The following is a 55467-nucleotide window of genomic DNA, read 5'->3' as shown; positions in this document are numbered from 1 at the left end:
TGCAGGCCAGTTCGGACAGCAGGTCGTCTTCGCGGTTGGCGCGCTTCACCTGCACCAGGTCCCACATGTAGCGGTGCATGCGGGTGCCGACCTCGATCAGCCCCTCCAGGTCGGTGGCCATGTCGAGCAGTTGGACGGTGTCGTCCTGGAAGTGCCCGCGGTCGGCGACCGGCACGCCGAGCAGTTCGCAGATCACCAGTGACGGCACGGGCAGCGCGAAGTCGCGGATCAGGTCCGCCGGCGGGCCCGCGGCGATCATCGCGTCGATCCTGGCCGCGACGATCTGCTCGATCTGCTCGGTCAGCGCGCGCATCCGGCGCATGGTGAACTGCCGGGCGAGCAGCCTGCGGTACCGGGTGTGCTCCGGCGGGTCCGTGGTGATGAACGAACCGGCGCGGCTCTCGGCGGCCGCGAACTTGTCGCGCATCTCCGGATCGAGCTTGTCCCGCAACCGTTTGACCTTGTACCGGTCAGCGCTCATCCGCGGGTCGGACAGCAGCGCACGGGCGGTGTCCTGACTCGTGACGAGCCAGAGCGGTTCGTCGTTGTGCTCGATCTTGTGGATCGGGCCGGCCGCGCTGAGGGCGGCGAGACGTGGCGCGGGATCGAACGTGCTCGCGCGGTCCATGAGGTCGGCCGGTAAGACGGGTCTCATCGCGTCGAGGGCGGCGTCGGGCGGCGGGGCTGTTGTCATGGGCGAGTTCTAAACCGCGACGAACTGGGGAAAGAACTGAACCGGCGCGCGTTCCGGAAGCTCTGCACTTTTGGGCGGCGGGCCATCGGAATTTCAAATGGGTTCCGCCAGCTTTCGCAGCAGCGCCAGGTCGTGCAGGTCCCGTTCGCGCGGCTCGTACCCCTGGTGGAAGTGGATCTGCTGCTCCACCGACAGGCACGGCACGGTGACGCCGAGGATGGTGCCGGTGACGAAGGCATTGGCGGGGTAGCGGAACGGTTCGCCGGGCGTCAGCGAGGACTGCTCGGCGCTGCCGTCCGGCGCGAACCGCAGCGGGTGCAGGTCGATCTCGCGGCCGCCCGCGTCGGTGAGCACGAACCGCACCGGCCGCCACGACAGGGTTTCGGCGAACCCGAGCTTGCCCAGCGCTGCGAGGACTTCCGGTTCCTGCTCCTCGCGGTGCATCAGGTCGAGGTCTTCGTGCGGGCGGGTCTGTTCACCCACCAGCGCGTCGATGCCCCAGCCGCCGCCGATCCAGATGTCGTTGCCGTCCAACGCCGCCAAGATGCCGAGCACGTCCTTCGCGATCACCCGCGAAGGAAATCACCGGAACCTGGAGCGGTCCACCACTTTTGCCCGTGGCGCGGCAGGTGGCCCGCCGGTGGACGCACCGGCGGACCACCACCCGTCACGACGTCGGCACGGAGTACGTGCGCTTGACGTCACCGGACACGATGCCGTCCGGCGTCCGGCTCGACACCGTCAGCTCGAACGACCCGCCGGGTGTGTAGGTGAACCGCGCCTTGCCGTCCTCGCCGACCGGGACGACCGTCGGCGCACCGAACGAGATGGACCACAGCACCTCGTGCGAACCGGGCAGCGCCGGTGTCACCACGAACTCGACCGGCTGGTTCGGTCGTGCCGTCACCGGTCCGCCGTCCGGGAACTGCGGGCTGGTCACGGTGGGCAGCAACGGCTTCACCTGGAACATGTACGACTGCTCGTCGGTCTCGAAGCCGCTCTCGGTCACGCCGCGCACGTAGAGGTAGTGGTAGCCGGGCTTCTTGGGCGCCCACTGGACCTGCGTGCCCGTGGTGGTCTGCCACGGATCGCCGTTGAACCGGTACTTGTACGACACGACGGGGATCCGCGGCGACGAGAACGTGAACATCCCGGCTTGGCCAGGAGCGCCCTGCGGCTCGTACTTGTAATCGTTGCTCGTCACCGTGGGTGCCGGTGCCTCGGCGACGACCGTGCCGTCGCCCCAGCCGGACCGGACGCCGGCCGCGTTGACGCTCGCCACCAGCACGTCGAGGTAGCCCTTGGTCGTCGGCGTGTACTCGAACGTCAACGAACCGTCCGCGGCCGCGGGCAGCACCTTCTCGGGATCGTCGCCGATCTTGTACACATAGGACACAACGCCGTCCCTGTTGGGCGACACGGTGATCGTGCGCTTCTGGCCGACGATCCCGTCCCACGGGTCGACGTCGACCCACGGCCGCAGCTGATCGACGTAGAAGCTCGTGTCGAACACACCGGACTTGGTGCCGGCGCTGTCGACCGTCCAGACCTTCAGGTAGTGGTACTCGCTGCCCGGCTCGGTGAACAGGAACGTGTGGCGAGCCTTGCGGTCCTCGCCGACGGGCACCGTCTGCTCCTGGCCGCTGTCGAGCTGGTAGACGAACCGCGTGGCGCCGTCCTGGTTGGCGTTGAACACGACCTCGCCCGGCGTGCCGAGCTCGAACTGCGGGAGCTGCACCCACGGCCCGGTCGTGCGCACCCAGTACCGGTAGGTCCTGGTCTCCGACCGCAGCCCGGCGCGGTCGAGGGAGCGGGCCTGGATCGAGACGGGGCCGTCGGTGGTCGGCGTGATCGTGATCGTCGCCTTGCCACCGGGAGCGTCCGCGTTGACCCGGCCGGACGGGATGCCGAGACCGTCGTACTCGAACGCGACGACGTCCGTCACGCCGTTCGCGTCGAAGGTGAAGTCACCCGGCATGCCCTCGCCGCCGTCACCGGGCGGGCCGCCGTTCTCCCGGTAGGTGGTCGAGGAGATCACCGGCGGGGTGGCGGGGGCGGTGACGTCAGCGGTGAATCGGCACGGCGCGGACCACTCGGAGTTCGTGAACCCGTCCTCGGTGCGCACCGCGAACGCGTAGGTGCCACCGTCCTGGACCAGACCCGCGGGGAACAGGGTGTCGACCACCCCGGGAGCCCAGGGGGCCACGACCTCGGTCCGCTGCTCCGGCGCGTTCACCGGCCAGAACGCCACCCGCCCGCTGACACCGCCGTTGTCGGGGTCGGCGTCGTGCAGGGTCGCCTTGACACGCGGCGTGAGGCTGGGGATGACGGGCGTGGTGGTGCCGTTGCAGCTGTGGATGTCGATCTTCAGATCGGTCGGCGTGCCCGGCGGCGTGTTGAACGTCGCGTTGAGCCTTCCGGTCGGCTCGTAGGCGCGGCCGTACTCGGCCTCGCCCTGGAACTGCTCGGCGATCCGGAGCGCGAACGTGATCGTCGTCTGGCCCTTCTCCAGGGCCTGCTTGACGGGCTCGACGACGTTCCAGGTGACCGCCTGCGACACGCAGTCCTGGTCAGGAACCGGGTTCGGCGCGACGTTCGTGATCTCCGCCGGCTGGTGCGCCCAGGTGATCTTGTCCTGCGGCTGCACGACCCACAGCTGCGTGGAGCGCGGCTTGGTGCAGTCGTTCGCGGCCTTCTCCGGCGTGCGCAGGTTCGCGGTGAACAGCTGAGTGCCCTTGAACCGCGTGATGTCGAAGGTGAGGTACGACTTGCCGATGTGGTGCTTGTCGTCCCGCCAGGCCCCGACCCTCTGGTCGCCTGTCGTGATCTCCTCGTGCGGCCGCTTGGAGTCGGTGGTCGACCACTTGACCGGGAGGGGCATCGCCCAGTTCGGTTGCTGGGCGGCGTTCGCGGTGCCCGGTACCACTACCACGAGCCCTGCCACGAGCGCGGCGACGAGTGCCCCGGCGCCACGCCGGGGTCTGCCAGACGTTCTCACTGATCCCCCTAGAGACGAACTTCCGCGCGGATCGTGTCATCTCGGATCGCGGTTGTCACCGGGGTTCAGCGGAAGATCTCCGCTGCTGAGCGCAGGGTCACGGTGCCGCCGGGGTGGATCATCGCGCTGAGCAACCGGTTGTGCCGCGCGATGATCTGCTCGGCGGTGAGCCCGGCCTCCTGGTCGCCGTTCGCCGCGGTCGAGTGGCCGTCCTCGACCAGCACCACGTCCAACCCGTGGCTCACGGCGGACCGCGCGGTCGCGTCCACGCAGTAGTCGGTGCCCACCCCGGTCAGCACGACGGTGTCGAAGCCGTCGAGGACCTCCGCGAGAGCGCTGCGGTAGAAGCCGTCGGTCGCGCTCTTCTGGACGACGATGTCGTTCGGCTGCAGGCGAAGGTGCGCGGAGAGCCGCGTGCCGGGTGCCTCTGGCGCGAACATGGCGCCACCGATCTGTTGCAACGCGACCACCGGCACTCCGCGTTCGCGTGCCCTGTCCGCGAGTTCGGCGATCCGGTCCGCCAGCTCCTCGCCCCGCCACATGTGGGGGATCAGCACTTCCTGCATGTCGACGATCACCAGCGCCGCCCTCATCCGGCCACAGTATCTCGATTGGCGGCGCGCCGATGCCCGTCTCGGGCAGGATGGTGACGGCACAACATCAACATGGGGGTTCCGTGAAAAGAACTATTGTTGTCCTAACTGCTGTTCTGGCCGCTCTTGGGATCGCTCCCACGGCCAACGCCTCGTATTCCACGTCGCTCGTGGTGCTCGGCGACTCCTACGCGTCCGGCACGGGGGCGGGCGACTACCAGGACGGAACGGCCGGCAACTGCTGGCGCAGCAACAACTCCTACGGCGAACAGGTGGCCGCCCGGCTGCGCGCCGCGGGCAGGCTCGGCTCGTTCGCGAACGTGAGCTGCAGCGGTGCCGCGACCGCCGACTTCTCCCGTCCGTTCAAGGACCGCCCGGCCCAGCTCGACGCCCTGAAGCGCGACACCGGCCTCGTGCTGCTCACCGTGGGCACCAACGACATCGACTACTCGACCTACGGCGGCACGTGCATCCAGGCCGACTGCACCGGCGCTCCCACGGACGCGATTCTGGCCAGGCTGCCGCAGATGGGCAGCAACGTCACCGCTCTGCTGACCGAGATCGGCAAGCGCAGCCCGCACGCCCGCGTCGTTCTCGTGGGCTACGGCCGTCAGGTGTCCACTTCGGACAACCCTCCCGGCGCCACTCTCGACCCGATCTGCGGCGACGGCATCCTCACCACCGCGGAACGCCGTGAAGGCAACAAGGTCGCTGACGGCCTCGACGCGACGCTGCGCTCGGCGGTGACCGCGGCCCGCCGCGCGGGGGTGTTCGTGACCTTCTCCAGTCCGTTCTCCCGCCCCGACACCTTCAACGGCCACGCGCTGTGCGAGTCGGACACGCCGTTCCTGCGCGGCTTCGACGCGCTGGCGCCCGGTCAGGAGGGCCCGGAGGCGGTGTTCCACCCGAACCAGCAGGGACAGACGGCCCTGGCGACGCTCGTCCGGGCTTACTGAGCCGGACTTGCTGGGCTGAACGGCGGAACGCTCTGCAATGGCTTTGAGGCAGAGCGTTCCGCCCCTCTGGTGATGGACAGCGCCGGACCGGGCGAGGATCGTGCAGCAGGTGGAGCAGGTCGTCGAGATGACGGACTTGGACGAGGCGCACGAGGTGCTGAGCTCGGCGTACACGCGGTTGCGGTTCAACAGCGGAGCGCGGAGCCCGTCGCTGCGGCTGGAGTCGCGCAGGCTCGGGCCGGTCCGGTTCGACCAGCTCCGCGGTCACATCGGGTTCGAGGCCCTGGGTGATCCGCTCGATGCGTACGTCTTCGGGCATCTGACGTCCGGCCGGCTCTGGTACACCTCGGACGACGAGGACCGGTTCGTGGCGTCCGACGACGTCTTCCTGGCGATGCCTCCCGGCCGGCCTTTCACGGTGGGCGCCGAGGACCCGCAGGCGTCCATGGTGGTGTTCGGCCAGGACGTAGTGGACGAGGTCGCGGACGACGTTCGCTTCGATGGCTGCAGTCCTCTCTCGCCTGGTGCTGCTGCTGTGTGGCGGTCGACGATCGAGCATTTGCAGAACCAGGTGCTGCCGATGTTCGAGAGCCACCCTCTTGTGGTGGCGAACGCGATACGGCTGTTGGTCGCCACCACACTCGCGACGTTCCCCAACAGCACGCTGGTGGAGTGGACGGCCGCAGAACGCCGTGATGCGCACCCTCGGACCGTGCGGCGCGCTGTCGCGTTCATCGACGACAACGCCACGAAGGACATCACCGTCGCTGACATCGCGCGTGCCGCACGCGTGTCCATCCGCGCAATACAACTCGCGTTCCGCCGTCACCTCGACACGACGCCGATGGCTTACCTCCGACGCGTGCGCCTCTCGTGTGCCGATGCCGACCTACGCGCCGCGAACGGAACTGTCACCGCGATCGCCGTCCGGTGGGGGTACGCCCGCGCGAGTGTCTTCGCCGCTCACTACCGCGCCGCCTACGGTGTCTCGCCATCGCAGACCTTGCGGTCAGGCTGACGCACTTCGTTTTCCCGGTCCCGCCTTCGTTTGCGCTGCTATCGACGGGCCGCCGCGGTGCGGTGAGGTGGACCCCCGCTCTTTGAGGTGAGGTCCGATGACCGGCTGTGAGACCAGCCCGTTCGCCGTGCAGACACAGCGCTCGGGCACCAGTTTCGTGGCCACGTGCCGCGGCGAGATGGACGTGACGACCTGCGACCTGTTCTTCGCGGCGGTGCTGCCCGGCATCACCGACACCGCGACCAACCGCGTGTCCGTCGACCTGGCCGAGGTGACCTTCCTGTCGGCCAGTGGCCTGCGCAGCCTGCTGCTCCTGCTGTGCGCCGCGCACTACAACGGCAAGTCGTTCGACCTCCACCGCACCCAGCCCCAGGTGCGCCGCGTGCTGGACCTGTTCGGCTTCACCACCTTCAAAGCGGGCCTTGTGTGGGAGGCAACCATGTCGCCGAGGGGCCGCGCTCACTAGCTTGACCAGCTATGTTGCTCCCGCTGGCACTAGTACTCGCGCTGACGTCGCCCACGGCCGCGGTCACGGTGCCGGTCACCGTGCCGGGCGCTGAACGTCAGCAACTCGCCCGCCTCGCCGACCTCACCACCACCGGCACCACGCAGTCCGGCCACACCGACCCGGCCGACTGGGCGGGCCTCACCAGCGCCACCCTGCCCGCACCCTCCGCCGTCCCGGGCATCCAGATCGACGGCTACTTCCCGGACACCTCCAGCACCAACACCAACCACGGCTGGCAACACGACTCGCAGTTCGTGCTCAGGCTGCCGGACCGCTGGAACGGCGGCCTGGTCGTGACCGGCGCCCCCGGCGTGCGCGAGCAATACGCCAACGACCGCGCCATCTCCGACTGGGTCCTGTCCCGCGGCTACGCCTTCGCCGCCACCGACAAGGGCAACACCGGCGCGCAGTTCTACCGCGACGGCCGCGCGATGGAGGAGTGGAACCACCGCTTCACCCAGCTCACCCTCGCCGCCCGCACCGCCGTCCGGTCCCGCTACGGCCACGCCCCGCGCCGCACCATCGCCACCGGCATCTCCAACGGCGGCTACCTGGTCCGCTGGCAGCTGGAGAACCGCCCGCACCTCTACGACGGCGGCGTCGACTGGGAGGGGACACTGTGGACGGTCGACGGTCCGAACCCGTTGACGTTCCTGCCTCCTGTGCTGCGCGCCTACCCGGCCCATGTCGCTGGTGATCCCTCTGCGCACGCCGCGATGGTGGCGGCCGGTTTTCCCGCGGGTACGGAGTTCTTGTGGGACTACCACTACCGCTACTACTGGGACCTCACGCAGCGGATCTACCGCGAGGAGTTCGATCCTCGGTTCGACGGTGAGCTGGAGGCCGGGGTGCCGTTCTGCGCCTCCGGGACGCCTTCCTGCGACGCCGACTACTCGTATGCCGCACGACGTCGAATCGCAGGGCCCGCGGTGTCCCGCGTTGGGTTGACTGGGCGGGTTCAGCGGCCGTTGCTGACGGTGCACGGGACTTATGACGTGTTGCTGCCGATCAGCCAGGATTCGGACGTGTACGCGGCTATGACGCCTGATCGGCTGCATCGGTACTACCGGGTTGAGCAGGGCACGCACGTGGACGGGCTCGTGGACGCTTATCCGGATCGGTTGCGGCCGTTGGCGCCTTGTCACCGTTCGGCGTTCGTGGCTTTGGAGCGGTGGCTGGACGGGGTGGCGCCACCGGCGTCCGCGACGCTGTCACGGCCGGCCGACGTGTCGACCTGCCCGCTGTCGTGATCCAATCGGGGACGTGGCCACCATCGAGTACGTCCTCGGCGACATCACCGAGCAGGAAGTCGACGTGATCGTGAACGCCGCCAACTCCTCCCTGCTCGGCGGCGGAGGCGTGGACGGAGCGATCCACCGCAAGGGCGGCCCGGAAATCCTCGCGGAATGCCGCAAACTCCGCGCCGGCCACTACGGCGGCGGCCTCAAAACCGGCCAGGCCGTCGCCACCACCGCCGGACGCCTGCCCGCACGGTGGGTCGTGCACACCGTCGGCCCGGTCTGGTCGGCCACCGAGGACCGTTCGGAGCTTCTGGCCGACTGCCACCGCAACTCGCTGCTCGTGGCGGCCGAGCTCGGCGCCAAAGCGGTGGCGTTCCCTGCCATCTCCACCGGCATCTACCGCTGGCCGGTCGAGGACGCCGCCGAGATCGCGCGCGCCGCGGTGCAGGACGCGCCGGTCGAGCTGGTCAGGTTCGTGCTGTTCGACCAGGCGGCGTACAACGCCTACGCGCGGCCGTAGTCCGCGATCTCGTACCCGACGAACACGATGTGGTTCGGGCCGAACTTCACCGGGCCACCGTGCTCTCCCTGACCAGCAACGAGAACGGCGTCTGCACGTCGTCCAGCACCAGATCAGGCGACCCGACCCGTGCATGCAGCAGATCGACAGCCGCAGAAGCGATAGCCGCTTTGTCCGGCGCGATCGACGTCAACGAAGGGGAGCTGTAAACGCTCTCCTCGTTGTTGTCGAACCCGACGATCGCCAGGTCGCGCGGCACCCGCACGAACCGTTCGGCAGCGGCCCGCATCGCGCCGATCGCCAGCAGGTCGTTGAAGCAGAACACGGCGTCGGGTGGGTTCCGCATGTCCAGCAACGACTTCATCGCCGCGGCACCGTCCGCCCGGTGGTAGTTCAGGGCAGGCACCACGAACGACGGGTCGAAAGCCAGATCAGCCTCGGCCAACGCCGCGCGGTAGCCCTCGAGACGCAGCGCGGCGGTACCGCGTTGGGGGTGGGCGCCGATCGCGGCGATTCGGGTGCGGCCCAGCGAGATCAGGTGGCGGACGGCGGCCATGGAGGCGGCCACGTTGTCGATGCCCACGCGCGAGATCGGGACGTCCACGGCGTGCTCGCCCAGCAGGACCGCGGGGACCGAGAGCTGGAAGTCGTCCGCCTGGAGCGCTTCCGGGCTCAGGATCGCGGCGTCCACCAGGTGCGGGCCGAGTGAGGCCAGGGCCAGGCGTTCGCCGGACAGGGTGCCGAAGGTCTGCTCGATGAGCACGTTCCACTCGTGTTCCTGGGCGGCGGCGATCACCAGGCCGGCCAGTTCGGCGAAGTAGGGGATGGAGAGTTCGGGGAGGACCAGGGCGATGAAGCCCGTGCGGCCGCGGCGCAGGTTGCGGGCGCCCAGGTTGGGGCGGTAGCCGGTGGCCTCCAGGGCTGCTTCCACGCGGCGGCGGTTGTCGGGTTTGACGAACGAGTAGCCGTTGACCACGTTCGACACGGTCTTCACCGAGACGCCCGCCAGCCGGGCGACGTCCTTGAGCGTGGCCAACGCAGCCTCCAGAAAAAGTACCGGGAAAAGTACCGGGAACTCTCGGTCTTTACATCGTTGGAACAACGATGCAAATCTAGCGGTGAGAGCGCGTCCACGCACAGCCCGTGTATGTAGGAGCCAACGATGTCTCGCATCCTGCTGATCGCCGTCACCGCACTGCTCGTCACGAGCTGCACCAGTAGAGAGAGCCCCACGACCGCGTCCAGCGGTGGGCCGGCCGCGTCGGCCGCACAGCAACAAAGCGCTGGTCCGGGCTGTGCGCGGAGCAAGATCGGGTATCCGCAGATCGACGTGAAGGGTGCGATGGTCGGCTTCTCCCAGTCGGAGAAGGAAGCGAACCCGTTCCGCACCGCGGAGACGCAGTCGATCAGGGACGAGGCCGCGAAGCGGGGCGCCGAGCTGCTGTACACGAACGCGCAGAGCGACCTGAACAAGCAGATCAGCGACATCAAGTCGCTGATCGACCGCGGGGCGAAGCTGCTGATCGTGGCGCCGCTCAACTCCGACGGCCTGCAGCCCGCGTTCGACGCGGCCAAGGCCAAGCAGGTCCCGGTGATCACCATCGACCGCAAGGTGACCTCGCAGCCCTGCACGGACTACCTCACGTTCATCGGCTCCGACTTCGTCGAGCAGGGCAAACGGGCCGCGCAGCAGATGATCAAGGCGACCGGCGGCACCGGCAAGGTCGCGATCCTGCTCGGCGCGTCGGGCAACAACGTCACCACCGACCGGACCAAGGGCTTCAAGGACGGGATCGCGGGCACCAGCGGCCTGCAGGTCGTGGCCGAGCAGACCGGCGAGTTCGACAGGTCCAAGGGCCAGGCCGTGATGGAACAGCTGATCCAGAGCCACCCGGACATCACCGCCGTGTACGCGGAGAACGACGAGATGGGCCTGGGCGCCGTCATCGCTCTCAAGGCCGCGGGCAAGCAGCCGGGCAAGGACATCAAGATCGTGTCCGTCGACGGCACGCGCAACGCCGTGCAGCTCGTCGCGGACGGCAGCTACACCGCGGTGGTCGAGTCGAACCCGCGCTTCGGGCCGCTCGCGTTCGACACGCTGGAGAAGTTCGGCAAGGGCGACGAGATCCCGCAGAACATCGTGATCTCCGACGACGAGTACGACAGCACGAACGCCCAGCAGAAGCTCGGCAATGCCTACTGATCCGGTGATCGAGGTCGCCGGCGTCACCAAGACCTTCGCCGGCGTCCGCGCACTCGACGACGTGGACTTCACCCTCCACCGGGGCGAGATCCACGCGCTGGTCGGTGAGAACGGCGCCGGCAAGTCGACGCTGATCAAGGTGCTGACCGGCATCCACACCCCGGATGCCGGTCGCGTCGAGCGTCACGGCCACATCTCCACGATCTACCAGGAGGTCAACCTCGTCCCGCTGATGAGCGTGGCCGCCAACCTGTTCCTGGGCCGCGAGCCGCGCAACCGGTTCGGCCTGATCGACCGCGCCCGCCGCGACGCCGAAGCCTCCGAACTGCTGCGCGGCTACGGCATCACGGCGGACGTGCGCAGTCCACTCGGGACACTCGCGGTCGGCGAGCAGCAGATGGTGGCGCTGGCCAGGGCGGTCGAGGCGGACGCGGACGTCGTGATCATGGACGAACCCACGTCGTCGCTCGAACCGCGAGAGGTGGAGACGCTGCTCGACGTCGTGCGCAAGCTGCACGAGGAGGGCATCGCGATCATCTACGTCAGCCACCGGATGGACGAGCTCTACCGGATCTGCGACGCCGTCACGGTGCTGAGAGACGGGCGGAAGGTGCACAGCGGTCCTCTCAAAGAACTTCCGCGCATCGAACTCGTCTCGCTGATGCTCGGCCGATCGGTCGGCGAGATCGAGCAGCACGGCACCACGGCGTTCGGTGAAAGTCACCACGCCGACACCCAGCCGGTGCTCGAAGCACGGGGTCTGACCAGCAAGCCGCGCATCAGGGGCGTCGACGTCTCGATCCGGCCCGGCGAGGTCGTCGGCCTCGCCGGCCTGCTCGGATCGGGGCGCACGGAGACCGCGAAGGCGATCATCGGCGCGCTCCCGCTCGACCACGGCACCGTGCTCGTCGCGGGCAAACCGGTACCGCACAACGTGAAGGCGGCGACCAGAGCCGGCATCAGCATGCTGGCGGAGGATCGCAAGACGGAGGGGATCATCCCGAACCTGTCCGTGCGCGAGAACATCGTGCTGGCCGCGCTGCCGAGGCTGAGCAGGTTCGGCGTGATCAGCAGGTCCAAACAGGACCGGATCGTCGACACGTTCGTCAAACGCCTGCGCATCAAGGTTTCCAGCCCCGAACAGAAGGTAGCGGAACTGTCCGGCGGCAACCAGCAGAAGGTGTTGCTGGCCAGATGGTTGTGCACCGAGCCGAAGATCCTGCTGCTCGACGAACCCACGCGCGGCATCGACGTCGGCGCCAAGGCGGAAGTGCAGGCGCTGATCGACGAGCTCGCGCGGGAAGGCCTGGCGGTGCTGCTGATCAGTTCCGAACTCGACGAACTGCTCGACGGCGCGGACCGGCTCATCGTGCTGAGGGACGGGGAGGTGGCGGGTGAGCTGGAGGGAGCCCAGCTCACCAGGGAACACGTGCTCGAGGCCATCGCGGCGGAGGTGATCGATGACGCAGACAGCCACCACGGCAGCCACCAGAACAGCCACTAGGACGCGCTGGTTGCAGGACAACGGTGTCTACCTCGCCGTTGCCGTCCTGCTGCTGTTCAACGCCCTGTTCACGGCCAACTTCCTGACGCTGGGCAACGTGACCACCCAGCTCGTCCAGGCCGCACCCGTGCTGATCGTCGCGCTCGGCATGGCGCTCGTGATCGGCACCGAAGGCGTCGACCTGAGCGTCGGCGCGGTCATGGCGCTGGCCGCCGCGATCATCCCGCTCTACCTCGGCGCCGGTCCGCTCGTCGCGATCACGATGGCGCTCGTGGTCGGCCTGCTGGCGGGAGCCTTCAACGGTTTCCTCGTCGCCAAGGTCGGCATCCAGCCGATCGTCGCGACCCTCGCCCTGCTGGTGGGCGGTCGCGGCCTGGCACTGGTCATCGCGAACGGCCAGCTGGTCCAGCTGCACGACCCCACGTTCCTCGCGCTCGGCACCGACGACGTGCTCGGCATCCCGATCAGCGTGCTGATAGCGGGCTTGCTGGCGATAATGGTCGCCGCTCTCACGAACCGCACGACGTTCGGCCGCCAGCTCGTCGCGATCGGCGGCAACCGCAAGGCCGCCACACTGGCCGGACTCCCGGTCAACCGGGTGCTGGTCGGCGTCTACGCCATCTGCGGCGTGCTCGCGGCGGTCGCCGGCGTGCTGGCCACCTCCAGGCTCGCCGCCAGCGATCCTGCGGACATGGGCCTGCTGATGGAACTGTCCGCGATCACCGCGGTGGTCGTCGGCGGAACCCCGCTCACCGGCGGCAAAGTGCGCGTGCTCGGCACGGTGTTCGGCGTGATCCTGATGCAGCTCGTCCGGGCCACCCTGATCAAGCACAACCTGCCGGACTCGATCGCGCAGATGATCCAGGCCGCGATCATCATCGCCGCCGTGTACGTGGCACGGGAGCGCCGATGATCACCGCAACCACTCCGGCTGTTCCCAGGGCGGCGGCGAGGACCAAGGTCCTGCAACGCCAGGGCGCCGCCGTCGCTCTGGTGCTGATGGTCGCGGTGTCCTGGCTGGTCTTCCCTCGCTTCGGCAGCCTCGACAACCTGCGCGACCTCGTCCTGCAGGGCTCGTTCCTCGCGGTGATCGCGATCGGCATGACGTTCGTGATCATCACCGGCGGCATCGACCTGTCCGTCGGCTCGCTCTACGCCCTGGGCGGCGTGCTGGCGGCCTGGGGCTCGCAGTACGGCTTCCTGGTCGCGCTGGCCCTGCCGTTGCTCGTCTGCGGCCTGATCGGGCTGATCAACGGCCTGCTGATCGCCCGCACGAACATGGCGCCGTTCATCGTCACGCTGGCATCGCTGCTGTTCGCCCGCGGACTCCTGCTCGCGATCACCGACGAGGGCTCCACCACGTACAAGATCGCGGGAGACAGCGCGTTCGTCGAACTGGGCCGGGGCACGGTGCTCGGCTTCGGTTATCCGATCTTCATCGCGGCGGTGCTCGCCGTCCTCGGTGGAATGGTCCTGAACCGCACGAGCTTCGGCCAGAACGTGTTCGCGACCGGCGGCGCGGAGCAGTCCGCGGTCCTGCTGGGTGTTCCCGTCGCCAAGACCAAGATCCTCGTCTACACGATGAGCGGCACGCTGGCGGGTCTCGCCGGCGCCCTGACCGCCGCTTATCTCCAGTCCGGGGTCACGGTCATCGGCGTCGGCACCGAGCTGGACGCGATCGCGGTGGTGGTCATCGGCGGCACCCTGCTGACCGGCGGCATGGGCACGGTCCTCGGCACGGTGATCGGCGTCGGCCTGATCAAGGTCATCCAGAACGTCATCAACCAGATCGGCACGCTCGACAGCAACTACCAGTCAGTGGTCAGCGGCGTCTTCCTGCTCATCGTCGTTGTCCTGCAACGGATACTCCGAAGATAGGAGAGCCATGACCAGACGCGTCCTGGGCGTGTTGGTCTCGATCCTGATCTCAGCGACCTTCCTGACGCCAACAGCGCATGCCGTGGAGTGGGTACCGAAAGTCCCTCCGCTCTCGACACCCTGGACCTCCCAGGTGTCGCCGACGAACGCCCTGCCCGAGTACCCGCGCCCGCAGCTGGTGCGCACCGAGTGGCAGAACCTCAACGGTGTCTGGGAGTTCGCCGGGGCGCCGAACCTGAACAGCCCGCCCATCGGCAGGCCGCTGGCCGAGGGCGTCCTGGTGCCGTACCCGATCGAGTCCGCTCTGTCGGGCATCAAGCGGCACGAGGACAACATGTTCTACCGCCGCACCTTCACCGTTCCCTCCACCTGGAACGGCCGGAACGTGCGGCTCAACTTCGGTGCCGTGACCTGGGAGACCAGAGTCTGGGTCAACGGCAGGCAGGTCGGCACGCACACCGGCGGCTTCGACGCGTTCTCGTTCGACATCACGCCCGCGCTCCAGGCGGGCGCGAACGAGATCGTCGTCGGCGTCAGTTCACCGGTGGACGGCAGCCGTTACCCGATCGGCAAGCAGCGCCGGAACCCGAGCGGGATCTTCTACACCGCGGCGTCGGGCATCTGGCAGACCGTGTGGCTGGAACCGGTGCGAGCCGCGAACATCACGCGCCTCGACACCACTCCGAACGTCGGCGCGGGCACCCTCGACCTGGTCGTGCAGGGCACCACCGGGCAGTCGCTCACCGCAGAGGTGCTCAGCGGCGGACAGGTGGTCGGCAGGCAGACCGGCATCACCGGCAACTTGCTGCGGGTGCCGGTGCCGAACGCCAGACTGTGGTCGCCGGACGACCCGTTCCTCTACGACCTGCGCGTGACGCTGGCCGGCGGGGACGTCGTGACCGGCTACTTCGGCATGCGCTCGCTCGGCAAGGCGATGGTCGGCGGCGTCATGCGGCCGTTGCTGAACGGGAAGTTCGTCTTCCAGAACGGCACGCTCGACCAGGGCTACTGGCCGGACGGCATCTACACCGCGCCGACCGACGAGGCGCTGCGCTTCGACCTCGAACGCCAGAAAGCCCTGGGGTTCAACATGGTCCGCAAGCACATCAAGGTCGAACCGGCGCGCTGGTTCTACCACGCGGACCGGCTGGGCCTGATGGTCTGGCAGGACATGCCGTCCGTCGACTCGATCGACGAGGCACCGAACTCGCACGCCAACTACGAGTCCGAGCTGCGCCGGATGATCGACCAGCTCAAGGGCATCACGTCGATCGTGCAGTGGGTGCCGTTCAACGAGGGCTGGGGCGAGTACGAAGCGGGCCGGATCGTGAACCTGATCCGGTGGATCGACAACACCCGCCTGATCAACCACAACTCGGGCTCCAACTGCTGCGTCTCGGACCCTGATCCGGGCAACGGCGACATCATCGACGACCACGCCTACCAGATCACGACGGCGAACCGGCTTCCCGACGCCACCAGGGTCGCGATGCTCGGCGAGTTCGGTGGCCTGGGCCGCAGGGTCGTCGGCCACGAGTACCAGCCGGGTGCGGGATTCGCTTACGGCGCCTTGTATCCGGACGAGCAGTCGCTGACCAAGCGGTACGAGGAGATCGTCAAACAGGTCGCGCGCCTGGTCCACACGCGCGGGTTGTCCGCAGCGGTCTACACCGAGCCTTACGACGTGGAGAACGAGGTCAACGGCTTCTACACCTACGACCGGCGCGTGCTGAAGATGACCGAGGCACGGGTGCGGGACATCAACCTGAAGGTGCTGGCGGTCGCGAAGGGCACCTCGGTGGGCCCGGACGACCTGGCGTCGTTGCGCGTCACCACGTCCGGCTACACCGACCGGTACCTGCGCCATCAGGACAGCCTCGCGCGCACCGACGTGATCAGCACGGACCTGGGCAGGCTGGACGCTACGTTCCACGTGCGTCCCGGTCTCGCCGATGCGGCCTGCTACTCGTTCGAGGCGCGGAACTTCCCGGGCCAGTTCCTCAGGCACAGCAACGGACGCATCCGCACGGACGTGAACAACGGCACGATCGCCGCCGATGCCACGTTCTGCGCACGAGAAGGCTCGGGCGGCACCGCGCTGGAGTCGTTCAACGTGCGTGGTTCGTTCGTCCGGCACTACAACGAGGGCGTCTACCTGGCGCGCTCCGGCGGCCCGAACCCTTGGGACACGCCGAACTCGTTCGCCGCGGACACCACCTGGGCGATCGGCGTCGCGTTGTGGCACAGCGGCGCGGACCTGCCGGTGGACCAGGCCAGGTCGTTCCGGGTGACTACGCCCGGCTTCACGGATCGCTACCTGCGGCACCGCGACGGCCTGGCGCGCACGGACGTCGTGACGAGCACGAGCGACGGCCTGCTCAAGGGCGACTCGACGTTCGTGATCAGGCGCGGACTCGCCGACCCGACCTGCTACTCGCTCGAGTCCCGCAACCTCCCGGGCAACTTCCTGCGGCACGCCGACTTCCGCGTTCGCCTGGGCACCAACGACAACACCGACCTGTTCCGCCGTGACGCCACGTTCTGCGCCCAGCCGGGCAACGGTGGCGTGCGGCTGGAGTCGGTCAACGAGCTCGGCACCAACATCCGGCACTACCAGGAGGAGGTCTGGGTCGCCTCGAACGGCGGCGCGCACACGTACGACAACCCTGCCTCGTACAACCAAGACGTGAGCTGGGCCGTGAGCTCACCTTGGGCACCGTAGGAGAGAAAACATGCTGCTACGCATAGTTTCCGTGTCCGCGATCGTGCTGAGCACGATCACCGTCCCTGCCGCAGCGGCGTCGACCGAGGTCGTCGACGCCATGAGCCGCGACTTCGGCATCACCGCCGCGCAGGCGCTGACCAGGATCCGCGACGAGAAGGTGGCGCTGAAGATCGCGCCGGCCGCCCAGGAAGCCGCCGCCGACGCATACGGCGGCAGCTGGTTCGCCGACGGCAAGCTCCAGGTCGCGGTGACCGACCCGGCGAAGGTCGACGCGGTCAAGGCCGCAGGCGCCCAGCCGGTGCTGCGCACGAAGACCTTCGCATCGCTGAACGCGGTGAAGAACGGCATCGACAGACTGTCGAAGGCCGGTTCGGTGTCCAAGGACGTCGCCGGGTGGCGGGTCGACGTCCAGCGCGGCGCCGTGGTGGTCGACGCCCTGCCGGGTGCCGACGTCTCGGGGCTGCCCAAGGACGTCGTCGTCAACACCGAAGGCGTCCAGCGGCCGCAGCCGTTCGCGGCCGGCACCGTGGGCGGTGACCCGTTCTACACGGGCAACGTCCGCTGCTCGATCGGCTTCTCCGTGCACGGCGGCTACGTCACCGCCGGGCACTGCAACGTCGGCGCCTGGAACGTCTACGGCTGGGACCGGTCGTGGCAGGGCGAGTTCGTCGGCTCTTCCTTCCCCACCAACGACTACGGCTGGGTCCGCACCGGCGGCGGCTGGTGGAACGTCCCGGTCGTGCTCGGCTGGGGCCAGGTGAGCGACGCCCTGGTGCGCGGCTCGTGGGAGGCCCCGCCCGGCACCTCGGTGTGCCGCTCGGGCTCGACCACGCACTGGCACTGCGGCGTGGTCCAGGGCCGCAACGAGACCGTGAACTACCAGCAGGGCGCGGTCTACGAGATGGTCGGCACCAGCGTGTGCGCCGAGCCTGGCGACTCCGGTGGCTCGTTCATCACCGGTGACCAGGCGCAGGGCGTGACGTCCGGCGGGTACGGCAACTGCTCCGGCGGTGGCCGCACGTGGTTCCAGCCCGTCAACGAGATCCTGCGTGTTTACGGGCTGACGCTGCTGACCGCCTGATCGGCCGATGACCGGTTGATCTGCTCATGTCCGCCGGGACGTAGACGCATGTGTCTTCGTGTCTGCGTCCCGGTGGGATCTTTCTGAGGTGGTCACGTGTTGGCAGTCGGTTTGGTGCTCGCTCGGTGGTCTGTCGCGTCGACGCGGTCATCTCGGCGCCTCAGGAGCGGATCTGCGGTCTCATCGCCGACTTCGCCGGCCACCCGCGCTGGAACCTGTGGTGTGACCAAGGCCGTGGGCGGCACCTCGCCGGACGACGAAATGAAAGTCGACACGATCCTCGGCTCCGTCACCATGGCCGCCGAGCAAGCCGCGCTCAATGGCGTGCCGAACGCTCACATCAAAGCCCGACGGCACCGTGCTGGTTACCAACGAACTGCTGATCGACGGTTTGTGTCCTTGGAAGCGAACCAGGTCATGGGCGAGGCGATGTGCGACGGCATGCGAGTGGAAACGCGGCCCTGAAGCGCCACGCGGAGCCTTGCCGAATCGTCCTAGGTGAACAGAATCCGCTTCGCCACGGCCTTCCCGAGCGGCGTGCGCAGCCCGGTGAACGCCAGCTCGGCCAGGCTCGGCCGGCGAACGAGCGACAGACCGCGCCGCATCGTCGATCGGATGAGGTAACGGCGTCGCAGCGCCGCGCCGTAGTGCTCCAGCACGTACTTGTTGCCGCTGCGCAGGTAGTCGAACGTGACCGTGGCGGCGAGCTCGGACATCCGCATGCACGGGTCGAGCCCGCCGGCGGTGAGCGGGGAGACCGCGCCCGCCGCGTCGCCGACCAGCAGCCCTTGCGGTGACACGATGTTGCGCAGCAGCCCGCCGACCGGGATCGGACCGCCCCTGCGCTTGGCGGGCCCGGCGGGTTCCGGGGTGGGGAAGCTGTCGCGGAACCGTTGCAGCAGCTGGGGAAGAGGTGCGGTGAAGCGGTCGGCGCGGCCTGCCAGGCCGACGTGCGCGTGCTCGCCGTCGTCGATGACCCAGGCGATGTAGCCGGGTGCGAGCCGCGGGTCGACGACGCAGTGGAACGTCGGCGTGGAGCCGGTCCTGATCGGGTAGACCTCCTCGATCCCGGTGATCAGCTGCCGGTTGACGTCGAGGCCGAGCTTCTTCGCGACGGTCGAGCGAGCGCCGTCCGCGCCGATGGTGAACCGGGCTTTGGTCGCCTTGAGTGGATAACCGGCGTTGAGGTGGACCTGCGCCCCTGCCCGTTCGGCGTCCTTCACCGCCTGGGCGTAGATGCCCGCCATGTCACCGACCCGGAACTCGTCGCGATCGCTGAGCAGCTCGACCGGTTCCGCGAGCGACGGCGGGTAGAGCAGCACTCGCCGCACAGCAGGTCCGAGGTGTGGCAGCTCGTAGTCGGCGAGGGTGCGCCGGACGAAGATGCCCGTGGTCCGAATGCCGGTGTCGAGGCTGGTCCTGCGTTCGCAGACCGCCACGTCGAGGCCTGCTTCGGCGAGCAGGCGGGCGGTGTTGAGCCCGGCCAGACCGGCGCCGACGACGAGCACGTCCACGGTGTCCATGCCTGACCGTAGAACCGATCTACCGGGCGGTTCCCGTTTCCCGGCAACACCTTCACCGGATCTGCAAGGTTCCTCCACATATGTGAGCCCTTGACACATCGGAGGTCTGTCGCGATCGTGGTGGGTACCGCCGCCTCGAACCGCCGCCTAGGTTCGAGGAGGAGCCGATGGAGCTGTTCAACCGCCGCACGGCAATGCGAGGAGCGCTCGCCATCGCGGCGACGCCGTTCGCGGCCGGTGTCGCGTCCGCAGAGGTAGGAGCGACCGCGTTCACGGAGAAGTGGGGCCCGAATCCGGGTGTCGACGGGCTCAAGGCGTTCGTGGGCATCGAGGACGACCGCTCGAACTCCCACCCGTCCGCCACGCACATCTTCGCGGAGCAGGACCAGTACCGGTTCGTGATGCACAAGTCCGATCGGGACGGTTCGGACCGGCAGCGCAACGAGGTGCGCGCGATCCAGAAGAACGGCAGCCGCCAGGACATGAAGAAGAATGAGACCTGGCGCTTCAACTACCAGATGTACATCCCGAGCTCGTTGAAGGGCACCACCAGCTTCACGCACATCTTCCAGGTCAAGCACACCGGGGTCGCCTCACCTGTGATCACGGTGTCGTTGTTCCGCTCCGGCTCGAACGAGTCCATCGAGCTGCGGCTCTTCGGTGCGGGACAGTCGAAGCTCGGCAGCACCGCGCTGGCGCCGCTGCGCAACAAGTGGATCGACGTGGAGATCGAGATCAAGGTCGGCGATTCGGGCAGCGCGCGGTTCGCGTTGAAGGACGGCGGCACCACCGTGGTCAACGCGTCGCGCACCGGCATCGACATGTGGCTGGGCGGTGACCAGGCGCATCCGAAGTGGGGCATCTACCGGTCCATCAGCGACTCAGCGCAACTGCAGGACACCTATCTGTTGCTGCGGAACATGAAGGCGTACCGGAACGAATGAGGTGTTCCCTGACGGCCGTTCGGAGGTGAGAATTACTCGCGTGGGGGACGTACACGGACGAACCGTCGAGAGCAGGGCCGGTGTCGCCGCCTTTCTGGCTGGCGTGTGGCTGATCGCCGCGCCACCGGTCCTGCACTTCAGCGCGGCCACGCACGCTTTCCGGCCCTACTGGTGGTCCATGGGGCTGGCCGTCGTGCTGATGCTGCTCGGCATGGTGCGGGCGATGGCACCGCTGGACGTGCCGTTCGTCCAGCCGCTGTCGATCGCGCTGGCGCTGTGGCTGATCATCGTGGCGCTGCGTGCGGGAGAGGGCGGCCTTTGGGCCGTTTGGCTCAACCAGCTCGTTGCGGCGGCGGTGATCGCGCTGTCGGCCGGCCTGGCCTTGCTGATCAGCATGCGCAGATGAGCCTGAGGCACGTGCCGTCGGACAACTGCCTGATCTGCAAGGGCGAGCAAGAAGTCGTCATCGGCATCCATGAACGCGGACCGCACGAGCGGATGCACGACTACAAGCGCGTGTTGTTCTGCGCGGCCTGTGACGTCGGCGAGCTCCGGTCGTTCAGCTACGACGACTTCGTGGCTTACGGCGAGGAAGACGACGTCATGGTGTGGTCGGCCGTTGTCGAGTCCGAGGACGTCGAACGGTTGCGTTCCCTGTTCGCGTGTCCTGCTCCGCTGAACCACCGGTGCGGGTGCGCCCAGCACGTCCGCGCCTACGACACGAGCATCAGGGCTGCCAAGACCCTGCTGCCGGAGTACGGGCCCGACCGGCACAGTCCGGCCGGGCGCATCACCGTGTCGGTCAGGGTGTCCGACGGTCTCGCGGAGTTCTGCTGATCAGCAACGCTCACCGGTCTTGGCGAACAGGAAGTAGCTGCTGCCGTCGACCTCGCCGTGCGCACGCGTGCACCGGTCCAGCGTGTCCGCGGGGCCACCCCACAGTTCGCGCTGCCCCCGCGCACCCGTCTTGTACCCGTGCGTGTTGTTGTCGCGGGTGTAGATGTGCGTGCGGAGGATGAAGTCCCGGCCCGCGGTGGCGATCCACGAGTCCCACACGTAGATGTAGGAGAAGTTCTTGCCGCAGCCCTTGTACTGCTTCACCGACGCCACGGTCTCGTCGTAGTTCTTCACGTAGGCCGTCGACCCGATCTGCGTGACGTTGCCGCAGTACTGGTTGGACTCGGCGTGGGCGGTGCCGGTGCTCAGCAGTGTCGCCACTGCCCCCGCGACGGCTCCGGCGGCCAGGATCTTGCGCATGGTGCTCCTCCTCGTTTGGTTCGGAGCTTCTGCTGCCGCGGTTAGCCGCCGGTAAATCAGTCGATCACGGCGGTCGCCTCGATCTCGACGAGGTGCTCCGGCACGTCCAGCGCCTGCACCCCGATGAGCGCGGCGGGTGCCTTCGCGGACTCGCCGAGCCGGGTCATGGCGTTCTCGATGCCCTTGAGCAGCTCGGGCATCTTGTCCGGCGTCCAGTCGACGACGTAGATCCTGACCCTCGCCAGGTCGCGGAACGTCGCGCCGGCGGCCTTGAGCGCGGTGTGCACGTTCACGTAGGCCTGCTCGACCTGCGCGGCGAGGTCCAGCTCGGTGTCCCAGGCGACCTGACCGGCCAGGTAGACGGTCTTCGACCCGGTGGCGACGGCCACGTGGTGGTAGACGTCGATCTTCGGCAGCTCGTCGGAGTTGATGAGCGTGATCATGACTCTCTTCCTGCTCTCTTGTGGTTACTCGGTAACCGTAGGAGAGTGGGCTTCGACCTGGAAGAACGCACTTTTTCGTGAGTGAGGAACCACAAGGTGAGCAAGCAGCTCAGCGGGGATCTGGCCCGCGCGGATTCGCTGGCGCGCGAGATCTTCTCGGACATCGCCAACAAGTGGGCGCTGCTGATCGTCGAGACCATCGGCGACTCCACGAAGCGCTTCACCGAGCTGAAGACCGAGGTCGACGGCATCAGTCACAAGATGCTGACCCAGAACCTGCGGCTGCTGGAGCGCAACGGGCTGGTGACCCGGGTCGTGCATCCGACCGTGCCGCCGCGCGTCGACTACACGCTGACCGAGCCCGGTCAGGCGTTGCGGGCGACCGTGGACGCGATGTGCGCATGGACGACGCGGTATCTGAGCGAGATCGAGGAGGCGCGGAGTCGCTTTGGTCACTCAGCTTGATAGTCACTGATTGGTGACTATATGGTGGAGGCATGACCGAGAAGAAGATCATTGCTGTGGTGGGTTCGACCGGCGAGCAGGGCGGGGCGGTCGCACGGGCGTTGCTGGCCGACGGGGAGTTCGCGGTGCGCGCGCTCACCCGCAACACCGAGTCGGACGCCGCTCGCAAGCTCTCCGAACTGGGGGCCGAGGTCGTCGCGGCCGACCTTTACGACGTCGACAGCCTGCGGAGGGCGTTCGACGGCGCGTACGGGGCGTACCTGGTGACGCCGTTCTTCACGCACCTGTCGGCGGCGAAGGAGCTGGAAGAGGTCACGAATCTCGTCGAGGCGGCCAAGGGTCTGCAGCACGTCGTGTGGTCGACGCTGGAGGACACCCGCGAGGTGATCTCGCTGGACGACGACCGGATGCCGACGCTCGACGAGAAGTACAAGGTGCCGCACTTCGACGTGAAGGGCGGCGAGGCGGACGCGTTGTTCGAGCAGGCCGGGTTGCCGACGACGTACGTGCGGATGTCCTTCTACTGGAACAACTTGCTGCGTGACCTGGCGCCGCGCCGCGCGGCCGACGGTGCGCTGAAGCTGTCGTTGCCGATGGGGGAGAGCAAGATCTCCGGCATCGCGAGCGAGGACATCGGCAAGGCGATCGTGAGCGTGCTCAAGCGGCCGGCCGAGACCATCGGGCACACGATCGGGCTGGGCTCCGAGCACCTGACCGGCGAGCAGGTGGCGGAGGCTTTCAGTGCGGTGCTGGGTGAGACCGTCCAGTACGAACCCATGTCCCACAACGACTTCCGCGCGCTCGGCTTCCCGGCGGCGGTGGAGCTGGGCAACATGTTCCAGTACTACGCGGAGTTCTCCGACCACATCCTGCCGCGCCGCGACGCCGGGCTGACCCGCGAGATCGTGCCCACCTGGCTGACGCTCGAGGAGTTCCTGGCGGCGCACCGCGAGGAGATCACGGTCGGTCAGTGATCTCCGCGAACACCTTCTTGAACTCGGCGAACCGCTCGGGCCCGACCTGGCGGGCCAGCCGGTCCTCGATGTCGGCGATGATCTTCTTGGCCTGGACCATCTGGTCGCGCCCCATTTCGGTGGGCACGACCAGCTTCGCCCGCCGGTCCGCGGGGTCGGGCTGGCGGACGACGTAGCCGAGGCGCTCCAGCTCGTCGATCAGCGTGCCCACGACCTGCTTGTGCTGGCCGGAGCGCTCGGACAGCTCGCTCGCGCGGGTGCCGTCGGGGGCGATGTAGGCCATGATCGCGCCGTGGCGTGGGCGCAGGTGCTCGTGACCCGCCTCGGACAGGCGGGTGAAGAGCTCCTTCTGGAAGCCCGAGAGTAGATGCGCGGAGAGCACGCCGATGTCCGACATGCCGAGCATGTTAACCCGGCAGCTGCTCGGTCCGAAGAGGACTGAGCGGAGTGCTTTGGAACTCCGAGATTCGGTGCACCACCTGCACGGCGAGGAGGGCGGCGACGATTCCGACGGCGGCGCTGATGGTGCTCAGCACCGCGGCGATCTGGAACGACTCGGTCGTCAACTGGCCGTTCTCGAAGAACCGCACGTACGCCAGGTCGAAGAGCCACATCAGGATGTAGGCGGTCCACCAGCGGGTGGTCGTCCTGGACTGAACGCGTTGTTGCAGCGGTACTTCCTGCTGCTGGGGATCGCTGGCCCGCCAGACGTCGTCGACGACGTGCTTGGGGAACCAGAGGTTCACGATCGGCACGAACCAGCAGAGCCAGACCCACACGCGGCTGTGGCGGTGTTCGTTGGCGTACGTGAGGCGCTCGGCGTTGATGCGGGCGTTGTACAGCCACATGATGAACACGACGATTGCGGCGAGACCGAGCAGGGTCAGCGGCCAGTCGACGAGGGCGTTGACCTGGTCGACGGTCCTCAGGTCGGCGCGCGTCGCGGTGCCGGCCCGGTAGTCGCCGACGGTCGCGTAGGTGAACCAGCCGACCGCCGCCTCCGCGATGTTGCCGAGGGCGACGAGTCCGACGAGAACGGATGCAGCGAGACCGAGGCCTCGCACGGGTCTGAAGTGCTCCATGCCCGTCAGACGCTCCCAAACCCGGAAATGTTGAGTGGCCCGCCCGCGAGGACGGGCCACTCGGCAACTCAGCCCTGCAACTCAGTCCCGCTACTCAGCTCTGGGGCTCGTAGAGGCTGAACGGCGTGCCCTGGTCGTCCGAGCAGTGCGCGATGCGGCCGACGTCCGGCACGGTCTGCACGTCGTCGCCCTTGCCGCCGAGCTCGGCGACCTTGCGCACGGACGCGTCGATGTCCGTGGTGTGGAAGTAGATGCGCGGCTGGGTGAGCTGCGCGTCCTTGGCCGCGATGGCGCCGCGGGCACCGTTGGTGATGAAGTGGTAGTCCTCGCCCATCGGGCTGGTTTCCCAGCCGAACACGCCTGCGTAGAACGCCCGCGCCCGCGCCGTGTCGTCGGCGGGCAGCTCGAACCAGTTGACCTGTCCGGACATCTCGATCGCTCCTTCGGTTGTCGTGCTTTGAGCGAAGGACGAGCGAGCGAGCCGGAACTCGACATCAGCCGCCGAGAATTTTCTGGCCGGCGTCGTAGTGGTCGAGAGCTGCGCCGACGGCGGCGGCGACGGTCACCTCGAAGATCTCGTCCTCGGTGTGGTCCTGCTTCAACCGGGCGATGTCGTCGGAGGTGATGCGGTAGGAGGCCGTGCGAACCGTTGCCGCGTAAGAACCCCAGGCGTCACCGGCCGCGGCGGCCTGCCGGAGTTCGGCGGAAGTGTGCGCGGGAGCTTCCAGGACGGCGTGGCGCAGCGAGTCGGGGGTGCCGACGCCCTTGCCTGTCAGGAAACCGGGGAAGCGGTAGCCGAACCGGTGCAGCGAACGGGTTCCGGACTCCAGCTGGCCGGGCAACAGCTCGAACCCGAACGCGTTGGCGAGCCGGTTCACCACCTGCCAGATCAGGCTCACGTTCAGCGCGTCCACGGCGGCGTCGTGCGGCAGACCCGAGGGTGGCGACAGATCGTCGAGAAACGCCAGCGCGGCAACCAGTTCCGGGCGCAACGGCGACGGATCACCGGCGATCTTGACCAGTTCGGTGTGCGTGACCGCGCAGTACGGGCACTGCAACCGCTCTGCCGTGCGCATGGCCATGTACTCGCGTTCGCCCGCCGTCCAAAACGACGGCCCGCGCATCGCCTTCGCACTCAGGTCCAGGAACACCGCGCCGAAGAAATCGGGGCGGTACAACAGGGTTTTCGGCACGTCGGACATCGGCACCCGCGAGACCAGCGAGGTGAGGCCGAAGAACATCCGCGCGGGCAGGTGGTGGCCGCGGTCGAGCACGGTGAGTCGCATCAGGGGACCTCCAGGGAACGCAGGCGCCCGGCGAGGAAGCGCCGATCGGCGGGGCTGGTCGCCAGGTCGTGGGCAAGCCGGTACGCGGCAACGGCTTCGTCGCGCCGGTCGAGGCGGCGCAGCAGGTCGGCGCGGGCGGAGTGCAGCAGGTGGTACTCGTCGAGACCGGTGATGCCGTCGATCAACTTCAGACCCGCGAGAGGTTCCTCGGCCATCGCCACGGCGACCGCGTGGTTGAGTTCGATGACCGGAGTCGGTGCCACAGCGAGAAGTTCGGCGTAGAGGGCGGCCACGCGAGGCCAGTCGACCGGATCTTGCACGTGCAGCGCGGCGATCACGGCGTGCAGCACGTACGGGCCTGGGGAGCCGAACCGCAGCGCGCGGTCGAGCAGCGCCATGCCCTCGGAGATCTCGTCGACGTTCCAGAGCGTCCGGTCCTGGTCCGCGAGCAGCACGACGTCGCCGCCGGACGAGAGCCGGGCCGCGCTGCGCGAGTTGTGCAGCAGCATCAACGCGACCAGCCCGTGCGCCTCCGGTTCGTCGGGCATCAACGCGGCGACGAGCTTGCCGAGCCGCAGCGCCTCCGTCCGCAGATCCCCGTCCGACGTCGTGTACCCCCGCGTGAAGATCAGGTACAGCACCGCGAGCACGCCCTGCAGCCGTTCGGGCAGCAGGTGGTCGGCGGGCACCTCGAAGGTGATGCCGGCGTCGCGGATCTTGCGCTTGGCCCTGACCAGCCGCTGGGCCAGCGCGGGTTCGGCCACCAGGAACGTCCGCGCGATCTGCGCCGCGGTGAACCCCGCGACGGCCTGAAGTGTCAGCGCCACCCGCGACTCCTCGGCCAGCGCGGGGTGGCAGCAGGTGAAGATCAGGCTCAGCCGTTCGTCGCCGAGGTCGACGAGCTGCTTCTCGGTCACGGTGACCACGTCCGGTGGCGGCTCCGGCAGCTTGGTGCGCGCCATCCGAGCGTGTCGCAGCCGGTCGAGCGCGTGGTTGCGGGCGACGGTGAGCAGCCAGGCGAACGGGTCGTCCGGCACCCGCGAGCGCGGCCACTTCCGCAACGCCTGCGAACACGCCTCCTGCAGCGCGTCCTCGGCCAGCTCGAAGTCGCCCAGCGCCCGCACGAGCGCCGCGAGCATCCGGGTCCGGTGCTCGCGGTACACCCGTTCGACCGCCGCCGACGCGAGGTCGCTCATGCCACCCCGTGGTTGAGGCCGGGGATGTGGTCGACCGGGCGCACCTCGATCGTGCTGCCGAACTGCGCCTGCGGGCACATCTCCGCGAGCTCCAGCGCCTCGTCGAGGTCGCGGCAGTTGAGCAGGTAGTACCCGCCGAGGTGCTCGTGGGTCTCGGCGAACGGACCGTCCGTCAGCATCGTCTTGCCCGCCTGCACCCGCACGGTGGTCGCGGTGCTGGCCGGCTTGAGCGGATCACCGGACACGTAAACACCCCGGCGCCGGCACTCGTCGGCGAACGCGTTGACCCGCGTGAGGATGTCGTCGAACCGCGGATCACCGGGCTTCGGCCGGTCCTCGCAGTTGTAGATCAGGAACATGTAGTGCATGCGTGCCCTCCAGTCGTCGTTCCGAGGACGAACGAGGTGTCTGGATCTCGACATTCGAGCACGCAATGTTTCTCACGGCGCGGCGAGCGCCTCCGTCGGGGTCAGCCGCGACGCCCGGACCGCCGGATACACGCCCGCGACCACACCGGTCAGCACCGCCGCACCCAGTCCGGCCCCGACCATCTCGATCGGAATCACCGCAGGCCAGCCGTACGCGAACGCGTACCCGGCCGTCCCCGCGAGCCCCAGCAGCACCCCGGCCACGCCGCCGAGCACGCACAGCACGACCGACTCGGTCAGGAACTGCGACCGCACCTGACCCCGGTTCGCCCCCAGCGCCCTCCGGAGGCCGATCTCGCGCTTGCGTTCGAGCACGGAGATCACCATCGTGTTCGCCACCCCGATCCCGCCGACCAGCAGTGCCACGCCCGCCAGCCCGAGCATCAGCGCGGAGAACGTGTTCTCGGTGAGCCGCTTGGCCGTGAGTGCGTCGGACGGCCGGCTGACCCGCACCTGCGACGGGTTCTGCGGGTAGACGGTCGGCGGCAGCACCGCCCGCACGTCGTCGATCGCCGGTTCGTCCGCTCTGAGGTAGAGCACGGTGGGCCGCTGGTCGAAGCCCAGGTCCTTGGCCGCCTCCCACCCGATCAGCGCGGACCGCTCGATCTCCGGGGCCAGCGGCAGGGGATCGAGGACGCCGATCACCGTGAACCACCGGTCGTCGATCCGGACCTGGGCGTCCGGCGCGGTGATGCCGAGGCGCGTCGCGGCGATGTCGCCGAGCACGACGGCCGGGAACTTCTCGGTGGCCTCGGTCAGGAACGTGCCGGTGCGGACGCGGCCGTTGATCGTGTCCAGGAGGTTCAGCTTGGCCGCGAGCACGGTCAGTCCGGACGTCTCGGAGTCCGGGATCTGGTCCGATCGGCGCACCACCGCGTGGGTGTTGGCCACCGCGCTGACCTGCTCGGCCGGGCCGATGCGCTCGACCATCGTGACGGACTCCGGCGGGAGGGACGCGGCCTCGTTGTTGGTGCCGGAGGCGGCTTCGGCGCGGAGGAGGTTGGTGCCCAGTGCGGCGAACTCCTCCATCAGGGCGGCCCGGCTGGAGGCGGGGATGCCGGTGACCACGACGAGGGTGGCGATGCCGATGGAGATGCCGAGCGCGGACAGGACGGCGCGGAGCGGGCGGGTGCGGAGCGGGGAGAGGCCGAGGAGCAGCAGGTCGGCGGGACTGAGCCGGGTGGGTTTGACGTCGGTGGTGGCGCTCACGCCGGCACCTCCGCCCGGATGCGGCCGTCCCGGAGCTCCACCTGACGCGGCAGCCGGGCCGCCACCTCGCGGTCGTGCGTGATCACGGCGAGCGTGGTCCCCTCCCGGTTCAGGTCGAGCAACAGGTCCAGCACCGCCCGCCCGGTCGCTGTGTCCAGGGCGCCGGTGGGTTCGTCGGCGAGCACCAGCGCGGGCCGGTTCACCACCGCGCGGGCGATCGCGACGCGTTGGCGTTCGCCGCCGGACAGTTCGTGCGGCCGGTGCTTCAACCGATGGCTCAATCCCACGCGCTGCAACGCCTCGGTCGCCATCGCGGATCGCCACTTGCGCGCGATGCCCGCGTACAGCAGGCCCGTGGCGACGTTGTCCAGGGCGGTGAGGCCGTCGGCCAGGTGGAACTGCTGGAACACGAAGCCGATCCGTCGTCCGCGCAACGCCGACAGCCGGCGGTCGGACAGCGCGGTGATGTCGTGGCCGTCCAGGCGGACCGTGCCGCTGGACGGGCGGTCCAGCGTGCCGAGCAGGTTGAGCAGCGTCGACTTGCCGGAGCCGGACGGGCCGACGATCGCGACGGCCTCACCCTCTTGCAGGGTCAGGGAAACGCCGTCGAGTGCGCGCACACCGCCCGCATACTCCTTGACGGCGTCGGTGATCTCCAGGACCGGTGTCATGAGGTCGTCACCACCTGCATGCCCTCGCTGAGCCCGCCGCCACTGATCTCCACGAGTCCGCCGGCGAAGAGCCCGGTCTTGACCGCGACCAGCTGGCCCGATGCGGTTTGCACGGCGTAGCCGCCCTCCCGCAACGCCAGCAGAGCGGTCACCGGCACGGCCAGCACGCCCTGTCGTGCGGTGCTCGTCAAACGCACGCGCACCGGGCCCGAGTCGAACTCGCCCACCTCGGCGTCCAGACCGATGTCGACGGCGATCACCGGGGTTTCCTCGCCGTTGCCGTTCTTCTCCGCTTTGGTCTCGGTGCTGACCGAACGCACGGTTCCTGCGGTCTCCACACCGTTCGGCAGCACCACGGTGACCTTCAGGTCCTTTTTGAACACTTCAGCCTGCCGTGCGTCAACGGACGCGGCGACCGCCTTGCCCGTTGCGGTCACGGTCATCAGCGGGCCCTCGCCGGAGGCCGACAGCTTCGCCGTGACCGACTCCACCCGCACCTTCCCGGACAACACCACGACGTCACCGGGTTCGATCACGCCGCTCTGGTCCACCTTCTCGGCCTTCTGCCACCGTTTGACCGCGTCGACGGTCGCGGGCGTGAGTTCGTCGGCCGCGCCACCGAGTTTGTAGCCCAAAGCCGAGAGGTTGTCCTTCACGATCTTCACGTCCGGACCCTTCAAGCCGGGCGTGTCCAGCTTGCGCCACAACGGGGTGTCGCCGAAGAACAGCCACATCGGCCGATTGTCCACTTTGTACACAGCGCCGCCGCGATCGACGGCGGTACCGGGTGCGGGCAGCCAGGTCAGGGTTCCGGCGCGACGGCCGGTCACCTGCTGGGCGGCGCCGAAACCCAAGGTGGCCTTGAACTCCCGCACGTCGGTCAGGTCGGTCTTCACGACCGCGACCGTCTGAGGCGCGGAGGGCGGCGTGGGCTGGGCGGGGGCTCGGCGCGTCCACGTGAGCGCCAACACGCCACCGGCCACGACCACAGCCACGACGACGGCGATGATCCACCGCTTCACTTACGTCCTCCGCCGAAGACTTCCTGCTCGCAGTCCTTCTCGATCTTGCGGCGCTGGTCCTCCGGCAGGGTCTGCTCGCCGTCGTAGGTCCAGCTGCCGGGCTCGGTCTCGATGACCTTCACGCCACGGCTGTTGAGGCACTGGACGTTCTTGTGCCAGTTGTCCGCGAACGTCGGGTTGCTGGAGTCCATCTCCCACGGCGGCAGCGGCCACGTCTTCGCGCACGCCTTCCACGCCTCGTCGCTGTACTGCCTGCGACCGGCGGGACCGGCGCCGGTGCCCGTGGCGTTCGGGTCCTTCTCGGCCAGGCAGGCGGTGTGAGCGTCGTACAGCCGTTGCTTCTCCTCCTCGGTCATGTCCATGCGCAGCCGGGGCTGTTCGGTGTCCTTCGGGACAGCGGCGGAGGACGGCGTGACCACCTCGGACGACTGGAGCGAGGCGACGTTGGAGGACGGCGGTGCGGCCTGGCCGCACGCGGACAGCAGCAGCACGGCGGCGCCGATCAACACCCTGGGATTCATGGCGGCGATGCTGCCGGGCGGTTGTGAGGAAAATGTGCGCTCATCGTGCCGCCAGCGTGATCGTGAACGTCGTCCCGCGCCCGGCGGTGCTCGCCACGGTGATCGTGCCGTTGTGAGCGCTCACCAGGGCGTGCACGATCGCGAGACCGAGACCGCTGCCGCCGGTGTCACGGGTGCGGGACCGGTCCGCGCGCCAGAACCGGTCGAACACGTGCGGGAGATCCTCGGCGGAGATGCCGGAACCCGTGTCGCTCACCGTGATCCGGCCGTCCTGAGCGGAAAGCCGCACGGTGCCGTCAGAAGGCGTGTAGCGGAAGGCGTTGGTGACGAGGTTGGTCAGGATCTGCCGCAGCCGCACCGGATCCGCGTGCACGACACCGCCGCCCTCGGCGATCAGGCCGGGATGCGCGGCGACCAGCTGGTCGAACAGCTCCCGCAGGTCGACGGGCTCGGGATGCAGGCGCAGTTCGCCGGCGTCGGCCAGCGCGAGGTCCTGGAGGTCGTCGATGAGGTGTTGCAACACCAGTGCCTCGTCCAGCAGCGCGGTCACCGTGGTGCGGTCCAGTTCGACCACACCGTCCCGCGCACCCTCCAGCCAGCTGCGGATCGTGCCGAGCGGGTTGCGCAGCTCGTGCGAGATGTCGCTGGTCATGGCCTTGCGCTGGGCGTCGGTGCGGGCTCGGTGCGCGGCCATGTCGTTGAACGCCCGCGCGAGCTGGCCGATCTCGCTGCGCGACCTGATGTCGACCTGGGCGTCCGCGCCGTGCTGCATGCGTTCGGCGGCGGCCGTGAGCGTGCGCAACGGCCTGGTCATCCGCAGCGCGACCACCACGCTCACGCCCACGGTCAGGATCAGCACGATCGCGGCCACCAGCACGATCCGGCCCACGTCGAACCGCACGACGGTCGCCTGCGTGGTCCTGCCGGCGGCGTCGGTGACGAACAGCAGCGCGGGCGGTGCCACGTAAGGCCGCAGCTGGGTCCGCCGAGCGCCGGCCAGGCAGTCGGCGTTGGTCGCGGTGGGCTGCCAGAGCGCGTTCATCTTGATCTGCTCGGCGGGCAGGCCGCGCTGGCGCAGGCAGTCGTTGACGAGGAGGCCGAGCTCGTTGAACGCCGCTGACTCGCCCAGTGTGAGCGTGCTCAGGCGCTCCTGCGCCTCGATGCAGGCGGGTCCGGTCGGCGCGGGCCCCGTCCTGTCCACGTTCACAATCGGGCGGCCCCAGGCGGTCGTCTGCAGCTGGGCGGCCTCGGCCGAGCCCTGGCACCGGGCCGTGTAGAGCTCGGCGTCCTGCTGCAGGCTGCCCTTCTCGCGGGCGGTGAGCTGGAACGGGCCGGTGACGCGGGCGTCGATCCGGTCGGCGGGAGCGTCCTGGGCCTGGAGCAGGTCGAGTTCCAGCGGGTTGATCACCGACGACGGTGTGGCGGGCAGCTGGCTGAGGTCCAGGTTCGTGCCGGTGTCCGCGATGACCTCGCGGTCGGCGGTGGTGAGGATCAACCGGCGGTTGCCGGGCGGCAGGGTGACGCCGTTCCAGTCGCGGTGCTCGACGGCGAACGTGATCAGCGACCGGTAGGTGGCGGCGTCCGCGGCCAGGCCGGCGCCCAGTTCCTGCCTGATCGACGTGGACGTGCTCTGGGCGGCGAGCCACGCGGTCGCGGTGATCGAGCAGAGCGCGACGAGCACGGACGCCGCCAGCAGCCGTGCCAGGACGCTATGCACCGGAGCCGTCCACCAGCTTGTAGCCGACGCCGTGCACGGTCAGCAGGTACACGGGTGTGCGCGGCTGGACCTCGATCTTCTTGCGCAGGTTCATGACGTGCGCGTCGATCGTGCGTGCGGTGATGTACCCGTCCAGCCCGTGCACGGCGCTGAGCAGCTGCGCGCGGCTGAACACCCGGCCAGGGCTCGCGGCCATCGTGTGCAGGATGCGGAACTCCGACGCGGTGCACTCGACCGGGGTGCCCCGCACGTCCACCTCGTGCCGGTCGGGGTCGATCCTGAGCTCACCGAGCGTGATGCCGGGAGTGCCGGACGGACGCTGGACCCGCCTGAGCAGCGTGCGCACCCGCGCCATCAGCTCGCGCGGGCTGTAGGGCTTGGTGACGTAGTCGTCGGCCCCGAGATCGAGGCCGTGCAGCAGATCGTCCTCTGTGGACTTCGCGGTGAGCATGAGCACCGGGAGGTCCGATTCGTTGCGCAGCACCCGAACCACGTTCAGACCGTCCACTCCGGGCATCATCACGTCGAGGATGAGCAGGTCCGGCGGGTCGCGGCGGATCTCGTCGAGCGCGGCCGATCCGTCGTGGACGATCCGCACCCGGTAGCCCTCCTGCCGCAGGTATCTCCCGAGCATGTCGGCCTGCATCACGTTGTCCTCGGCCACCAGCACGCACATGCCCATGCGTCGCAAGATAGTCATTCGCGTGGCCGCCGCACGGGATGAGGACGCCTCCCGCACAAGATCCTCACAACTGACTGCCACGGTCGCGGCATGCGAATGCTCAGCGTGGTCGTGTTGCTGCTCCTCGGCGTGCCTGGAGTGGCAGCGGCTTCTTCTTCGGATGTGGTTGTGCATGATCTCGACACCGGCGGCGTGGCGGCCTACTGGACGCCCGAACGGATCGCGGCGATGCCGACCGGTCCGTCCGCACCGCCTGGCACCCCGCCTGTCGACGGCCCGGACGGCGCGCCGGGGCCGCTCAGCCGGACGATCGGCCGGTTGTTCTTCGTCGACCGCGACGGCGAGGACTCGAGCTGCACGGCGACTCTCGTGGTGAGCGCTAACAGGCGCACGGCCGTCACCGGCGGGCACTGCGTGCACACGGCGAACCTCATCGGCCAGGACCCGAAGTGGCACTCCAAACTGCTGTTCGTGCCGGGATTCCGGGACGGCGCAAGGCCGTTCGGGCAGTTCGTGGTGCGCAGGGCGTTGGTGAACCAGACCTGGATCACCGACGACCAGCAGTCCGAGTACGACCAGGCGTTCCTGGTGCTGGACAAGCCGTCCCCCGTGAGCGAGAACATCGCGTTCGGCCGGCCGGGCGATCGGCCGGCGCACGAGTACGGCTATCCGCGCGCGGCGGGTCAGCCCGGCCATCAGGGCAGGCCGGAGTTCACCGGTCAGCGGCTCGCGCAGTGCTGGGGGACGCCTGCGCGCAACCCGGGACACCCCGAACTGCCGCAGGACGAGAACCAGTGGGGCGTGCCGTGCGACATGGGCGGCGGTTCCAGCGGCGGCCCCAGGATCAGCGGTGGCGCGGCGGTCGGCGTGAACACCCAGAGCTTCCGGATCGGCGACGTCCGCCACCTGGGCGGGCCGCAGTTCTCCTGGAAGATCACGGCACCGCTCTACCAACGGGCGTCAGCGAGCCACTGATCGACGCGATCAGCTCGTAGCTGCGACGGCGGTCCCCGTGGTGGAAGACGGGCGTGGTGATCATCAACTCCTCGGTGCCGGTCTCGTCGAGCACCGCCTGGAGCTTGCGCGTGATCGCCTCGGGCCCGCCGGCCAGCACGCGGCCGTCGTCGGGCTGCGCGGGTGTGTCCTCAGGGCTGGGCAACAGGATCCGGTTGCCTTCCCGGCGGCTGCGCACCTTGGCCCGGATCGGCCCGGCCAGCCACTCGGCCCGTTCGTCGTCCTCCGCGCAGATCACCGACACGCTGACCAGGTCCGCGTTGCACGTCTGATCGGGACTGAGGTGCCGGGCGAACGCGAACGGCACGCCCAGCTCTCTGGCCAGCTCAGCCGTGCCGGGCGACGAACCGAGCAGCCACGGCTGTGGCACGTTCCCGCCCTTCACCGGCACCGCGACGGTGTCCGCGGGGTCGAGCAATGCGAGCAGCTCTTCCAGCTGCTCGCGGTAGGGCGCGGAACTGCGGCGCAACGCGGACACCACGTGCGGCGCCCCACCCGGCGCCCGGCCGATGCCGAGGTCGATGCGGCCGGGGTGCAGCGCCGCGAGCGTGCCGAACTGCTCGGCCACCACGAGCGGCGGATGGTTCGGCAGCAGTACACCGCCGGACCCGATGCGCAGGCGTTCGGTGCGCGTCGCCAGGTGTCCGACGAGCACGGCAGGGGAGGAGCTGGCGACGCCGCGCATGCCGTGGTGTTCCGGCACCCAGTACCGGTGAAACCCCAGCTCCTCCGCCAGCTCCGCGAGGTCGGCCGTGTTGAGCAGCGCCTGCCGCGGTGTCGAGCCCTGGACGATCGGAGACGTGTCCAGCACCGACAAGCGAATCCCCATGTCTGCCAGCGTAGAGCTAGCAGCGTTCGTCGGTCTGTCCCCAGTAGACGTTGCCGTCGCCCCACACCTCGCCGTAAGCCCTGGTGCACTTGGTGAGCGTGTTCGTGCCCTTGGACCAGACGTCCTGCTTGTTGGTGCCGTTGACGTTGCTGCCGAAGTCGCGGTCGCCGTTGACGACCATGGCGGCGCTGGAGAAGAAGCTGCCCGGCTGGGAAGCGTGCGAGTCCCACACGTAGGTGTAGGCCCAGTTCTTGCCGCAGCCCTTGAACTGCTTCACCGAGGCGAGGATCGTGCTGCCCTTCTTCACGTACCCGGTGGAGCCGATCTGCACGGTGCCCGCACAGCCCGGCGCCGACTCGGCCTGGGCGGTGCCGACCGCGGCCAGTGCGGACAGCGCCACGGCGGGCAGGATCAACATGATTTTGCGCATGCCCCACGGTGGCGCGGGGCGGTTGGTCAGCGGTAAATCCGGCCGGTCACGGCTGAGCTGCCAGATCAGAGGGGTGTTGCGCCAGCGGTGTCACCTCGACCCTCATGAACTCCCACAGCGGCAACGACGAGAGGAACGCGTGTAACTCGTCGTTGGACGGCACGTCGAAGACGCTGATGTTGCTGGACTGCCCGACGACCCGCCACAGGTGTGGCCACACGCCGAGTTTCTGCAGTTCCAGCATCCGATCCTGCTCCGCTGCCACGAGTTCGGCGCGGCGGTTCGGATCGAGATCGTGGGGCAGGGAAACGTCCATCCGCACGTGGAAGAGCACGGGTCACCTCCTGGGTGAAAGGGGCCAGATCGCGGTCGTCGTGGCAGGGAATACCCGCCGCCGCGGCGATCGAAGCCCTGCCGGCGCTCGCGCTGTGCACCTCCCTGGGGCGATCATCTGGTGACGCGATGCGCTTGCTGAGGTTCGTTCAGGGAGGACCGATGTCCGCTCGGCCGCGGGTTCTGGTGATCGGCACCGGGTTCGCCGGATTCCACTGTCTGCGCAAGCTGGAACGCAAGCTGCCGGAGGACGCGGCCGAGCTGGTCGCGATCAACCCCGCCGACTACATGCTCTACATCCCGCTGCTGCCGGAGGTGTCCGGCGGCGTGCTCGACCCGCGCCGGGTCGCGGTGCCGTTGCGCAACACCCTGAAGCGCACCAAGGTGGTGCTGGGCGCGGCGACCGGGATCTCGCTGGACCAGAAATGCGTGCACGTGACGGACGTCGAGGGCCGCGCCAGTTCTCTCTCCTACGACCGGTTGCTGATCGCGTCCGGCAGCGTGACCCGGCTGCTGTCGATCCCCGGTGTCGCCGAGCACGCGAAGGGGTTCCGGACCGTCGCCGAGGCGATCCACCTGCGCGACCACGTGTTGCGGCAGCTGGAACTGGCCGACCAGTCCGACGACCCTGAGGAACGCCGCGCGCGGTGCACGTTCGTGGTGGTGGGTGCCGGCTACACGGGCACCGAGGTGCTCGCGCAGACCCAGCTGCTGACCCAGGACGCGTGGCGGCACCTGCCCGGCCTGAAAGACGTGCCGCCGCGGTGGATCCTCGTCGACATCGCACCGCGCGTGCTGCCGGGCCTGGACCCACGGCTGTCCGGCCCCACCCACAAGGTGCTGCTGCGGCGCGGTGCCGAGGTCAAGCTCGAGACCAGCCTCAAGGAAATGACCGCCACGTGCGCGCGGCTCTCCGACGGCACGGAGATCCAGACCCGAACCGTCGTGTGGTGTGTGGGCGTGCGGCCGGATCCGCTGGTCAGCACGTTGAACATGTCCGCGACGAACGGCCGTATCGACACCGACACGCACTTGAAGGTGTGCGAGAACGTGTGGGCGGCCGGTGACGCGGCGGCCGTGCCGGACCTGGTGCGGCCCGGTGAGATCACCGCGATGACCGCACAGCACGCCGAACGGCAGGGGCGGGTCGCGGCGATCAACATCGCGGCGTCGCTCGGCCACGGCACCGCGCGCGAGTACAAGCACAAGGACCTGGGGTTCGTGGTCGACCTGGGCGGGTGGCAGGCGGTCGCGAACCCGCTGGGCGTGCCGCTGACGAGCCTGCCGGCCAAGGCCGTGACGCGGGGCTACCACCTGATGGATCTGCCGTACGGGCGGTTCCGGACGGCGGCGAACTGGATCACCGAACTGGGCGCCGGGCGGCAGATCACGCATTTCGGCGTCGTTCCGGACATGGGCATCAGCCTGGCCAGGGCCGACCTGCCGCCGAACGCGGCAGGTCACGGCACAGACACGCGAAACGGTGGTCAAGCCGATCCTGTGTGATCGCCGTCAACTAGCATCGACGGCGTGGTAGCCCAGGGGGAGCAGCCGGCCTCGCTGGCCGACAGGCTGGATCGGCTTTTCAAGACGGTGCGCCCGGCGGGCCAGCGCGAGTACACCTACGAAGAGGTGGCCTCCGCGATCCGCGAGGACGGCGTCTCGATCTCGCACACCTACGTCTGGCAGCTGCGCAAAGGACTGCGGGACAACCCCACGAAACGTCATCTGGAAGGCCTCGCGCACTTCTTCGGCGTGCCGGCGTCCTACTTCCTCAACGACGACACCAGCGGCATCGAAGATCAGCTGGAGTTGCTGGTCGCGTTGCGCGACAGCGACGTCCGCTCCCTCGCGTTGCGTGCGTCCGGCCTGTCCCCGGCGAGCATCAAGGCCGTTCTCGGGATGGTCCAGCACGCCAGGTCGATCGAGGGCCTGCCGCCCGCCCCCGACCAGGACGAGCCGTGACTTCGTGGCGGTCGCTGCGCAGACGGTCGCGGGACCGGCTCGCCGGCTTCGAGGTGCCGAAGCCGTTCTCGATCGAGGCGCTCTGCACGCAGGTCTCGGCCAGCCGCGGGCGTGATCTCCACCTGCACCCGCTGGCGCACACCGGGGCAGCGGACCTGCCGTGCGGAATGTGGGTCTCCACAGCCAAGGCCGACCACATCTTTCACGCGCGTGGCGCGAGTGCGTTGCACCAGCAGAACATCATCCTGCACGAGATAGGCCACATGCTGTGCGACCACACGCTCGCGAACGATGACAACGGCCTGACCGCGTTGCTCGGCGACCTCGACCCGGCGATGGTGCGGCGCGTGCTCATGCGCACCCGCTATTCGACGCCGGAGGAGCAGGAAGCGGAGATGGTCGCCGCGCTCATCCGCGAGCAGGCGGGCTGGGACGCCAGGACGGCACGCCCGGACGGTGCGCTCGGCGTGCTCGACGACGTGTTCGGACCTGCCGGAGACAGATAGTGATATCCCGGTTTCCGGGGCTCGAAGTCCCGTTCGCGATGTTCGCCGTGCTCGTCGTCGCGTGGGGATTCGTGCTGTTCCGCATGCGGTTGATCAACCGCTCCCCGCAGGGCAGGGTCGCGGCACTCGCGGTGCTGTGCATCGCCACCTCGGTAACGTTGGTGGTGCGCCAGCTGCGGTACGCGCTCGACCAGCTCACCGGCGTGCCGGACCTGACGATCCTGGTCGCGGGCGTGATGACGCTCGCGGGCATCGCTTTCGTGCTGCAGTTCGCGTTGCTCGTCGCAGGCACGCACGTGCGGTTCGTGCGGGTGGCACGGGTCGTGCTGGCGGGCGCTGTGCTGGTGATGATCGCGATGTTCGTGATCGTCCCGAGGAGGATGGACGAGCCGGACTTCGGCTACTGGCACCCTGCGCACCCCGCGACGATCACCTTCCACCTGGTCAACATCTCGTGCCTGACCGCGGCGCTGGTGGCAGGTGTGGTCGTGTTGTACCCGTTGTGGCGGCGTCGGGCGCACGGCTCGCTTCGCGTGGCGCTCTTCCTTTTGTGGCTGGGTTTCCTGTGGCTCATCGGGTACACGGGCTGCCGGTACTGGTACGTGATCGCGTACGGGTTCGAGTTCGTCCCGCGCGGCACCCGATACGCGACCTACGGCCAGTTCACCGAGCTGGCGGCGGCGCTCGGCGTGCTGCTGGTGGTGCTGGGCGGCCTCGTCCAGGCCTGGACGAACGCGGCGCGGTGGGTGCGGCGGCTGCGCGGGTACCGGCGGCTCGGTCCGTTGTGGACGGAGCTCGTCACGGCCGTGCCGGCGGTGGTGCTGGGGAACCCGCCGCGGTGGTTCGCGGGTTCGCTGGAACTGCGGCTGTACCGGCGAACCGTCGAGATCCGCGACGCCCAGCTGGAACTGGCCGGCCGCGTCTCGCCGGACACACGGGCGTTCGCCGCGATGAACCTGGAGGAGGCCGGCATCACCGAGCCGCTGGCGCTGGACGCGTGCGTGCTGCGGATCGGCCTGGCCTCGCCGGAGGCGTTGCACCCGTCCGAGACCGCGGCCTGGTCGGCCGCGTCCACTGTGGACGACGAGCTGACCGCGTTGCTGGAACTGGCCCGCGAGCTGCGCGACCCGGCCGTCGTGGCGGCGGCCGAGCGGAGCCTCACGCCCCTGTGACGCCGTCGATGCCCTCGCGCAGGAAGTCCGCGTGGCCGTTGTGCCGCGCGTACTCGTGGCACAAGTGGTGCATGACCAACCGCAGGGAAACCTGTTCTGCCCACCGCGGCTGATACCCCGTCACGTCCAGCGATTCCGCTTCGCGCTCGATCTTGCGGGCGTGCTCGACCTCGTTCTGCCACGCGTCGAACGCCTCGGTGCGGCTCGATTCCGAGGCGTCGTAGGCCACCTGGTAATCGTTGACGTCCGACCACACCAACGGAATGTCCTCACCGTTGATGACCTTGCGGAACCAGGTGCGCTCGACCTCGGCCATGTGCCGGACCAGGCCGAGCAGCGTCAGCGTGGACGGTGGCATGGAGCGGCGGCGCAGGTCCTCGTCGGACAGGCCTTCGCACTTCATCGCGAGGGTGGCGCGGTGGAAGTCGAGGAACGTGCGCAGGGTCTCGCGCTCGTCTCCCCGCAGCGGCGGCTCGGGGCGTTCGATGGTCACGCGGCCAGTCTCGCATTCGCTTAGACCGTTCGGGTGGTGATCGATCACAACGGCAACCGGCCGCGAGGGGAGGGCGTGTCCGTGCCGTCGTCTAGCGATTCGGGGGAATCCCAGATGCGCAGTCTCGCGCTCATCGCGGTAGTGGGTTTGGCGTGCACCACTTTGGCCGCGGCACCGGCAGTGGCCGATGTCGATCCGGCGCCGTGCACGTGGGTCGTGTCGAAGGTGCTGACACCGGACGGGTACAACCCGGACTTCACGCAGGTGCAGGGCACCGACAGCCACGGCAACTACGCGGGCACCTCGCTGCGGCCGGGCGCCAACACGTTCGACCTCGTGCTCTGGACCAACGGGCAGCCACGGGTCGTCGACGGGCTGCAGCACCTGCTGCACCTGCAGATGGCCGACGAGAACTCGGCGGGCACCGTGCTCTTCAGCGCCGGTTGGCCCGCGCAGCAACGCACGGTGGCCATGCTCTACTCCGGCGGGCACCAGGGCGCGGGCTCGTTCACCGAACTGGTCCCGCCGGCCGGCTACCGCGTCTCCGGCGTGACGGCGCTCAACGAACGCGGGGACGCGTTGGGCCGCGGCGAGAGGATCTCGGACGGACAGGCGGTTTCCCTGCTGTGGTCCACGCTCGCGGCCGGCCCGATCGTCATCGACTCCTCACTCGGTGCGCCGACGGACCTGGACGACGACGGCACGGTGCTGCTCAGCGGTCGTGACAGCAGGTCGGCCTCGCTGTGGCGGAACGGTCAGGTGACTCCTCTCGCTGCGGATCCCAGCAAACAGCTGTTCGTCGAGGCGATTCGCAACGGCAAGGTGGTCGGCTACCAGGTCGAGTCGCCGTGGCCGGACTCGCAGTCGCTGTTGTGGGACACCGACGGCAACGTCCGGTACGTGGAGGACGGTGGCACGGCGTTCGCCATCAACGCGGGCGGGCTGATCACCGGTGAACGTTCGACGATGACGGGCAAGGCGTCGGTCTGGCGGGACACCACCTTCCTGGGTGAACTGCCGGTGCCCGACGGCGTCACCTTCGTCTCCGAGCTGTTCGTCGCGGGCGACGACAACAGCCTGTACAGCAAGGCGAGCAACTACGGCCCGCTGCGCTGGAACTGCCGGCCGGAGGTCGGCGACCCGAGCTGACGTGCCGGGCGACACACCGCCGCCCCCTCCTCATCGGCGCTAACGTTGCCGGTGAGGAGAGGGGAGCGGTTCGATGACGACGCTCGAGCAGGCCGAGTCGGCGTTCGCGGCGGCCCGGCCGAGGCTGTTCGGCATCGCGTACCGCATGACCGGCAGCGTGGCGGACGCCGAGGACCTGGTGCAGGAGGTCTGGCTGCGCTGGCAGCTCGCGGACCGCGAGGCCGTGCTCAACCCCGAGGCCTACCTGGCGACGGCCATCACCCGGCTCGCGATCAACGAGTCGCAGACCGCGCGGGCCCGCCGCGAGACCTACGTCGGACCGTGGCTGCCCGAGCCGGTGGACACGTCCGCGGACCCGCAGGTGGGGGCCGAGCAGGGCGCGGTGCTGGAGCTCGCGGTGCTGATGCTGCTGGAGAAGCTGACTCCGACCGAACGCGCCGCGTACGTGCTGCGCGAGGCGTTCGACTACCCGTACCGGGAGATCGCCGAGATCGTGCAGACCAGCGAGGTGGCGACGCGGCAGCTGGTCAGCCGGGCGCGCAAGCACCTCGCGGACGAGCGGCGGGCGCCCGTCGATCGTGCTGACCAGCGCAAACTGCTGGAGGCGTTCGTCGCGGCCGCGCAGGCCGGCGACCTGGCGGCGCTCGAGAAGCTGTTCGCGCAGGACGTCGTGAGCTACTCCGACAGCAACGGCGCGATCCGGGCCGCCGGTCGTCCGCTGTTCGGCGCCGCCTCCCTGGCGAAGATCATCTCCGGCTGGGCACCGTCGTTCTGGGCCGGGGCGGAGGCGTCGTTCGTCGAGGCGAACGGGTTCACCGCACTCCGGTTGCGCAAGGACGGCAGCACCTACGCGGTGATCACCGTGACCGCCTCCGAGGAAGGCATCGACCAGCTGTTGTGGCTGGTCAACCCCGAGAAGCTGGGTGCGTTCGAGTAGGCCTGTCACAACTTCGGGAGCTGTCCGGTCTTAGCTCGTGAACACCCGCACGGGGCGGGTTCACGAGAGGGACGGACCCATGAGGATCGTTGTCATCGGCGGCACCGGGTTGATCGGCAGCCAGGTCGTGAAGCGGCTCGGCGAACACGGCCACGACGCCGTGCCCGCGTCCCCGAACAGCGGCGTCAACACCGTGACCGGTGAGGGTGTCAAAGAGGTTCTGGAAGGCGCCGACGTGCTCGTCGACGTGTCGAACTCGCCGTCGTTCGCCGACGCCGACGTCATGGACTTCTTCACCACCGCCACGACCAACCTGACCCAGGCCGCCAAGGACGCCGGTGTCGGCCACTACGTCGCGCTGTCGATCGTCGGCACGGACGAACTGCCCGAGTCCGGCTACCTGCGCGCGAAGGTGGCGCAGGAGAAGCTCATCGTCGAGTCCGGCCTGACGTACTCGATCATCCGCGCCACCCAGTTCTTCGAGTTCGCGGGTGCCATCGCGAACTCGGCCGAGGTCGACGGCGCCGTGCACCTCCCGCACGGTGGTGTGCAGCCGATCGCGGCGTCGGACGTCGCCGCGGTGGTCGGCAGGACGGCGGCGACCGAGCCGGTCAACGGAGTGCTGGAGATCGGTGGGCCGGAGGAGCTCACCATGGACGGGTGGATCCGCACCGTTCTCACCCACCGCAACGACGAGCGCGAGGTCGTCGGCGACCCGCAGGCCAAGTACTTCGGCACGTTCCTGACCGGTAAGCAGCTCGTGCCGAACTCGGGCGCGCAGCTGCAGCCGACCAGCCTGAAGGACTGGCTGGACGCGGGCAACTGAGCGGTGAACAGGAGTGCGGCCGGTGGAGCTGCCGCACTCCTGCCCGTGAACGTCGAGTGTCGACCAGTGTGTTCCCCTGGCGCGAGCAGGGGGTTGCCTGACCGATCGTGGTGCCATGACCACGACTCTCACCCCGGTGAAGGCTCCGAGCTGGGCACTGCCGATCAGCCTGTTCTGATCTTCGCGGCGTTCACGCTGTCGTACCTGGCCCGGACGTTCAGACCACGCAACGGTGGCTTCCACGTCGACTTGCGAAATCCGTTGCTCGGTCCGCTCACCGCGTACCTCCCGGTGATCGCGATCCTGCTGATCGCCCACTACGCCAAGGTTTTGGGCGCTTCGGCCCCGTGGCTGATCTGGCTCGCCGTCGCCGGTCTCGCGCTGAACGCCGCCGCGTTGTTGCGCACTGGCTAAAGCACCCGCTGGACCAGAACGCCATGCACCCCGGCTACTGCTCGCGGGCTGGGCGTCGTTGATCGTGTCCACCGCGCTGATCCTGGCGATCGTGGTGGCAACGCTCCGGCTCGGTGCGCGATCGGTCACATCTCGTCGCACCGGCTGATCGGCCCTTACATCGGTGATCATCGCGCTGTAACGTCGGCGTGACTCACAGATCTGGGGGGATGAGATGAGTCGATCAACTGGTTTTGTGTTGTCCGCGGCATTGGTGGCAACGGTTTTCGCCACCACACCAGCGCACGCGGCCACAACGGTCACCGAGTTCGGCACGCTTCCCGGCACCACCGTCCAGGAAGCGGCAGCGATCAACGACGCGGGCGTCACCGTGGGATCCGCGACGGTCGACGGCAAGGTCCGCGCGGTCAGGTGGGACACCGACGGCACCGTGACGGACCTCGGCGGTCCGGCCGACGCCGGGTTCGTCAGAGCGAAAGCGATCAACAGCACGGGTGTCATCGCGGCGGAGACGTCGGCGCCGGGTTCCGCCACGGTCCCGCTGCGGTTCAACGTGGACGGTTCACACACCGTCCTGAACGCGGCGCCCGGCCACCGGACGTTGCGCGTCACCGGGATCGACGACTCCGGCACGGTCTACGGCTGGAGCCTCGACACGTCGAACATCGACTCGTGGCGTGCGTGGCGGTGGGACGCGAACGGTGTGCGGACCGAGCTGCCGATACCGGCAGGCGCCTCCGGGAGCCAGGTCGACGCGGTCTCACCGAACGGTTTCGCGACCGGCTGGATCTACCTGGCCAACGAGCCGACGCGGCCGGTGCGCTGGAACCCGGACGGGTCGTTCACCCTGCTGCCAGCGCTGCCCGGCGGCGGTACGGCCAGCGGCCGTGGCGTGAACCGGCACGGCGACGTGGTCGGCTACGCGCAGGACCACAACAGGGCCACGTTCACGGTGAGGTGGAACCGGGACGGATCGGTGACCCAGCTCGGCGACAGGAGCCTCCTGGTGTCGATCAACGACAACGGGTCGGTGATCGCCACTGTGGACTACCGGCCGACTTTGTGGAGCGCCACCAACGAGATGCGTGACCTCGGCTGGCCGGCGGGCAAGTACATCGGGCAACTCACCGGGATCAACAACGCCGGCGTGGTCGTCGGCTTCACGGGTGTCGACGATCCGGAGTGGCCCAAGCAGGCCTTCAAGTGGGTCGTCAGCTGACCTGAGGCGTGGTCAGAACCTCGCGTCGCGCAGCTGGCGGCGCGAGGTCACGCCGACCTTGCCGAACACCTTGCGCAGGTGCCATTCCACGGTGCGCGGGCTGATGAACAGGCGCGTGCCGATCTCCGGGTTCGAGTACCCCTCCCGGGCCAGCCTGGCGATCTGGTACTCCTGCGCGGTCAGCTCGTCGGTGGGTTCGGCGGTGCGCTTGCGGGCCGTTTCGCCGGTGGCCTGCAATTTGCGGTGAGCGCGGTCGGCGAACGTCGGCATGCCTGCCGCCCCCAGCATTTCGTGCGCCGTGCGGAGGTGCTCGCGGGCCTCGACGCGCTGGCCCTCGCGGCGCAGCCACTCGCCGTACAACAGATGCGCGCGGGCGAGTTCGGTCTTCAGGCTCGTGCGGGCGAAGTGGTCGATCGACTCGCGGAAGCCTTCCGGGGAACCGTTCAACGCGCGCAGACGGGCCTTGACGCCCACCGACCAGGCGGTGTCGACCAGCGGCTCCGCACGTTCGAGTGCCTCGGCGACCAGAGCGGTGTCGCCGGTGCGGGACGCGGCCTCGGCCAGTTCCGCGGCGACCAGGCAGCTGTAGATCAGGGCGTCGGAGTTGAACACGCGCAGCGCGGCGTCGCGGGCGAGGTCGTGCCTGCCGAGTCCGTTGTGGAGGATCGCGAGGGTCCAGTCGGCGATGGTCGCCAGCCGTCCCTGACCCTCCGCGCGCGCCTGCGCCCCGGCCGCGGTGGCGATGTCCTCACCGCGGAAGGCGGCCTGCAGCAGGACCGCGTAGCCGACCGGCGGGGTGCCGGTGACCTCGGAGATGCGCCGGTCCTCCTCGATCAACGCCTGCGCGGCGGCGGGTTCGCCGGCCATGAGTTCGTTGTCCGCCAAGAAGTTCAACGCGAACTGCAGCTGCACGAGGGCACCGGCGTCGCGGGACATGCGGACCTGTTGCCTGGCGAACTCACGGCGCGTGTCGAAGTCCCACATCTCGCTCGCGACGATGCCGCCCGCGCGGTTGCCGAACAGCCACGGCAGGCGGCTGATGTCGTCGGCGCCGACCTTCAGCGCACGCACCTCGTCCAGCGCGCGCTTCATGTGCGGCACGGACGCCGTGTAGCCCGAGGTGATGCGGGTGGTGAGGGCCACCAGCACGAGGTCGATCGCGCACGGCGGGGTGCGCGGCGGGGGAGCGGTGCGGGCGGCGTCCTCCAGCGGTGAACCCGCCCAGATCGCGGCCGACATGGCCTCGAGGTGGGTCACGCGGGCCAGGTCGGCGTCGAACGGGGCGAGCCGGCGAGCCGCGCTGAACAACAGGGGCGCGGCGTCGGCGACCCGGCGCTGGTCGAACGCGATGTGCCCGCGCAGGTGCTCGATCTCGGCGCTGCGGCGCTCGTCCGGCGGCCCGGCCTCGACGGCGCTGAGCAGCCGCAGCGACGCTTCGAGCGCACCCGCGTCCCGCTTGGCCCGTGCCGCCGCCAGCTCCCGGGAAGCGCGGCGGCCGGGCTCGGGGGTGAGCACCGCGGCCTGTTCGAGGAAGGCTGCCGCGGCGAGCAGACCACCACGGGCCTGGGCGCGCGACGCCGAGATCTCCAGATCGGCCGCGACCTCCTCGTCGGGTGAGGTGGTGCCGTGCGCGCGATGCCACGCGCGGCGGTCCGGGTCGATCGCCGGGTCCGTCACGTCCGCGAGCGCCCGGTGCACCCGCTGCCGGTCCACAGTGGACGCCGAGCGGTACACGGCCGAGCGCACCAGCGGGTGCCGGAACTGGACCCGTGCGCCGAACTCGATCAGCCCGGTGCCCACCGCCGCAGCGGCCGGGTCGGCGCCGAGCCCGAGCAGACCGGCCGCGCGCCACAGCAGGGTCGCGTCACCGAGCGGTTCGGCGGCGGCGGTCAGCAGCAGCAGGCGAGTGTCGGCGGGCAGCGGTTCGATCTGCCGGACGAAGCTCTGCTCGATGCGGCTGGTCAGCGGCTCGGCGTCCAACCCGTCGACCAGCTCGGCCGTGGTCCACGCCCGCGGCAGCTCCAGCAGCGCCAGCGGGTTGCCACGGGCCTCGGCGACGATCCGGTCGCGCACCCGGCCGTCCACCGGCCCCTTGATCACCGACTCCAGCAACGAGCGGGCGTCGGCGTCGTCCAGCCCGCGCACCAGCAGCTCGGGCAGCCCGTCGAGGTAGTCGTTGCTCTCGCGCAGCACGAAGACCAAAGCGATCCGTTCGGCGAGCAGCCTCCGCGCGACGAACCCGAGCACCGCGGACGACATCGAGTCGAGCCACTGCGCGTCGTCCACCAGGCACACCAGCGGCTGCTCGTCGGCGACCTCGGCGAGCAACGTCAGCACCGCCAGCCCCACCATGAACCGCGTGGGCCGAGGCCCGGACGCCATCCCGAACGCGGTGCCGAGCGCCTCCCGCTGCGGAGCGGGCAGCCGGTCCAGACGGTCGAGGAACGGCACGCACAACTGATGCAGCCCGGCATAGGGGAACGCGCTCTCGGACTCCACCCCGGCGGCCCGCGCGACCCGGAACCCCGAGGCCCGCCCCGACACGTGGTCGAGCAGCGCGGTCTTGCCGATCCCGGCCTCGCCGCGCAGGACCAGCACCTGCCCGGCGCCCGTCCGCGCCTGCGTGAGGAGGCGGTCCAGCGTCTCGCCCTCGGTGCGTCTGCCCAGCAGTCCCTCGTCCGACACGGGTCCGAGCCTAGTGCGGCGGCGTGCGGCCCGGGCCGGCACCGCTCTCGGCACCAGTGGGTGACCAGGGTGTTCCACGGGTTCGAAGGACGCCCTGGTGGGACGACTCTTGCGGTACACGAAACGAAGCGAAGGAGTTGAACCCCGATGGACTACAAGTTCGAGGTCGCGGTCATCCCGGTGAGCGATGTCGACCGGGCCATCCACTTCTACAAGGCGCTCGGCTGGCGCTTCGACGCCGAGTTCGCCAACGACGAGGGCTACCGCCTCACGCAGCTCACCCCGCCCGGATCGCCTGCGTCGATCATCTTCGGCAACGGCGTGACTAACGCGGCGCCGGGCAGTGCCGAGGGGCTGCACCTGATCGTCGACGACATCGTCGCCGCCCGTGAGGACCTGATCGGGCGCGGTGTGGAGGTCAGCGAGATCTTCCACGACAAGACGGGCGTCTTCCACCACGCGGGCACCGAGGGCCGGGTCGACGGGCCTGCCGCCGACCGCTCCAGCTACGGGTCGTTCGCCTCGTTCAGCGACCCCGACGGCAACGGCTGGGTCCTGCAGGAGGTCACGACGCGCCTCCCCGGACGTGTGTGATGACCCAGTACGACGTGATCGTCATCGGCGGCGGATCACCCGGCGAGCACTTCGCCGCCGCCGTCGCCGAGGGTGGACTGCGGGTGGCGCTGGTCGAGCGCGAGTTGCTCGGCGGTGAGTGCTCGTTCTGGGCGTGCATCCCGTCCAAGACGCTGCTGAGGCCGGGCGAGGCCGTGGCGGCCGCGCTCGACGTCCCCGGCGCCAGGGAGGCCGTCACCGGGCAGGTCGACACCAAGGCCGTGCTGGCCTGGCGCGACTTCATGGTCTCGTCCTACGACGACGCGGGCGGCGAGAAGTGGGCGCGGGAAGCCGGCATCGACGTGTTGCGCGGTGACGGGCGCATCGCCGGTCCGAACACCGTGGCGGTGGGCGACCAGACCTACACCACCGAGCACATCGTGATCGCCACCGGCTCGGAACCGTTCATCCCGCCGATCCCCGGCCTGCGCGAGCTGGACGTGTGGACGAACCGCGAGGCCACCGGCGTCCAGGAGATCCCTCGCAGGCTGCTGATCCTCGGCGGCGGACCGGTGGGCGTCGAGATGGCGCAGGCGTTCCGGGGCCTAGGTGCCGAGGTCGCCCTGGTCGAGGGCGCGGATCACCTGCTGCCCCGCGAACCGGAGGCGGTCGGCCGCGCGCTCGGGGTGGCACTGACCGGCGTCGAACTGCATCTCGGCGCACACGCCACCGCGGCGCGTTTCGAGAACGGCGAGTACGTGCTCGACTTCGCGGACGGCAAGCAGTTGCGCGGCGACAAGCTCCTCGTCGCCACCGGCCGCCGCCCGCGGGTTGCGGACATCGGGCTCGAGACCGTTGGTGTCGAACCGAATCCGCACGGTCTGGTCACCGACGAGCGGATGAACGTGACGGACGGCATCTGGGCGGTCGGCGACGTCACGGGCCAGTGGAACCTGACCCACGTCGGCAAGTACCAGGGCCGCGTCGCCGCCGCGAACATCCTCGGCCAACCGGCCAAGGTCGACTACAGCGCCGTCCCGAGGGTCGTGTTCACCTCGCCGGAGGTCGCCGCAGTCGGTGCGGCAGAAGGAAAGTACACCGCAACAGCTCACCTGTCCGGCGTCGCGCGCACGGCCACCTACACCCGTGAGTACGACACGCGACCCGGCTTCCTGACCCTCGTGTCCGACGGCGAAGTCCTCACCGGCGCCTACGCCATCGGCCCCGAGGCAGGCGAGTGGCTCCAGCAGGCCACCCTCGCGATCCGCGCGAAGGTCCCGCTGTCCGTGCTGCTCGACGTCATCCAGCCGTTCCCCACCTTTTCGGAGGCGTTCCTCAACGCCCTCCGCGACCTGGCAAAGGAAGTAGCGAAGTGAAGAACTTGGCAGAGATCGACATGAAGCTCGAAGTCACCGTCATCCCCGTCACGGACGTGGAGCGCGCCAAGGAGTTCTACAGCCGGCTGGGCTGGCGCCTGGACGTCACCCCGCCGTGGGTCGTGCAGTTCACCCCGCACGGCTCGAACGCGTCCATCCACTTCGGCGAGGGCGTCACGACCGCGGAACCCGGTTCCGGCAGGCACTTCCTGATCGTCTCGGACATCGTCGAGACGCACGAGGCACTGCTCGCCGCCGGTGTCAAGGTCGGTCCGCTGTTCCACGGCGGTCCGGACGGCCCGGTCGAGGGCGCGGACCCCGAGCGGCGCAGCTACTTCACCCGCGCCGAGTTCGCCGACCCGGACGGCAACCTGTGGATCCTGCAGGAGGTCACGACCCGCCTGCCTGGCCGCGTCGACGCCGACGACACGTCCTACGGGTCCATCACCGACCTGTCCTCGGCGTTGCGCAGGGCCGCGCTGGCCCACGGCGAGCACGAGAAGCGCAACGGCGGCGAGTTCGACGAGAACTGGCCCGACTGGTACGCCGAGTACATGGTCAAGGAGCAGACGGGCGAAGAGCTGCCGCGCTAGGTTGCGGGAGTGATCCCAGAAGTCGAACAAGCGCTGCGCGGAACGCCGTCGAAAACGGCGTTCCGCGCGCTTTGTGCTGCGGTGACCAGAGCTGGCGCCGGGCAGGAACTCCTCGCGTGGTGCGAAGAACAGCTCACCTCGTGGCCGGACGAGACGCGCCAGGCGCCGTGGTCGTGGCTCGCCGCGCTGGAGTCCGGTTTCACCAAACCGGTGTGGGGGCTGGTCCGCTCGCTCGACCTGCGCGACCCGCGCAACGGGCTGCGCGATCTGACGTTGCCGGACCCGCGCGTCCAGCCGGAAGTGCGTGCGGTGAGACATCTGCAGCTGGCCTGGTACGACAACGAGCAGGTATCGGCGTTGGCGGACCTGGCAGGGCACTGGGAACGGCTGCGGTCCGTCGAGTTCCACGGTCTGATGGAGTTCGACGCCTCCGCTCTCGGCCGGTTCGCGGCCGGTGAGGCGGTCACGCGGCTCGAGTCGCTGGTCGCCGTGCGGGCGCAGGACAGCCTGTGGCACTTCAAGGTCCCGCCGATCCGGATCGAACGGCCGACCCGGTTGCGGCACGCCGGACTGCGCGCACCCGACCTGATCCACCTGCTGCGCAACGACCTGGCGCCGGACCTGAAGTCCGCCGAGGTGCTCGTGACGAGCGCCGACGAGGCACGCGAGCTCGCCGACTGCACGCAGCTCGCCTCGTTGGACCGGCTCGCGCTCGGGTTCCGCTGCGGCCGCAACGGCAGGTCGCTGCTGGGGCAGCCGTCCTTCGGCAACGTCATCGAGGAGGACGACGTCGCGTGCGAGGAGTTCTTCTCCCGTGCGAAACTCACGAACCTGCGCAGCCTGACCGTCCACGGCACCCAGATGGGAACAGACCGCGAGGGGATGGGCGCACGCGCCGTGGAGGCGATCGCGGACAGTGGCGTGCCGGCGCGGTTGTCCGAACTGTCGTTCAAGACTCTGCCCCTCGGTGATGACGCGATCACCCGCGTGCTGGGCGCCGTCGACTCCGCGACGATCGAGAAGATCACGCTCGTCGACCTCGTCGCCACGGACCGTTGTGCTGACGCGTTCGCCGCGGAGTACCCCCGGCTGCGGCACCTCGATCTCAGCAGGAACTACCTCGGCGCGGACGGCGTGCGCAAGTTGCTCGCCGCACGCATGCCCTCGCTCGACCACCTCGATCTCAGCGGCAGTGCCGGCGGTTCGCCGCACTACAGCCGCGGGGCCGTGCAGCCGATCGGGGACGCGGGAGCGGAAGCCGTTGCACGGTCGGGCTTTGCCTTGAAGACGCTGAACCTCTCCGGCACCGGGCTCACCCAGGCAGGTCTGAGCGCGGTGCTGGAACTGCCGCTGGAATCCTTGAACGTGTCCGGTAATCCGTTGGGAGGTTTGCCGCCCACGCCGGACGCGACCGCGTGGCGCACCTTGCGGACGTTGTGCATGGACGACTGCGCTCTCGGAGACGCCGACCTCACGTCGCTCCCGCCGCAAGCCCCTGCGCTGAAGAGTGTTTCGCTGTCCTACAACAACGTCGGCTCTGCCGGCGCCCGTGCGCTCGCCGCGTGGCCGGTGCTGCAACAGTTGTGGGAACTGAGCCTGCACGACAACGTGATCGACGACGACGGCCTGGTCGATCTCGCTCGATCCCGTGCGGCACAACGGTTGCTCGAACTCGATCTGGAACAGGACGTCTGGACCGCGCACCACCGCCGCAACAGCTCGTCGCTGCCGGCCGAGGTGGTGGCGCAGGAGTCGTTCCCGAACCTCGACGCGATGTACCTCGGTGTGATCGACGGCTACCACGGCTCCCGGTCGTCCTGCGGATTCCCGGTCGAGCGGCACGAGGAGCTGATCCGGACCGGACGGCCGGAGCTCGTCGCGTTCCTCCAGCACGTGAAGCACTACGACTACCTCCCGGACGAGGACCAGGACCCCGACCCGCCCACGACGGACTTCCGCGCCGCCCGCGCCGAGCACCACGCGAAGGACTTCGCCGACGCCCAGGACTTCGCCCGAAGCATGATGTCGGGTGACCCTAGGGGTCGTCCCTGATGTGGAAGGGCGTTGGCGCGGCCTAACTTCCTGAGCAAGCGAGGGAGGCCGCGAATGAAGGCGATCATCCAGGACAGATACGGCTCGGCGGACGTGCTGGAGCTGCGCGAGGTCGAACGGCCCGTGCCGGCGGCCGGCGAGGTGCTGGTGCGCGTGCGGGCCTCGTCGGTGAACGCCGCCGACTGGCACATCATGCGCGGTGACCCGTACTTCGCGCGGTTGTTCTTGGGGCTGCGCGGGCCGAAGTCGCGGATCCGGGGCATGGACTTCGCGGGCGTGATCGAGGCCGTCGGGCCCGGTGTGAGCGGGATGCTGCAGGTGGGCGACGAGGTGTTCGGCGAGGTCGAGGGGTCCTTCGCCGAGTACGTCCGGGTGCCGGCGGGGTTGGTGGAGCGCAAGCCCGTGAACCTGACGTACGAGCAGACGGCGACGCTGCCGCTGGCGGGCAACACCGCGTGGATGGGCCTGCGCGAACTGCAGGCGGGGCAGAAGGTGCTGATCAACGGCGCGTCCGGCGGTGTCGGGCTGCTGGCGGTGCAGATCGCCAAGGCGCGCAAGGCGATCGTGACCGGGGTGTGCAGCACGCGCAACGTCGAGCAGGTCCGTTCGGTCGGCGCTGACGTGGTGATCGACTACAAGACCGAGGACTTCACCAGCGGTGACGAGCGCTACGACCTCGTCTTCGACCTCGTGGGCAACCGGTCGATGAGCGCGTTGCGCGGCCTGCTCACCCCGGACGGCGTCCTGGTGCTCTCCGGCGGCGGCAGCTTCACCGGCGGGGCGCTGTTCGGCCCGTACCGGTTGATCATCCAGGGCAAGGTGCTCGGCCCGTTCACCCGGCAGCGGCTCGTGGTGCTGGAAGCCAAGCCCAGCAAGGAGAACCTGGCCGCGCTGCGCGACCTCGCCGAGTCGGGGAAGCTGGTACCGGTGATCGAGCGGACCTATCCGTTGACTGACGCGCCCGACGCGATCCGGCACGTCGAGTCCCAGCACGCGCGGGCCAAGGTCGTGGTCACGGCCTGACCGCTGGGAACTGCCCGGCCGGAAATTCCCTGGCGCTCACCAGGCTCGGGAGACCACCATCCGCGTCATGGTCGAGGTTCGAGCAGGCGGCGGAACGGTTCGAGGCACCTCGGACGCAGGAATGGCGGTCTTCCGCGGCATCCCCTTCGCCGCGTCCCCGGTCGGCGCCCTGCGGTTCGCCGCACCCCAGCCGGCGCTGGCGTGGGAGGGCGTGCGGGATGCGTTGACGTTCGGCCCACCCCCACCGCAGGCAGCGGTGTTCGGCATGGACGAGCTGGGGGAGTCCGGCGACGACTGGCTGACCGTGAACGTCTGGTCGCCCGATCTCGCCGGCGATCTGCCGGTCATGGTGTGGATCCAGGGCGGTGCCTACACAATCGGCATGTCCGGTCTGCCCGAGTACGACGGCGCGCGGCTCGCGTTGGACGGCGTCGTCGTGGTGACGTTCAACTACCGCGTCGGCATGGAGGGGTTCGCGGCGATCGAGGGCGCTCCGGCCAACCGCGGGCTGCTGGACCAGGTCGCGGCGCTGGAATGGGTGCGCGACAACATCAGCGCGTTCGGCGGAGATCCGGCCCGCGTGACGATCTTCGGTCAGTCGGCGGGCGGAGGCTCGGTCGCGGCGTTGCTGGCCATGCCCCGCGCCGCCGGGCTGTTCCACCGCGCGATCGCGAGCAGCGTGCCGGGCGTGTTCTTCACGCCGGAGTTGGCCGCCGACATCGCTGTGGTGTGTGCCGCCGAACTGGGTCTGCGCCCGACGGTCGCGGATCTGTCCACTGTGGACCCGGCGATGCTGCCGATCGTGGGCGACGAGGTCATGGCCAAGATCGGGCAGTTCGCCGGTCGCTGGGGCCAGGCGGCGCACAAGATCATCCCGTTCGCGCCGGTGGTCGACGGTGACGTGCTGCCGGTGGCGCCGTGGGACGGACTGACGGGCGATGTCGACCTCGTCGTCGGGCACACGCGCCACGAGCAGCGGCTTCTCACCGCGATCGAGGGAATGCTCGGCCAGGTGACGCAGGAGCAGGCCGCGGAGGCTTTGCGGGTGCTCGCACCGGGTCTGGTGTATCCGGAAGTGGGGCCGGAGAAGCTGTTCGAGGAGGTCTGCTCGGACTGGCTGTTCCGGATGCCGTCGCTGCACCTCGCGGAGGCCCAGGTCGCCGCGGGTGGCCGGGCGCACGTCTACGAGGTGACCTGGGAGCCGCCCGACCGGTTCGGGGCCTGTCACGGGATCGACGTGCCGCTGGTGTTCGGCAATCCGGGGCGCGGGCAGACCGCCGCGGTGCTGGGCGACATCACGCCGGCCACGGAGGACCTGTCCGCTCAGATGCGGACGGCGTGGTCGTCCTTCGCGATCCACGGCGATCCCGGCTGGCCCGCCTACGACCCGGATTCCCGGCTCACTCGGCTCTTCGACGTGCCGGCGACCGTGACCGCGTATCCGGAGGAGGTGTCGCGGCGGATCTGGGCCGGGCACCGCTTCGCCCCGCTGCCGCTGATCGGGGGAATACCTGCCGCCGGCTGACGTTGTACGCGCCGGAAGGGAGGTTCGATGAGGGACAACGACTTCGCGGTGCACGACAGCACGGGGTACGACTTCAACGCATACCAGCCGAACGGTGAGGTGGCGGCCGACCGATGGGTCACCGCCACGCACCTGTTCGACGCCGGGCACGTGGACACCGCAGCCGACAAGTGGGACCGCGCGCAGCTGCTGTTCGAGGCCAGGGACTATGTCAAGGCCGCGCAGCTGCTCGCCGAGGTGGTCGAGGAAGTGCCGTTCCAGACGGACCTCTGCCTGCTGCTGGCCCGCGCGTACTTCCACTCTGCGCAGCTGGGCAAGGCCGAGGCGCAGCTCCGCGTGATCGTGGACCGCGACCCGGTCGAGCACTACGCCCACCTGCTGCTCGGGCGGACGCTGGAGCGGCAGGGACGGCCTGAGGAGGCCGCGCCCTGGCTCCGGCTGGCCGCCGCGTTCGGCGGGGACCTGGCCGAGGTCTAGCTCGGCCAGTCCTGGCCACGCTTGCTGAGTTGGGTGTAGTTGACGGCGATTCGATCAAGAGTTGGTGGTACTTGCAGACGCTCAAGGCCACGGCGGCGCGAGCGAATCAACGACCCAAGACACCAGCTATCCGACGTCGAGCTTGGCGAACGCGCGCAACAAGCTCGGCGCGACCCGGCTGGCCAACCGTGCGGCCTTCGCCTCCGCCGTCACCGGCACCACCGGCCGGTTGCGGCGGACGGCGCGCACGATCTCCGTGGCGACACCCTCCGGGCCGAAGCCGCGGCGGGCGTAGATCCGGGACGCGCGGTCCTGCTTGCGGCTCTGTTCCTCGGTGCTGACGCCGGAGAACGTGGTGGTCGCGGTGATGTTGGTGTTCACCAGGCCCGGACAGATCGCGCTGACGCCGATGGCGTGCGGCGCGAGTTCGGCCCGCAGGCAGTCCGACAGCATGAACACCGCGGCTTTGCTGGTGGCGTACGCGGAGAGGATCTTCGACGGCAGGTAGGCCGCCGCCGAGGACAGGTTCACGATGTGGCCGCCCTCTCCGCGTTCGAT

The 55467-nt window shown here is 69.1% G+C and carries 60 protein-coding genes (2 of these 60 only partly in view); 34 read left to right on the top strand and 26 right to left on the bottom strand.

Translation table 11 applies throughout. The features are described 5' to 3' along the window. The 4 genes from ACWGE0_RS05325 to ACWGE0_RS05310 form a co-directional block, all read right to left on the bottom strand. A protein-coding gene (locus tag ACWGE0_RS05325) for a cytochrome P450 (RefSeq protein ID WP_452259662.1) crosses the window boundary here: on the bottom strand, positions 1-694 show its 5' portion. 557 nt of this gene lie to the left of the window's left edge; only the first 694 of its 1251 coding nucleotides appear in the window; the start codon lies at positions 692-694; its stop codon lies beyond the left edge, outside the window. Between the two features lie 93 nt (positions 695-787). Continuing rightward, the gene (locus ACWGE0_RS05320; protein ID WP_452259661.1) at positions 788-1264 is read right to left on the bottom strand and encodes a nucleotidyltransferase domain-containing protein; all 477 of its coding nucleotides are present in this window, start codon (positions 1262-1264) and stop codon (positions 788-790) included. 97 nt (positions 1265-1361) lie between these two features. Beyond that, on the bottom strand, positions 1362-3692 hold the full coding sequence (locus ACWGE0_RS05315; RefSeq protein WP_452259660.1) for a hypothetical protein: 2331 nt from the start codon (positions 3690-3692) through the stop codon (positions 1362-1364). Between the two features lie 65 nt (positions 3693-3757). Beyond that, positions 3758-4285 carry an isochorismatase family protein gene (locus tag ACWGE0_RS05310; RefSeq protein WP_452259659.1) on the bottom strand — a complete coding sequence of 176 codons (528 nt, stop codon included), beginning with the start codon at positions 4283-4285 and terminating at the stop codon, positions 3758-3760. An 83-nt stretch (positions 4286-4368) separates the two neighbouring features. Between ACWGE0_RS05310 and ACWGE0_RS05305 the strand changes: the two genes are divergently transcribed. The 5 genes from ACWGE0_RS05305 to ACWGE0_RS05285 all read left to right on the top strand — a co-directional run bounded on the left by ACWGE0_RS05305 (position 4369) and on the right by ACWGE0_RS05285 (position 8528). Continuing rightward, positions 4369-5241, top strand: a complete 873-nt coding sequence (locus ACWGE0_RS05305; RefSeq protein WP_452259658.1) for an SGNH/GDSL hydrolase family protein — start codon at positions 4369-4371, stop codon at positions 5239-5241. A 109-nt stretch (positions 5242-5350) separates the two neighbouring features. Continuing rightward, positions 5351-6259: an AraC family transcriptional regulator gene (locus tag ACWGE0_RS05300; protein WP_452259657.1), complete on the top strand. Its 909-nt coding sequence runs from the start codon at positions 5351-5353 to the stop codon at positions 6257-6259. 97 nt (positions 6260-6356) lie between these two features. Further along, a complete protein-coding gene (locus ACWGE0_RS05295; protein WP_452259656.1) occupies positions 6357-6725 on the top strand; it encodes an STAS domain-containing protein in 369 nt (122 codons plus the stop codon). 11 nt (positions 6726-6736) lie between these two features. Next, positions 6737-8017 carry a prolyl oligopeptidase family serine peptidase gene (locus tag ACWGE0_RS05290; RefSeq protein WP_452259655.1) on the top strand — a complete coding sequence of 427 codons (1281 nt, stop codon included), beginning with the start codon at positions 6737-6739 and terminating at the stop codon, positions 8015-8017. Positions 8018-8030: 13 nt separating this feature from the next. Next, the gene (locus ACWGE0_RS05285) at positions 8031-8528 is read left to right on the top strand and encodes an O-acetyl-ADP-ribose deacetylase (protein ID WP_452259654.1); all 498 of its coding nucleotides are present in this window, start codon (positions 8031-8033) and stop codon (positions 8526-8528) included. 46 nt (positions 8529-8574) lie between these two features. Here the strand turns inward: ACWGE0_RS05285 and ACWGE0_RS05280 are convergent, their stop codons facing one another. Further along, positions 8575-9564: a LacI family DNA-binding transcriptional regulator gene (locus ACWGE0_RS05280; protein WP_452259653.1), complete on the bottom strand. Its 990-nt coding sequence runs from the start codon at positions 9562-9564 to the stop codon at positions 8575-8577. Between the two features lie 126 nt (positions 9565-9690). Here ACWGE0_RS05280 and ACWGE0_RS05275 point away from each other — a divergent pair, with 126 nt between their 5' ends. The 7 genes from ACWGE0_RS05275 (at position 9691) to ACWGE0_RS05245 (ending at position 18384) form a co-directional block, all read left to right on the top strand. Beyond that, entirely contained in the window at positions 9691-10731 is a 1041-nt protein-coding gene (locus tag ACWGE0_RS05275) for an ABC transporter substrate-binding protein (protein ID WP_452259652.1), read from the top strand. Continuing rightward, entirely contained in the window at positions 10721-12235 is a 1515-nt protein-coding gene (locus tag ACWGE0_RS05270) for a sugar ABC transporter ATP-binding protein (RefSeq protein ID WP_452259651.1), read from the top strand. Before ACWGE0_RS05275 ends, ACWGE0_RS05270 begins: the two co-directional genes overlap by 11 nt. Continuing rightward, entirely contained in the window at positions 12192-13148 is a 957-nt protein-coding gene (locus tag ACWGE0_RS05265; RefSeq protein WP_452259650.1) for an ABC transporter permease, read from the top strand. The genes ACWGE0_RS05270 and ACWGE0_RS05265 overlap by 44 nt, the downstream gene beginning before the upstream one ends. Then, positions 13145-14113: an ABC transporter permease gene (locus ACWGE0_RS05260; RefSeq protein WP_452259649.1), complete on the top strand. Its 969-nt coding sequence runs from the start codon at positions 13145-13147 to the stop codon at positions 14111-14113. The genes ACWGE0_RS05265 and ACWGE0_RS05260 overlap by 4 nt, the downstream gene beginning before the upstream one ends. Positions 14114-14120: 7 nt before the next feature. Continuing rightward, positions 14121-16835: an AbfB domain-containing protein gene (locus ACWGE0_RS05255; protein WP_452259648.1), complete on the top strand. Its 2715-nt coding sequence runs from the start codon at positions 14121-14123 to the stop codon at positions 16833-16835. Between the two features lie 10 nt (positions 16836-16845). After that, a complete protein-coding gene (locus ACWGE0_RS05250) occupies positions 16846-17919 on the top strand; it encodes a S1 family peptidase (protein WP_452259647.1) in 1074 nt (357 codons plus the stop codon). A 222-nt stretch (positions 17920-18141) separates the two neighbouring features. Beyond that, the gene (locus ACWGE0_RS05245) at positions 18142-18384 is read left to right on the top strand and encodes a hypothetical protein (RefSeq protein ID WP_452259646.1); all 243 of its coding nucleotides are present in this window, start codon (positions 18142-18144) and stop codon (positions 18382-18384) included. Between the two features lie 29 nt (positions 18385-18413). On the opposite strand, the gene ACWGE0_RS05240 is transcribed toward ACWGE0_RS05245, so the two are convergent. Next, complete coding sequence (locus ACWGE0_RS05240; RefSeq protein ID WP_452259645.1) at positions 18414-19442, bottom strand: FAD-dependent oxidoreductase; 1029 nt, start codon at positions 19440-19442, stop codon at positions 18414-18416. Positions 19443-19609: 167 nt separating this feature from the next. On the opposite strand from ACWGE0_RS05240, the gene ACWGE0_RS05235 reads away from it, so the two are divergent. Genes ACWGE0_RS05235 through ACWGE0_RS05225 form a run of 3 tightly spaced genes read left to right on the top strand, consistent with a single transcriptional unit; the run spans position 19610 to position 21223 of the window. Next, positions 19610-20386 (top strand): Tat pathway signal sequence domain protein, encoded by a 777-nt coding sequence (locus ACWGE0_RS05235; RefSeq protein WP_452259644.1) that lies wholly within the window; start codon positions 19610-19612, stop codon positions 20384-20386. A 40-nt stretch (positions 20387-20426) separates the two neighbouring features. Beyond that, complete coding sequence (locus ACWGE0_RS05230) at positions 20427-20792, top strand: hypothetical protein (protein ID WP_452259643.1); 366 nt, start codon at positions 20427-20429, stop codon at positions 20790-20792. Beyond that, on the top strand, positions 20789-21223 hold the full coding sequence (locus ACWGE0_RS05225; protein ID WP_452259642.1) for a hypothetical protein: 435 nt from the start codon (positions 20789-20791) through the stop codon (positions 21221-21223). The genes ACWGE0_RS05230 and ACWGE0_RS05225 overlap by 4 nt, the downstream gene beginning before the upstream one ends. Here ACWGE0_RS05225 and ACWGE0_RS05220 read toward each other — a convergent pair whose 3' ends face one another. After that, positions 21224-21643, bottom strand: coding sequence for a hypothetical protein (locus ACWGE0_RS05220; protein WP_452259641.1), 420 nt, complete (start codon positions 21641-21643; stop codon positions 21224-21226). Between the two features lie 56 nt (positions 21644-21699). Next, a complete protein-coding gene (locus ACWGE0_RS05215; protein ID WP_452259640.1) occupies positions 21700-22086 on the bottom strand; it encodes a RidA family protein in 387 nt (128 codons plus the stop codon). Between the two features lie 96 nt (positions 22087-22182). On the opposite strand from ACWGE0_RS05215, the gene ACWGE0_RS05210 reads away from it, so the two are divergent. Next, positions 22183-22551: a winged helix-turn-helix transcriptional regulator gene (locus ACWGE0_RS05210; RefSeq protein ID WP_452259639.1), complete on the top strand. Its 369-nt coding sequence runs from the start codon at positions 22183-22185 to the stop codon at positions 22549-22551. A 32-nt stretch (positions 22552-22583) separates the two neighbouring features. Continuing rightward, positions 22584-23525: an NmrA/HSCARG family protein gene (locus ACWGE0_RS05205; RefSeq protein WP_452259638.1), complete on the top strand. Its 942-nt coding sequence runs from the start codon at positions 22584-22586 to the stop codon at positions 23523-23525. On the opposite strand, the gene ACWGE0_RS05200 is transcribed toward ACWGE0_RS05205, so the two are convergent. From ACWGE0_RS05200 to ACWGE0_RS05145, 12 genes are all read right to left on the bottom strand, one after another. Further along, positions 23509-23922 carry a MarR family winged helix-turn-helix transcriptional regulator gene (locus ACWGE0_RS05200; RefSeq protein ID WP_452259637.1) on the bottom strand — a complete coding sequence of 138 codons (414 nt, stop codon included), beginning with the start codon at positions 23920-23922 and terminating at the stop codon, positions 23509-23511. The genes ACWGE0_RS05205 and ACWGE0_RS05200 overlap by 17 nt on opposite strands. 10 nt (positions 23923-23932) lie before the next feature. Further along, the gene (locus ACWGE0_RS05195; protein ID WP_452259636.1) at positions 23933-24607 is read right to left on the bottom strand and encodes a DUF4328 domain-containing protein; all 675 of its coding nucleotides are present in this window, start codon (positions 24605-24607) and stop codon (positions 23933-23935) included. Between the two features lie 94 nt (positions 24608-24701). Further along, on the bottom strand, positions 24702-25037 hold the full coding sequence (locus ACWGE0_RS05190; protein WP_452259635.1) for a VOC family protein: 336 nt from the start codon (positions 25035-25037) through the stop codon (positions 24702-24704). 64 nt (positions 25038-25101) lie between these two features. Further along, the gene (locus tag ACWGE0_RS05185) at positions 25102-25893 is read right to left on the bottom strand and encodes a hypothetical protein (protein WP_452259634.1); all 792 of its coding nucleotides are present in this window, start codon (positions 25891-25893) and stop codon (positions 25102-25104) included. Further along, on the bottom strand, positions 25893-27089 hold the full coding sequence (locus ACWGE0_RS05180) for an RNA polymerase sigma factor (RefSeq protein ID WP_452259633.1): 1197 nt from the start codon (positions 27087-27089) through the stop codon (positions 25893-25895). Before ACWGE0_RS05180 ends, ACWGE0_RS05185 begins: the two co-directional genes overlap by 1 nt. Then, entirely contained in the window at positions 27086-27457 is a 372-nt protein-coding gene (locus tag ACWGE0_RS05175) for a YciI family protein (RefSeq protein WP_452259632.1), read from the bottom strand. The genes ACWGE0_RS05180 and ACWGE0_RS05175 overlap by 4 nt, the downstream gene beginning before the upstream one ends. 72 nt (positions 27458-27529) lie before the next feature. Further along, positions 27530-28726 (bottom strand): ABC transporter permease, encoded by a 1197-nt coding sequence (locus ACWGE0_RS05170; RefSeq protein WP_452259631.1) that lies wholly within the window; start codon positions 28724-28726, stop codon positions 27530-27532. After that, entirely contained in the window at positions 28723-29397 is a 675-nt protein-coding gene (locus tag ACWGE0_RS05165) for an ABC transporter ATP-binding protein (protein ID WP_452259630.1), read from the bottom strand. Before ACWGE0_RS05165 ends, ACWGE0_RS05170 begins: the two co-directional genes overlap by 4 nt. Further along, entirely contained in the window at positions 29394-30419 is a 1026-nt protein-coding gene (locus ACWGE0_RS05160) for a peptidoglycan-binding protein (RefSeq protein WP_452259629.1), read from the bottom strand. Before ACWGE0_RS05160 ends, ACWGE0_RS05165 begins: the two co-directional genes overlap by 4 nt. Then, entirely contained in the window at positions 30416-30940 is a 525-nt protein-coding gene (locus tag ACWGE0_RS05155; protein ID WP_452259628.1) for a hypothetical protein, read from the bottom strand. Before ACWGE0_RS05155 ends, ACWGE0_RS05160 begins: the two co-directional genes overlap by 4 nt. A 40-nt stretch (positions 30941-30980) precedes the next feature. Beyond that, entirely contained in the window at positions 30981-32657 is a 1677-nt protein-coding gene (locus ACWGE0_RS05150) for a sensor histidine kinase (protein ID WP_452259627.1), read from the bottom strand. Continuing rightward, positions 32650-33333, bottom strand: a complete 684-nt coding sequence (locus ACWGE0_RS05145; RefSeq protein WP_452259856.1) for a response regulator transcription factor — start codon at positions 33331-33333, stop codon at positions 32650-32652. Before ACWGE0_RS05145 ends, ACWGE0_RS05150 begins: the two co-directional genes overlap by 8 nt. Positions 33334-33429: 96 nt before the next feature. Here ACWGE0_RS05145 and ACWGE0_RS05140 point away from each other — a divergent pair, with 96 nt between their 5' ends. Further along, on the top strand, positions 33430-34314 hold the full coding sequence (locus ACWGE0_RS05140; RefSeq protein WP_452259626.1) for a trypsin-like serine peptidase: 885 nt from the start codon (positions 33430-33432) through the stop codon (positions 34312-34314). Here ACWGE0_RS05140 and ACWGE0_RS05135 read toward each other — a convergent pair. From ACWGE0_RS05135 to ACWGE0_RS05125, 3 genes are read right to left on the bottom strand one after another with little or no spacing between them, the layout of a single operon-like run. Next, positions 34274-35182, bottom strand: coding sequence for an LLM class flavin-dependent oxidoreductase (locus tag ACWGE0_RS05135; RefSeq protein ID WP_452259625.1), 909 nt, complete (start codon positions 35180-35182; stop codon positions 34274-34276). The two genes, ACWGE0_RS05140 and ACWGE0_RS05135, sit on opposite strands and share 41 nt — an antisense overlap. Before the next feature lie 16 nt (positions 35183-35198). Then, positions 35199-35612 carry a hypothetical protein gene (locus ACWGE0_RS05130; protein WP_452259624.1) on the bottom strand — a complete coding sequence of 138 codons (414 nt, stop codon included), beginning with the start codon at positions 35610-35612 and terminating at the stop codon, positions 35199-35201. Positions 35613-35658: 46 nt separating this feature from the next. Further along, complete coding sequence (locus tag ACWGE0_RS05125) at positions 35659-35946, bottom strand: muconolactone Delta-isomerase (RefSeq protein WP_452259623.1); 288 nt, start codon at positions 35944-35946, stop codon at positions 35659-35661. 161 nt (positions 35947-36107) lie between these two features. Between ACWGE0_RS05125 and ACWGE0_RS05120 the strand changes: the two genes are divergently transcribed. From ACWGE0_RS05120 to ACWGE0_RS05105, 4 genes are read left to right on the top strand one after another with little or no spacing between them, the layout of a single operon-like run. Further along, positions 36108-37451 (top strand): NAD(P)/FAD-dependent oxidoreductase, encoded by a 1344-nt coding sequence (locus ACWGE0_RS05120; protein ID WP_452259622.1) that lies wholly within the window; start codon positions 36108-36110, stop codon positions 37449-37451. A gap of 24 nt (positions 37452-37475) precedes the next feature. Further along, positions 37476-37910: an XRE family transcriptional regulator gene (locus ACWGE0_RS05115; RefSeq protein WP_452259621.1), complete on the top strand. Its 435-nt coding sequence runs from the start codon at positions 37476-37478 to the stop codon at positions 37908-37910. Next, positions 37907-38416 (top strand): hypothetical protein, encoded by a 510-nt coding sequence (locus ACWGE0_RS05110; protein WP_452259620.1) that lies wholly within the window; start codon positions 37907-37909, stop codon positions 38414-38416. The genes ACWGE0_RS05115 and ACWGE0_RS05110 overlap by 4 nt, the downstream gene beginning before the upstream one ends. A 38-nt stretch (positions 38417-38454) precedes the next feature. Then, entirely contained in the window at positions 38455-39588 is a 1134-nt protein-coding gene (locus ACWGE0_RS05105; protein ID WP_452259619.1) for an MAB_1171c family putative transporter, read from the top strand. Here the strand turns inward: ACWGE0_RS05105 and ACWGE0_RS05100 are convergent. After that, complete coding sequence (locus ACWGE0_RS05100) at positions 39575-40081, bottom strand: DinB family protein (RefSeq protein WP_319963938.1); 507 nt, start codon at positions 40079-40081, stop codon at positions 39575-39577. The two genes, ACWGE0_RS05105 and ACWGE0_RS05100, sit on opposite strands and share 14 nt — an antisense overlap. A gap of 114 nt (positions 40082-40195) precedes the next feature. On the opposite strand from ACWGE0_RS05100, the gene ACWGE0_RS05095 reads away from it, so the two are divergent. The 5 genes from ACWGE0_RS05095 (at position 40196) to ACWGE0_RS05075 (ending at position 44626) form a co-directional block, all read left to right on the top strand. Continuing rightward, a complete protein-coding gene (locus ACWGE0_RS05095; RefSeq protein WP_452259618.1) occupies positions 40196-41230 on the top strand; it encodes a hypothetical protein in 1035 nt (344 codons plus the stop codon). Between the two features lie 73 nt (positions 41231-41303). Beyond that, the gene (locus tag ACWGE0_RS05090; protein WP_452259617.1) at positions 41304-42167 is read left to right on the top strand and encodes an RNA polymerase sigma-70 factor; all 864 of its coding nucleotides are present in this window, start codon (positions 41304-41306) and stop codon (positions 42165-42167) included. A gap of 79 nt (positions 42168-42246) precedes the next feature. Then, a complete protein-coding gene (locus ACWGE0_RS05085) occupies positions 42247-42993 on the top strand; it encodes an SDR family oxidoreductase (protein ID WP_452259616.1) in 747 nt (248 codons plus the stop codon). A gap of 93 nt (positions 42994-43086) precedes the next feature. Continuing rightward, on the top strand, positions 43087-43407 hold the full coding sequence (locus tag ACWGE0_RS05080; RefSeq protein WP_452259615.1) for a hypothetical protein: 321 nt from the start codon (positions 43087-43089) through the stop codon (positions 43405-43407). A gap of 214 nt (positions 43408-43621) precedes the next feature. Next, positions 43622-44626, top strand: a complete 1005-nt coding sequence (locus ACWGE0_RS05075) for a hypothetical protein (protein ID WP_452259614.1) — start codon at positions 43622-43624, stop codon at positions 44624-44626. A gap of 12 nt (positions 44627-44638) precedes the next feature. On the opposite strand, the gene ACWGE0_RS05070 is transcribed toward ACWGE0_RS05075, so the two are convergent. Further along, positions 44639-47311: a helix-turn-helix transcriptional regulator gene (locus tag ACWGE0_RS05070; protein WP_452259613.1), complete on the bottom strand. Its 2673-nt coding sequence runs from the start codon at positions 47309-47311 to the stop codon at positions 44639-44641. Between the two features lie 147 nt (positions 47312-47458). On the opposite strand from ACWGE0_RS05070, the gene ACWGE0_RS05065 reads away from it, so the two are divergent. The 7 genes from ACWGE0_RS05065 to ACWGE0_RS05035 all read left to right on the top strand — a co-directional run bounded on the left by ACWGE0_RS05065 (position 47459) and on the right by ACWGE0_RS05035 (position 54909). Further along, a complete protein-coding gene (locus ACWGE0_RS05065; protein ID WP_452259612.1) occupies positions 47459-47905 on the top strand; it encodes a VOC family protein in 447 nt (148 codons plus the stop codon). Beyond that, positions 47905-49239: a dihydrolipoyl dehydrogenase family protein gene (locus ACWGE0_RS05060; RefSeq protein WP_452259611.1), complete on the top strand. Its 1335-nt coding sequence runs from the start codon at positions 47905-47907 to the stop codon at positions 49237-49239. The genes ACWGE0_RS05065 and ACWGE0_RS05060 overlap by 1 nt, the downstream gene beginning before the upstream one ends. After that, positions 49236-49832 carry a VOC family protein gene (locus tag ACWGE0_RS05055; protein ID WP_452259610.1) on the top strand — a complete coding sequence of 199 codons (597 nt, stop codon included), beginning with the start codon at positions 49236-49238 and terminating at the stop codon, positions 49830-49832. Before ACWGE0_RS05060 ends, ACWGE0_RS05055 begins: the two co-directional genes overlap by 4 nt. A gap of 81 nt (positions 49833-49913) precedes the next feature. After that, complete coding sequence (locus ACWGE0_RS05050) at positions 49914-51884, top strand: hypothetical protein (RefSeq protein WP_452259609.1); 1971 nt, start codon at positions 49914-49916, stop codon at positions 51882-51884. A 54-nt stretch (positions 51885-51938) separates the two neighbouring features. Further along, a complete protein-coding gene (locus ACWGE0_RS05045; RefSeq protein ID WP_452259608.1) occupies positions 51939-52907 on the top strand; it encodes an NAD(P)-dependent alcohol dehydrogenase in 969 nt (322 codons plus the stop codon). Positions 52908-52974: 67 nt separating this feature from the next. Continuing rightward, positions 52975-54432 carry a carboxylesterase/lipase family protein gene (locus tag ACWGE0_RS05040; RefSeq protein ID WP_452259607.1) on the top strand — a complete coding sequence of 486 codons (1458 nt, stop codon included), beginning with the start codon at positions 52975-52977 and terminating at the stop codon, positions 54430-54432. A gap of 27 nt (positions 54433-54459) precedes the next feature. Continuing rightward, a complete protein-coding gene (locus tag ACWGE0_RS05035) occupies positions 54460-54909 on the top strand; it encodes a tetratricopeptide repeat protein (protein ID WP_452259606.1) in 450 nt (149 codons plus the stop codon). Positions 54910-55035: 126 nt separating this feature from the next. Here ACWGE0_RS05035 and ACWGE0_RS05030 read toward each other — a convergent pair whose 3' ends face one another. Continuing rightward, a protein-coding gene (locus ACWGE0_RS05030) for an SDR family oxidoreductase (protein WP_452259605.1) crosses the window boundary here: on the bottom strand, positions 55036-55467 show its end. The gene runs 1182 nt beyond the window's last position; the window shows 432 of its 1614 coding nt (coding positions 1183-1614); the start codon falls outside the window, past its right edge — the gene reads right to left on this strand; it ends in the stop codon at positions 55036-55038.

The sequence above is a fragment of the Lentzea sp. NPDC054927 genome (assembly GCF_053610285.1).
The sequence above is the reverse complement of the archived record's forward strand: the minus strand, read 5'-3'. Positions and strand labels throughout refer to the sequence as shown.

Bases quoted from the DNA above. Each gene is read 5' to 3' on its own strand.
- ACWGE0_RS05310 (WP_452259659.1), bottom strand. From the start codon at position 4,285: ATGAGGGCGGCGCTGGTGATCGTCGACATGCAGGAAGTGCTGATCCCC.
- ACWGE0_RS05035 (WP_452259606.1), top strand. From the start codon at position 54,460: ATGAGGGACAACGACTTCGCGGTGCACGACAGCACGGGGTACGACTTC.
- ACWGE0_RS05095 (WP_452259618.1), top strand. From the start codon at position 40,196: ATGCGCAGTCTCGCGCTCATCGCGGTAGTGGGTTTGGCGTGCACCACT.
- ACWGE0_RS05060 (WP_452259611.1), top strand. From the start codon at position 47,905: ATGACCCAGTACGACGTGATCGTCATCGGCGGCGGATCACCCGGCGAG.
- ACWGE0_RS05145 (WP_452259856.1), bottom strand. From the start codon at position 33,333: ATGTGCGTGCTGGTGGCCGAGGACAACGTGATGCAGGCCGACATGCTC.
- ACWGE0_RS05290 (WP_452259655.1), top strand. From the start codon at position 6,737: ATGTTGCTCCCGCTGGCACTAGTACTCGCGCTGACGTCGCCCACGGCC.
- ACWGE0_RS05275 (WP_452259652.1), top strand. From the start codon at position 9,691: ATGTCTCGCATCCTGCTGATCGCCGTCACCGCACTGCTCGTCACGAGC.
- ACWGE0_RS05190 (WP_452259635.1), bottom strand. From the start codon at position 25,037: ATGTCCGGACAGGTCAACTGGTTCGAGCTGCCCGCCGACGACACGGCG.
- ACWGE0_RS05075 (WP_452259614.1), top strand. From the start codon at position 43,622: ATGAGTCGATCAACTGGTTTTGTGTTGTCCGCGGCATTGGTGGCAACG.
- ACWGE0_RS05105 (WP_452259619.1), top strand. From the start codon at position 38,455: ATGTTCGCCGTGCTCGTCGTCGCGTGGGGATTCGTGCTGTTCCGCATG.
- ACWGE0_RS05090 (WP_452259617.1), top strand. From the start codon at position 41,304: ATGACGACGCTCGAGCAGGCCGAGTCGGCGTTCGCGGCGGCCCGGCCG.
- ACWGE0_RS05250 (WP_452259647.1), top strand. From the start codon at position 16,846: ATGCTGCTACGCATAGTTTCCGTGTCCGCGATCGTGCTGAGCACGATC.
- ACWGE0_RS05265 (WP_452259650.1), top strand. From the start codon at position 12,192: ATGACGCAGACAGCCACCACGGCAGCCACCAGAACAGCCACTAGGACG.
- ACWGE0_RS05225 (WP_452259642.1), top strand. From the start codon at position 20,789: ATGAGCCTGAGGCACGTGCCGTCGGACAACTGCCTGATCTGCAAGGGC.
- ACWGE0_RS05085 (WP_452259616.1), top strand. From the start codon at position 42,247: ATGAGGATCGTTGTCATCGGCGGCACCGGGTTGATCGGCAGCCAGGTC.
- ACWGE0_RS05065 (WP_452259612.1), top strand. From the start codon at position 47,459: ATGGACTACAAGTTCGAGGTCGCGGTCATCCCGGTGAGCGATGTCGAC.
- ACWGE0_RS05220 (WP_452259641.1), bottom strand. From the start codon at position 21,643: ATGCGCAAGATCCTGGCCGCCGGAGCCGTCGCGGGGGCAGTGGCGACA.
- ACWGE0_RS05240 (WP_452259645.1), bottom strand. From the start codon at position 19,442: ATGGACACCGTGGACGTGCTCGTCGTCGGCGCCGGTCTGGCCGGGCTC.
- ACWGE0_RS05045 (WP_452259608.1), top strand. From the start codon at position 51,939: ATGAAGGCGATCATCCAGGACAGATACGGCTCGGCGGACGTGCTGGAG.
- ACWGE0_RS05120 (WP_452259622.1), top strand. From the start codon at position 36,108: ATGTCCGCTCGGCCGCGGGTTCTGGTGATCGGCACCGGGTTCGCCGGA.
- ACWGE0_RS05270 (WP_452259651.1), top strand. From the start codon at position 10,721: ATGCCTACTGATCCGGTGATCGAGGTCGCCGGCGTCACCAAGACCTTC.
- ACWGE0_RS05205 (WP_452259638.1), top strand. From the start codon at position 22,584: ATGACCGAGAAGAAGATCATTGCTGTGGTGGGTTCGACCGGCGAGCAG.
- ACWGE0_RS05135 (WP_452259625.1), bottom strand. From the start codon at position 35,182: ATGGGGATTCGCTTGTCGGTGCTGGACACGTCTCCGATCGTCCAGGGC.
- ACWGE0_RS05195 (WP_452259636.1), bottom strand. From the start codon at position 24,607: ATGGAGCACTTCAGACCCGTGCGAGGCCTCGGTCTCGCTGCATCCGTT.
- ACWGE0_RS05165 (WP_452259630.1), bottom strand. From the start codon at position 29,397: ATGACACCGGTCCTGGAGATCACCGACGCCGTCAAGGAGTATGCGGGC.
- ACWGE0_RS05200 (WP_452259637.1), bottom strand. From the start codon at position 23,922: ATGTCGGACATCGGCGTGCTCTCCGCGCATCTACTCTCGGGCTTCCAG.
- ACWGE0_RS05215 (WP_452259640.1), bottom strand. From the start codon at position 22,086: ATGATCACGCTCATCAACTCCGACGAGCTGCCGAAGATCGACGTCTAC.
- ACWGE0_RS05185 (WP_452259634.1), bottom strand. From the start codon at position 25,893: ATGCGACTCACCGTGCTCGACCGCGGCCACCACCTGCCCGCGCGGATG.
- ACWGE0_RS05235 (WP_452259644.1), top strand. From the start codon at position 19,610: ATGGAGCTGTTCAACCGCCGCACGGCAATGCGAGGAGCGCTCGCCATC.
- ACWGE0_RS05260 (WP_452259649.1), top strand. From the start codon at position 13,145: ATGATCACCGCAACCACTCCGGCTGTTCCCAGGGCGGCGGCGAGGACC.
- ACWGE0_RS05155 (WP_452259628.1), bottom strand. From the start codon at position 30,940: ATGAATCCCAGGGTGTTGATCGGCGCCGCCGTGCTGCTGCTGTCCGCG.
- ACWGE0_RS05175 (WP_452259632.1), bottom strand. From the start codon at position 27,457: ATGCACTACATGTTCCTGATCTACAACTGCGAGGACCGGCCGAAGCCC.
- ACWGE0_RS05140 (WP_452259626.1), top strand. From the start codon at position 33,430: ATGCGAATGCTCAGCGTGGTCGTGTTGCTGCTCCTCGGCGTGCCTGGA.
- ACWGE0_RS05040 (WP_452259607.1), top strand. From the start codon at position 52,975: ATGGTCGAGGTTCGAGCAGGCGGCGGAACGGTTCGAGGCACCTCGGAC.
- ACWGE0_RS05255 (WP_452259648.1), top strand. From the start codon at position 14,121: ATGACCAGACGCGTCCTGGGCGTGTTGGTCTCGATCCTGATCTCAGCG.
- ACWGE0_RS05295 (WP_452259656.1), top strand. From the start codon at position 6,357: ATGACCGGCTGTGAGACCAGCCCGTTCGCCGTGCAGACACAGCGCTCG.
- ACWGE0_RS05130 (WP_452259624.1), bottom strand. From the start codon at position 35,612: ATGCGCAAAATCATGTTGATCCTGCCCGCCGTGGCGCTGTCCGCACTG.
- ACWGE0_RS05180 (WP_452259633.1), bottom strand. From the start codon at position 27,089: ATGAGCGACCTCGCGTCGGCGGCGGTCGAACGGGTGTACCGCGAGCAC.